This window comes from Streptomyces sp. NPDC057963 (assembly GCF_042887155.1).
Classification (GTDB): Bacteria; Actinomycetota; Actinomycetes; order Streptomycetales; family Streptomycetaceae; genus Streptomyces.
The window spans coordinates 57,672-113,680 of sequence record NZ_JBHVPX010000008.1 but is presented as its reverse complement, the minus strand read 5'-3'; the positions used below and the strand labels follow the sequence as shown (position 1 = coordinate 113,680).

The window sequence follows — 56,009 nt, the reverse complement described above, 5'->3', positions numbered from 1 at the left end:
GCTTGCGCACATTGGTCAGCGCCTCCTGGATCACCCGGTACGCGGCCAGGTCCACGGCCGCGGGGAGCGGGGACCGCCGGTCGGTGCAGGCCACCTCGACCGGGAGCCCGGCCCGTCGGACGGTGTCCACCAGTTCGCCGAGGACCGCGAGCCCCGGCGCCGGTTCGGTCGGTGCCTCGGGGTCGCCGGACTGACGCAGCAGCCCGACGGTGGCCCGCAGTTCGTTGAGCGCGGAGCGGCTGGCCTCCCGGACGTGGGCCAGCGCCTCCTTGGCCTGGTCGGGGCGCTTGTCCATGACGTGGGCGGCCACCCCGGCCTGGACGTTGACGAGGGCGATGTGGTGGGCGACGACGTCGTGCAGATCGCGGGCGATCCGCAGCCGTTCCTCGGCGACCCGGCGCCGGGCCTCCTCGTCGCGGGTGCGCTCGGCCCGTTCGGCACGCTCCCTGATCGCGCCGACGAAGGCGCGCCGGGAGCGGACGGCGTCCCCGGCCGCGCCGGCCATGCCGGTCCAGGCGAAGACGCCGAAGTTCTCCTGGCTGTACCAGGGCGCCGGACCGAAGAGCATCGCGGCCGCCGTCAGCGCGGCCATGGTCAGCAGGCCGACCCGCCAGGTGGTGGGCCGGTCGGTGCGGGCGGCGACGGTGTAGAGCGCGATGACGGTGCTCATCACCACGGGCGCGGGCGGGTCGGACCGCACCAGTTCGACGACCGTCAGCCCGGCGGTGGCCGCGAGCACCGCCATGGGATTGCGCCGCCGCCAGATGAGCGCCACGGCACCGAGCACCATCAGGCACACGCTGCTCACCTCGGGCGGGCGGGTGCCGAAGGTGGGCCCGTTCGGTGTACGCGGATGGACGAACGACCCGATGCTCATGGCCGCGAGCACGGCCAGGGCGAGCGCGGAGTCCAGCGCGAGGGGATGGTCGCGCAGCCAGTGCCGGACGCGCAGAACCCCGGTTCCGAGGGTGGTCACGTCAAGCTACGTTACGGCGTGTCGCGCGGGAATCGGTCCGGATCGTGCGGAGAGAACGGTACGGAACGCCCCGAACCGCAAGGGCGCCGCGCCGCGGACACGGTCGTGCCCCGTGGCCGGCGGACCGGACACGGGGCACGGGGCACGGGGCACGGATTCGCGCGGGTGCGCGCAGGTGCGTGCGGGTGCTGGAGTACGACCGGCGTCAGCCGGGGATCAGGCCGTCGTCCCGGAGCATGGCGCGCACCTCTTCGAGGGTCGCGTCGGACGACGGGAGGATCAGCTCGGACGGCTCCAGGGAGTCGTCCGGCAGGGGCTCTCCGAGTTCGCGCACCCTGGCGAGGAGCGCGTGGAGAGTGGAGCGGAAGCCGGGGCCGTCGCCTCTCTCCACCTCGGCGAGCAGTTCGTCGTCGAGCTCGTCGAGCTCGGCGAGATGGCTGTCGGCCAGTACGACCTGGCCCTCCCCCATGATCCGTACGATCATGACGCTGCCTTAACTCTTGTCGAACCTGTGCGGGGACTGCGACGACTGCTGCTGCGCCGCGTCCTGCGGGCCGCCCTCGATCGCCTGCTGCTGGGTGGAGCCGCCGGCCAGCTCGGCCTTCATGCGCTGCAGCTCCAGCTCCACATCCGTACCACCGGAGATCCGGTCCAGCTCGGCGGCGATGTCGTCCTTCGCCGTCCCGGTCGGGTCGTCCAGGGCGCCGGAGGCGAGCAGCTCATCGATCGCGCCGGCCCGCGCCTGCAGCTGCTGGGTCTTGTCCTCGGCCCGCTGGATCGCCAGGCCGACATCGCCCATCTCCTCGGAGATCCCGGAGAAGGCCTCGCCGATCCGGGTCTGCGCCTGGGCGGCGGTGTAGGTGGCCTTGATGGTCTCCTTCTTGGTACGGAAGGCATCGACCTTGGCCTGCAGCCGCTGAGCCGCGAGAGTGAGTTTCTCCTCCTCGCCCTGCAGCGTGGTGTGCTGCGTCTCCAGGTCGGTGACCTGCTGCTGGAGTGCGGCGCGCCGGGACAGCGCCTCGCGGGCCAGGTCCTCGCGGCCGAGCGCGAGCGCCTTGCGGCCCTGGTCCTCCAGCTTGGACGACTGCCCCTGCAGCTGGTTCAGCTGCAGCTCCAGCCGCTTGCGCGAGGTCGCCACATCGGCGACACCGCGGCGCACCTTCTGAAGCAGCTCCAGCTGCTTCTGGTACGAGTAATCGAGGGTCTCGCGCGGATCCTCGGCCCGGTCCAGGGCCTTGTTTGCCTTCGCGCGGAAGATCATCCCCATACGCTTCATGACACCGCTCATGGGCTTCGCGCGCCCCCTTCTGACGGACTGAGCTCCAGCACTCCAACAGAACCCACAGTACGGGCCCTGCCTCTATTACCGCACTGTTCGAGCACAGATGTGCTCCTCCCCAAGGACGACTGCACCCGGTCACCACTCCGGCCCAGGGAGTAGGTGGCGGTCGGGGAAACCGGTGGCGGCGCCCCCGCGGAACCCGTGGGGACACCTGCGAAGACGCGGGCCGTTGCCGGATCGTTCCCGACCGGCCTGGGGTCGTGGCGATCGAACCCGTACCCTTGGGCCTTGTGTTCCGTAGCCGTTCGAAGGAAGAGAAGGCGCCCACCGGCAAGGTGACGGCGGACCTCTCCAAGCAGCCCCGCGACCCGCAGGCCCCCAAAGGTCGCCCCACCCCCAAGCGCAGCGATGCCCAGTCGCAGCGCCGTCGTGCCTCCAGTGGCGCGCCGCTCGACCGCAAGGAGGCCATGAAGCGGCAACGCGAAGCGCGCCGTGTCGACCTGGCCAAGCAGCGCGAGGCGCTCGCCAGTGGCGACGAGCGCTATCTGCCGGCTCGCGACAAGGGCCCGGTGCGGCGCTTCGTCCGCGACTACGTGGACTCGCGCTTCTGCATCGCGGAGTTCTTCCTTCCGCTCGCCGTGATCATTCTGATCCTCAGCGTGATCCAGGTGCAGAACATCCAGAACATCTCGCTGCTGCTCTGGCTCGTCGTGATCGTGCTGATCGTCGTCGACTCGATCGGTCTCGCGTTCCGCCTGAAGAAGCAGCTGAACGCGCGCTTCCCCGATACGCCGAAGCGCGGCGCGGTCGCCTACGGCCTGATGCGTACGCTTCAGATGCGTCGGCTCCGGCTGCCGAAGCCGCAGGTCAAGCGCGGAGAGCGGCCCTGAGTACGGACATCTCCGCCTCGGCCGGCGGTCCGTCCGCCGGCCTGCCGGGCGGCGCCGCCCCCGTGGCCGTCACCGGATTTTCGGGAGCCTCCTCGGCATGGCTGAAGGGCCTCGGCGGGCTGCGCAACACGGTCCGCCAGGAGCTCGTCGCCCGCCAGCTCGACGAGCAGATAGCCGCCCGCTTCCCGGTCGGGCAGCGGCTGCGCGTCCTCGACGTCGGCATGGGCCAGGGCACCCAGGCGCTGCGCCTGGCCAGGGCCGGGCACACCGTGACGGGGCTGGAGTCCGATGCCGAGATGCTGCGGGTGGCCCGCGAGTCGCTCGGCAGCGAGCCGGCGGGCATCCGCGAGCGGGTCCGGCTGATCGAGGGCGACGGCCTGGACACCGGAGTGCACTTCCTGCCCGGCAGCTTCGACGTGGTGCTCTGCCACGGCGTCCTGATGTACGTCCGGGAGCCGGACGCGATGCTGGCCGGCCTGGCCCGGATGCTGGCCCCCGGCGGGCTGCTCTCGCTGCTCGTACGGAACGCCGACGCGCTGGCGATGCGCCCCGGGACGGCCGGGGACTGGGACACGGCGCTGGCCGCCTTCGACACGGCCACATACACCAACCGGCTGGGCCTCCCGGTACGGGCCGACCGGCTGGACGCCCTGACGGCCACGCTCGCCGGAATCGCGGCGCCCCTGCACACCTGGTACGGGGTCCGCGTCTTCACGGACAACGTGAGCAACGACGTGGAACTGCCGGCCGCCGCCGAGCTGGAGCAGGTGCTGGCCGCGGAGGACCGGGCCGGGCGGACGGACCCGTACCGCGGGGTGGCCGCGCTGCTGCACCTGTGCGGGGTGCGGGGCTAGAACCACTCGTCCGGGCCGGAGCCGGACGGGGGCGCGGTGCCCGGTCGGCCGAACCCAGCGGGCCACCGGGAGCGCCAGAAGCGACAATCCGGACATGGATGCATTCCACTTCCGCAGCCGTGTGCGCCAGGTGCTGCTGCCTCTGACCGCCGGGCTCTGCGCCATCGCCCTGGTAAGCGGCTGCTCGGACACGAAGTCCGATTCACCGAAGGCCGATCCCTCCGCGTCTCCCCCCGCTCCCCGGAACGCCGATGATCTGCAGAGCGACTACCAGGCCGTGATCAAGAACGTGCTGCCGTCGGTCGTGCAGATCGAGGCCGCCAACAGCCTGGGCTCCGGTGTCGTCTACGACTCCAAGGGCCATATCGTCACCAACGCCCATGTGGTCGGTGACGAGAGGACGTTCAAGGTCACCGTAGCGACGGGCGAAAAGGTACTGAACGCCTCGCTGGTCACCTCCTATCCGGAACAGGATCTGGCCGTCATCAAGCTGGACAGCATTCCGAAGGGGCTGAAACCGGCGAAGTTCGGTGACTCGGAGAAGGTCGAGGTGGGACAGATCGTGCTGGCGATGGGCTCGCCGCTCGGGCTGTCCTCCAGCGTCACCCAGGGCATCGTCTCGGCGCTCGGCCGGACCGTCAGCGAGAGCCGCGCGGGCGGTGGCACGGGCGCGACGATCGCGAACATGGTGCAGACCTCGGCGGCGATCAACCCGGGCAACAGCGGCGGTGCGCTGGTCAACCTGAACAGCGAGGTGATCGGCATCCCGACGCTGGGGGCGATCGACCCGGAGATGGGTGACAGCGCGGCACCGGGAATCGGGTTCGCGATCCCCGTCTCGATGGTGCGGACGGTCGCCGATCAGATCATCAAGAGCGGCAAGGTCACGGACTCGGGCCGGGCGGCGCTGGACATCACCGGACGCACGGTCGTCGACACGAACTACCGGCCGGCCGGGGTCGCGCTGGTCAGCGTGACGAAGGGCGGCGCCGCGGACAAGGCGGGGCTGCGGGTCGGCGACATCATCACGGCGCTCAACGATCTGCCGGTCACGACCATCACGTCCCTGTCGGAGGCGCTGGCCTCGGACAAGCCGGGCCAGAAGGTCACGGTGACGTATCTGCGCAACGGGGCGGAGAAGACGGCGCGGGCCACCCTGGGCGAGATCTAGATCCCGGCCGCGGGAACACCCTCCTCCGCCGCCGTACGGGCCGGTCCCGGGCGGCGACGGCAGGAGAGCCCGGTCGCCGCGTACGGGCGCGGGCCCCGGCCTGACCCGGACGGACGGAACGCCGCCGCCCCGCGGGCGCGGAGCGCCGCCGACGACACGTACACGTCGGTGGACCGTGCCACCGCCCCGCGGGCGCGGATCCCGGCGGATCTCAGCCGTACGGGCCCGGGATCGCAGCCCACGGGCCCGTACGTCGCTCGCGTGTGCGGGGGCGGATCAGCCCTGGTCCGCCTGGAGGCTCATGGGGCCGTAGATCTTCGCCGAGTCCTCGAAGAGCGTCGCCTGGTCCGCCCCGCCGTCGAGGAGTTCCTTCCAGTACTCGCCGATCCAGGACTCCGCATCACCCTGCGTGGTGAATTCCTCCGGCTGCAGGGCCGGCTCCGTCTCCGTACCGTCGGACTTCTCGAACCGCCACGTCCACGCCATGTCCGCCTCCTGGGTCGCTTTGCTGCCCGCAGCCTAGTGCCTCCCACCCGTGCGGGTACGGGGTCTGCGCCCGCCCGGACACCCCCCAAGTCGCGCACCCGTGGCGCGGACGCGGCAGGATCGGAGGCGTGGAACTGACTCTGCTCGGCACCGGAGCCCCCGACGGGCTGCCGCGCCCCGAATGTCCCTGCGCCGCCTGCGCCACCGCCCGCGGGCCGCGCTCGCGGGCCGCGACCGCCGTGCTGGTCGACGACGCGCTGCTGCTGGATCTCACCCCGGGCGCCGTGTTCGCCGCAGCCCGTGCGGGGCACTCGCTCACCGGCGTACGGCAGGTGCTGCTCACCCACCCGCACGACGGGCCCGCCGTGGAGCTGCCCGCCGGGCTGCCTCCGGCGGGACGGGTGCCGGACGGGCGGGAACTGACGCTGATCAGCGGGCACCGGGTGCGGGCGGTGCCGATGGACGCGCCGGGCACGGGTTACGAGGTGACCGCGCCGGAGGGCGTACGGCTGCTCTACCTGCCGCCCGGCGCCGCGCCCTCCGGCCTCGCGGACCCGGCGCCCCAGCCGTACGACATGGTGGTCGGCGATGTGGTCGGGCGGCCGGACGCGGTGGCGCGGCTGCGGGCCGTCGAGGCGATCGGCCCCACCACGGAGATCATCGCCGTCCATCTGGACCACGACGCACCGCCCGGCGGGGAGCTGGACCGACGCCTCGCGGCTGCCGGCGCGCGCGCCGTGCCGGACGGGACGACGCTGGTGGTGGGCGAGTACCACGCGGCGTTGGAGGTACCGCGGCGCACGCTGGTGACGGGCGGTGCCCGGTCGGGGAAGTCCGTGGAGGCCGAGCGGCGCCTGGAGACATTCCCCGAGGTGGTGTACGTGGCGACCGGTGGACGCAGGGAAGGGGACGCCGAGTGGGCGGCCCGGATCGGGCTGCACCGGGAGCGCAGGCCCGCCGCCTGGCGCACCGAGGAGACCTGTGAGCTGGTGGAACTGCTGGAGTCGGACGGGCCTCCGCTGCTGATCGACTGCCTGTCGCTGTGGCTGACCGACGCGATGGACCGGGTGGGTGCCTGGGACGACGCGGCATGGGCGGACGGCGGCGAGAGCGCGCTGCGGGAGCGGACCGCCGAGCTGGTCGCCGCGGTGCGCGGAACGCGGCGCTCGGTCGTCGCCGTGACCAACGAGACGGGCTCGGGAGTGGTGCCCGCGACGGCCGCCGGGCGGCGGTTCCGGGACGAGCTGGGCCGGTTGAACGCCGCGTTCGCCGACGAGTGCGAACAGGTGCTGCTGGTGGTGGCCGGGCAGGTGCTGGCGCTGCGCGGCTGACCGGAGCACGCGGACGCGGGAACAGGAGGAGCGGACATGGCACGTGTGCGACCGACGCTGAGCGGGGTTCCCGAGACCTTGCTGTGGACGCTCTACAACCGGGCGTACGAGGCGGGGCAGCGCTATCCGGTGCTGGACGACCCGATGGCGCTGCGGCTGATGAAGGATCTGGACTATCCCTTCGAGGAGCGGTTCGGGCGGCCGAACGCGTTCCACTCGCAGGCCCAGGGGCTGCGCTCGCGCTGCTTCGACCTGGCCGTGCAGGGCTACCTCGCCGACCGTCCGCAGGCCACCGTGGTCGCGCTCGGCGACGGCCTGGAGACCGGTTTCTGGCGGGTCGACAACGGCCGGCTGAGCTGGCTGAGCGTGGAGCTACCGGAGGTCGCCGAGCTGCGGCGGGCGCTGCTGCCCGCCTCCGGCCGGCTGCGCACCCTGTCCCGGTCGGCGACCGATCTGTCCTGGCTGGACGAGATCGAGGATCCGGAGGGCCGCGGTGCGGTCGTCACGACGCAGGGGCTGCTGATGTACCTGCCTCCCGCGGAGGTGCGGAGGATCCTGGCGGCCTGCGCCGAACGGCTGCCCGGCGGCGTCCTCGTCCTGGACACGATGGCGCGCTGGCTGGCCAGGGGCACGGTGGCCGGCACCTCGAAGGCCGGCGGGACGGCCATTCCGCCGATGCGCTGGGCGATGAACCCCGGCGAGCGGCACAAGCTGCGCGGTGCGCACCCGGCGATCACCGAGGTACGGGCGCTGCGGCTGCCCCGGGGGCGGGGCGCGATGGGCGAGCTGATCCGGCTCCAGTCGCTGCTTCCGGGGCTGCGGACCCTGACACCCGCGATGACCCAGCTGCGGTTCGGATACGGGTCCCCGCGCTGACCGGGCGTCAGAAACGCTGCGGGTACTGTTCCGCAGTGAGCCCGCCGCCGGGCTCACCGGCCCACTCCACGTATCGACCCGCGAGGCAGACCCCCGTGAATCTGGACGACTTCTCCGACCTGATCGAACGCCCCGACGGCGGCGTACGGCGCGACGCCGAGGAACGCCGGGAGCGCCTGATCGTTCCTCCGGGCGCCCTCGGGCGCCTGGACGAGCTGGGCGAATGGCTCTCGGCCGCCCAGCAGTCCGTACCGGTCAAGGCGATCGAGCAACCGCGTGTGGTGCTCTTCGCCGGTGATCACGGGGTGGCCGCACTGGGTGTCTCCGGCCGCCCGGCCGGGAGCGCGCACGAGCTGGTGAGAGCCACGCTGGACGGCGCGACTCCGCTCGCCGTGCTGGCCCGCCGGTTCTCCGTACCGGTACGGATCGTCGACGCCGGTCTGGACTGCGACCCGGAGCTGCTGCCCGAGTCGGTGGTACGCCACCGGGTGCGGCGCGGCAGCGGCCGGATCGACGTCGAGGACGCGCTGACGGCCGAGGAGGCCGAGCAGGCGGTGCGCCTGGGGATGGCGATCGCGGACGAGGAGGCCGACTCGGGCACCGATCTGGTGGTGCTCGGCGATCTGAGCGTCGGCGGTACGACGGCCGCGGCCACGCTGATCGCGGCGCTGTGCGGCACGGACGCCTCGGTGGTCACCGGACGCGGTGGCGCGGGGATCGACGATCTGGCCTGGATGCGCAAGTGCGCGGCGATCCGGGACGCGCTGCGGCGGGCCCGGCCGGTCCTCGGCGATCAGCTGGAGCTGCTGGCCGCGGTGGGCGGTGCGGACCTGGCGGCGACGACCGGGTTCCTGTTGCAGTGCGCGGTGCGCAGACTGCCGGTGATCCTGGACGGTGTGGTCTCGGCGGCCTGTGCGCTGGTGGGTCAGCGCGCGGCCTTCCGGGCACCGGACTGGTGGCTGGCGGGTCAGGCGAGCGGCGAGCCGGCGCAGGCCAAGGCTCTGGACCGGATGGCGCTCAACCCCTTGCTGGACCACGGCGTCATCGTCGGTGAAGGAAGTGGGGCATTGCTCGCACTTCCTCTTGTTCGGGCCGCGGCCGCGCTGGCGGCGGAGCTGCCCGAGCGCCCACCTGTCGCCGACGAGAAGGACGGCGCCGGCGAAGAGGCCGAGGGAAGCGACGCGGACGGCGACGCGACCGGCGGCTGACGGACCCGGCACAGCTGCGGCCGCCGAAGACCGGCCGCAGCGCAGCCCCCTCCTACAGCGCGATGCACCATATGATCGCTTTTCATGGGAGAGGTCCGATTGGCCACCGACGAAACCGGGCGGGACAGCACCCGGGCACCGAGCACCGACCGGTCGCGGCGCAGTGCCGCGTTCACCATCTGGTATCTGCGCGTGGTGTCGTTCATCAATTTCCTGAGCGCTGTCTGGGTCAGCTTCGGCAATGATCTGCGCCGCCACAACACCGCGAACTACTTCACCCCGTACCTGCTCACCGCGGGCTTCTCCTCCGGGGTGGTCGCGCTCTTCCTCGCGATCACCATGCGCCGCCGCAAGCGGGCCGCCTGGATCGTGAACATGGTGGTGAGCAGTCTTCTGCTGCTCCTCTTCGCCCTGGCGATCCCGTTCCCGGAGGTCCGGCAGTACCCGCAGAACTGGGTCTCGCTGGCACTGACCGCCGTATTCGTCCTGGCGCTCGCCCTCGGCCGGCGTGAGTTCTACGCGAAGGGCGACCGGTCCAACCCGAAGCTGGCGGCCGCCGTCGCGGCCGGCGGCCTGCTGACCACCTCGCTGATCGCCGCGGGCCTGGTCACCCTCACCAACACCGCGCACGACGGCTTCCGCTCGTCCTTCCTGGACCGCTGGCGCTACGGCGCCCTGCGGCTGGTCTCGATCGCCGCCAACGACGCCGGTTTCCCCGGGATCCGCACGCCCGGCTGGGTCAACGTCACGATCAACATCCTCTCCACCCTGCTGCTGATCGCCGTCGTGTACGCGGCGTTCCGGTCCCGCCGGGCCGTCGACCCGATCACCCCCGAGGACGAGGTACGGCTGCGGGCGCTGCTCGACAAGCACGGCGACCGGGACTCGCTCGGCTACTTCGCGCTGCGCCGGGAGAAGAGCGTCGTCTGGTCACCGACCGGGAAGGCCGCCGTCGCCTACCGGGTGGTCGGCGGGGTCTCGCTCGCCTCCGGTGATCCCATCGGCGACCCGGAGGCCTGGCCGGGGGCGATCGAGCCGTGGCTGGCCGAGGCCCGCGAGCACGGCTGGATCCCGGCGGTGATGGGGGTGAGCGAAGAGGGCGGCACCGTGTACGCGCGGCACGGCCTGGACGCCCTGGAACTGGGCGACGAGGCGATCGTGGAGACCGCCGAGTTCACCCTCGAAGGGCGGGCGATGCGGACCGTGCGCCAGGCGTACAACCGGGTCGGGCGCGCCGGGTACGAGGTGACCGTGCGCCGGCACGCCGACATCCCCGACGACGAGATGGCGGAACTGGTGCGGCGCGCCGACGACTGGCGCGACGGGGCGACCGAGCGCGGCTTCTCCATGGCGCTGGGCCGGCTCGGCGATCCGGCCGACGGGCAGTGCGTGATGCTCGAATGCCGCGACGCACCCACCGGGAAGGACGGCGCGGACGCCGAAGAGGGCGGCGCGCCCGGCGAGTTGCGCGCCGTGCTGAGCTTTGTGCCGTGGGGGCCGCACGGCCTCTCGCTGGACCTGATGCGCCGCGACCGGGACTCCGAGAACGGCCTGATGGAGTTCATGGTCATCGAACTCCTGCAGCGCGCCGAAGAGATCGGGATCACCCAGGTCTCACTGAACTTCGCGATGTTCCGGTCCGTCTTCGAGCGGGGTTCACGACTCGGCGCCGGACCGGTGCTGAGGCTGTGGCGCTCCATGCTCAGCTTCTTCTCGCGCTGGTGGCAGATCGAGTCGCTCTACCGCGCGAACGCCAAGTACCGACCGATCTGGGAGCCGCGCTTCATGCTCTTCGAGAAGAGCTCCGACCTCCTGCGCATCGGCCTCGCCGCGGGCCGTGCCGAAGGGTTCCTGGAGGCGCCCGGTCTGCCCAAGTGGCTGCACCGCTCGCACCTCGGGGCCGGTGGATGAGACCCGTACGGGCGCTGCGCGGGGCAGCCCGTCACGAATGGGGTCCGCTCGTCGTCACCGTACGCGCGGGGCTCACCGCCGTCCGGCTGCGGGCGGTCCCGATGACGCTCGCAGCGGTCTGCCTGACGGCACTGCTGCACGCCGTGCAGAACCAGGCGTGGGGCTTCGGCGCGGTGCGCGAACTCGGGGCCGTACGGGCCGAGGACCCGCTGTGGCAGGCCCTGCTGCGTACCCCGCTGTCGCTGTTCGTCCCGGCGCTGGACCTGCCGGTGTGGGGCGCGCTGGGGCAGATCCTGATGGTGTTCGGGACCGCCGAGATCTGCCTGGGCCGGTGGCGCACGCTCATGATCGCGTACACCGCGACGCTGGCCGGGACGCTGTACGCGCGGATCGGCGTCGCGCTCGGCCCGGACGGGCTGTTCGGGCTGCCCGCCACCGACGCCCGGATCGTGGACACCGGCCCGTCGGCGGCGGTGGTCGGTCTCGCCGTCTACGTGTGCTGCCTCTACCGCGCCTGGTTCACCGGGGCGCTGGTGATCGCGGCGATGGCCGTCGAGATGGTCCTCAAGAACAATCTGGCCGGCAAGGAGCATCTGGCGGCGATCGTCGCGGTGCTCGCGCTGTGCGCCGTCACGGTGAGCCGGCACCGGCGCCGGGATCTGCGCCGCCGGGATCAGGGTTTGCGTCCGGAGACCGGAGCCCGGTCCGGCGCCCCGCCGATCAGGTCCTGAAATCTGCGGCGCGGGCCCATCCAGCGCACATCGTGGTGGTAGGCCCGCAGCACCGCCCGCGCACGGGCGCGATGGCGGTTGCGGTAGAAGCGCCTCGCCCACATCGAGGTCGGCCGGGCCAGCCGGATCGCCCCGATCAGGGCGACGAACGGGACGAGGGTGCCGACCACCGCGAGCCGCGCCTTGCCCTTGAACAGGGAGATCAGCACGAAGCAGAAGTTGACGACCAGGGTCAGGACGACCCCGAGCCTGCCCTGCTGCTCGTCACTGCTCAGTTCGTTCACGCCGAGCGGTGAGAATCCGGCCAGGACCAGCAGCACCAGCGCCGCGGTGAGGACCACGACCTCCACGCTCTGGCGGCCCTCCTCGGTCCAGTACACGTCGTCGAGGTGGAGGATCAGGGCGAACTCGTCCAGCACCAGCCCCGCGCCCATACCGAAGATCACCGCACAGACCCCCGCGGTCACCCCGTGGCGACTGCTGGCGACCGCCCCGAAGCCGCCGACGACGCTCAGCACCACACCGGGCACCACGTGGTGGACATGGACTCCGCCGGGCGTGATGTTGCGGAACGGCCCCTTCCCCGCCCTGATCATCCGGGTGATGAACCGGGTGACGGCGAAGGTGAGCACGAAGGCGGCCAGGGCGAGGAGCAGCGGCAGCTTCCCCGGCTCGACGATGTTCTGATCGAACCAGTGACCCATGCCACCCACTCCCGATAGGACACTTTTGCCATGGTCTGTCGTGTTACGACCAATCTATCGGTCCGTCACAGCGATTAGCCTGCGCGCCGTGACCTCCCTGAACAGCCACGGCCTGCGCTTCGCCTTCGGCACCCTGACCGTGCTTCCCGTCCGCGTCACCCGCTGGGACCGCGGTACCGCCCGTACCGGGATGATGTGCGCGCCGCTCGCCGGTCTCGTCGTGGGGATCCTCGCCGCGGTGCCGGGCGTCCTGTCACTGCTGCTCGGCTCCGGTCCGCTGCTCGCCGCGGTCGCCTCCGCGGCCGTGCCCGCGGTGCTGACCAGAGGGCTGCACCTGGACGGTCTCGCGGACACCGCCGACGGCCTGGGCAGCGGCAGACCCGCCGACGACGCCCTGCGGATCATGAAGCAGTCGGACATCGGGCCGTTCGGCGTGATCACCCTGCTGTTCGTTCTGCTGGCCCAGGTCGCGGTCCTGGACCAGTTGTACGGGCAGAGCTGGGCGCGCGGCGCGGTGGCGGCGGCCGTCGCCGCGGTCACCGCCCGGCTGGCGCTCACACTGGCCTCCCGTCAGGGCGTACCGGCGGCCCGTCCGGAAGGGCTGGGCGCGGCGGTGGCCGGGACGGTCACGGTGCGGGCCGCGGTGGCGGTCGGGGCCGTCGCGGTCGCGGCCTGCGCGGGTGCCGGGGCGCTCTTCGGCGGGTACGGGGCGCTGCACCACGCCCTCGCCGCCCTGGCCGCGCTCGGCGCCGCCCAACTCCTGCTGCGGCACTGCGTACGGCGCTTCGGCGGGGTGACCGGCGATGTCTTCGGCGCGCTGGCGGAGACGGCGGCGACGGCGGCCCTGGTGGTGCTGGCGCTCGGTTAGAACCTGCCCGGTCGGCCGTACGGTTCCAGAGCCGTACGGCTCTAGGTGCGCGCCCCGGGGCACGCCTGGCGCCACACACCCAGTTCGTACTTCTTCCGCAGCGAACTGAGCCCCAGCCGCTGCGACGCGGCGCAGAACCGGGCGACCGGCAGTTCGTACTCCACGTGGAAGACGGCCTTGCCCGCCTTCACGAACGGCGTGAGGGCCTCGCACTCCTGGTACTGCGCGCACTGCTCGTTGACCGCGAAGTCGAAGTCCGGCACCAGTTCCGGGATCTGGTCGAGGTCGTTCTTCAGGCCGACGGCGAGTCCGTGGCGGTGGGCGATGCGGGCGATGAGCCGGTTGTAGCGCACCTGGTCGGCGGCGGTCAGCGGGAAGCCCGTGCGGTTGCGGTAGCCGTCCATGTTGTCGGGTTCCACCGCGTCGAAACCCTTCTTCGCGCACATCGCGATCCGCGCCTCCATCAGCGGCTCCAGGACGTCCGTGCGGCGGATGTCGAGCCACCGCTCCCCCTCCCAGCCGTTGCCCTTCCCCCGCACCGAGGCGGGGAACTCGCCCGCGTCCGGGCGGAAGTCCTCCCAGGCGCCGGTGGAGAGGTAACAGATCACCTTGCGGCCCCGGCGGTGCAGATCGGCGACGGCCGAGGCCTCGTGCTCGAAGCCGTCGATGTCGTAGACGGGGACGTCCACCGTGGGGTCGAGCCGGCCGGAGAGCTGCCACTGCCAGCCGATTCCCGGCTCCGGCCGCCAGTGGCCCCGCGGGACCTGTTCCGGCGCCGAGGTGCAGCCGGTCAGCAGGGCCAGCAGCATCAGTACGGTGACCGGCAGCACCGCTCCCGGTCGCGCCGGGCGCGCAGCCCCACGGACGTGCATGGTTCTCCCCCTGTAGGTCCGCCACCGGCAACGACCCTACTTCCACGGTCCGTTCCCGTCGCACGGGCCCGGCTCCCGCCGCCCGGAACCGCGGCCGGGACACCACAACAGGCCATCGACGGCCCGCCGCCGTGATCCCGCAGCAATGGCGCGCGTAGGCTCATTCCCGGCACATTGCGGCGGCGTCTACGATGCGCCGGGCACGGTCGGCCCACCCCTCGACCGACAACGAACTCAACGGAAGCGAGATTTCACCACCGTGACTGCTCTCACTCTCAGCACTGCCGGTGCGGCGACGCTGCGCGCCGACGCACTCGTCGTCGGCGTCGCCAAGGGCGCTGGATCCAAGTCTGGGGACCTGGTCCTCGCACCGGGCGCCGAGGCCGTGGACAAGGCGTTCGACGGAAAGCTCGCCACCGTCCTGGAGGCCCTGGGCGCCGCAGGTGCCGAGGGCGAGGTGACCAAGCTCCCCGCGCCCGACGGCCTCAAGGTCCCGGTCGTCATCGCGGTCGGCCTCGGCCCCGTCCCAGGGAAGGACGCGGAGTACGACGCCGAGGCGCTGCGCCGGGCCGCGGGCGCGGCCGCCCGCGCCCTCACCGGTGCGAAGAAGGCTGGCTTCGCGCTGCCCATCGCCTCCGCCGAGGACGCCGGGGCGGTCTCCGAGGGCGCGCTCCTCGGCGCGTACGCCTTCACCGCGTACCAGGGCGGCGAGGACAAGCTGGCCCCCAAGGGCAAGAAGAACGGCAACGGCCCGAAGGGGCCGCTCGGCGAGGTCGCCCTGCTCGGCGCCAAGCCGCGCGACAAGGCGTTCAAGGCGGCCGCCGACCGCGCCCTCGCGGTCGTCGAGGAGATCAACCGCGCCCGCGACCTGATCAACACCCCGCCGAACGACCTGTACCCGGAGTCCTTCGCCGCCGTGGCCACCGCCGCGGGCAAGGAGCACGGCATCAAGGTGCAGGTCCTCGACGAGAAGGCGCTCGTCAAGGGCGGCTTCGGCGGCCTGCTGGGCGTCGGTCAGGGCTCGACCCACGGCCCGCGCCTGGTCAGGCTCGCCTACACGCACCCGAAGGCGGAGAAGACCCTGGCCCTGGTCGGCAAGGGCATCACCTACGACTCGGGCGGCATCTCGCTGAAGCCGGCCGGCCACAACGAGACGATGAAGTGCGACATGAGCGGCGCCGCCGCCGTGTTCGCGAGCGTCGTCGCGGCCGCCCGTCTGGGCCTCCGGGTCAATGTCACCGGCTGGCTGGCGCTCGCCGAGAACATGCCGTCGGGCAACGCCACCCGCCCCGGTGACGTGCTGCGCATGTACAGCGGCAAGACCGTCGAGGTCCTCAACACGGACGCCGAGGGCCGGCTCGTCCTCGCCGACGCGCTGACCCGCGCCTCCGAGGAGAACCCGGACGCGATCGTCGACGTGGCGACCCTGACCGGCGCGATGGTGCTGGCGCTGGGCAACCGCACCTTCGGCATCATGGCGAACGACGACGCCTTCCGGACCTCCATCCACGAGATCGCCGAGGAGGTCGGCGAGGCCTCCTGGCCGATGCCGCTCCCCGCCGACCTGCGCAAGGGCATGGACTCCCCGACCGCCGACATCGCCAACATGGGCGAGCGGATGGGCGGCGGCCTGGTGGCCGGTCTGTTCCTGCAGGAGTTCGTGGGCGAGGGCATCGCCTGGGCGCACCTGGACATCGCGGGCCCGGCCTTCCACGAGGGCGCGCCGTACGGCTACACGCCGAAGGGCGGCACCGGTTCCGCGGTCCGCACGCTGGTGAAGCTGGCCGAGCGCACCGCGGCCGGAGACCTCGGCTGAGGTCACGGCTGACCTGCGGCCCCGGGCATACGTCCGGGGCCGCAGGTGTTCTCCTCCTGGCATCGCGGCACGGAACCGGCCGGTTTCGCTCTCAACGAAATCCGTACGTCTCTACGCAGCGGTAACCACGTGAGACGGCTGATCATCCGTCTCAGACCCGGGCCCCGCGTCCCGCCCACCGTCAACAAGTGCGAAGATGGGTTCTCGGCAGGACAGGGCCCCCACCACAGGGCCGAATAACAAAAGCGGCCGAACACCAGCCGACCGGCCGGTCATCCCCCAGCGACGGGGCCCGGCGTACGGCGCACATGCATGGAGGACGTGACGTGGCGAACGACGCCAGCACCGTTTTCGACCTAGTGATCCTCGGCGGTGGTAGCGGCGGTTACGCCGCGGCCCTGCGCGGAGCGCAGCTGGGCCTGGACGTCGCTCTGATCGAGAAGGGCAAGGTCGGCGGCACCTGCCTGCACAACGGCTGCATCCCCACGAAGGCCCTGCTGCACGCCGGCGAGATCGCCGACCAGGCGCGCGAGGCCGACCAGTTCGGTGTCAAGGCCACCTTCGAGGGCATCGACATCGAGGCCGTCCACAAGTACAAGGACGACGTGATCTCGGGCCTGTACAAGGGTCTGCAGGGTCTCATCGCCTCGCGCAAGGTCACCTACATCGAGGGTGAGGGACGGCTCTCCTCCCCCACCTCGGTGGATGTGAACGGCCGGCGCGTCCAGGGCCGCCACGTGCTGCTCGCGACCGGCTCCGTGCCGAAGTCGCTGCCGGGCCTGGAGATCGACGGCAACCGCATCATCTCCTCGGACCACGCGCTGAAGCTCGACCGCGTCCCGAAGTCCGCGATCGTGCTGGGCGGCGGCGTCATCGGCGTCGAGTTCGCCTCGGCGTGGACCTCCTTCGGCACCGACGTCACGATCATCGAGGGCCTGAAGCACCTGGTCCCGGTCGAGGACGAGAACAGCTCGAAGCTTCTTGAGCGCGCCTTCCGCAAGCGCGGCATCAAGTTCAACCTCGGTACGTTCTTCCAGAGCGCCGAGTACACGCAGGACGGTGTCCGCGTGACCCTCGCCGACGGCAAGACCTTCGAGGCGGAGGTGCTGCTGGTCGCCATCGGCCGCGGCCCGGTCTCGCAGGGCCTGGGCTACGAGGAGGCCGGCGTCGCGACGGACCGCGGCTACGTCCTGGTCGACGAGTACATGCAGACCAATGTGCCCACCATCTCGGCCGTGGGCGACCTGGTCCCGACGCTCCAGCTCGCGCACGTCGGCTTCGCCGAGGGCATCCTGGTGGCGGAGCGGCTGGCCGGTCTGAAGACCGTTCCGATCGATTACGACGGTGTCCCGCGGGTGACGTACTGCCACCCCGAGGTCGCCTCCGTGGGCATCACCGAGGCCAAGGCCAAGGAGCTCTACGGCGCGGACAAGGTCGTCGCTCTGAAGTACAACCTCGCGGGCAACGGCAAGAGCAAGATCCTCAAGACCGCGGGCGAGATCAAGCTCGTCCAGGTCAAGGACGGTGCCGTGGTCGGCGTCCACATGGTCGGTGACCGTATGGGCGAGCAGGTCGGCGAAGCCCAGCTGATCTACAACTGGGAAGCGCTGCCCGCCGAGGTCGCGCAGCTGATCCACGCACACCCGACGCAGAACGAGGCGATGGGCGAGGCCCACCTGGCCCTGGCCGGCAAGCCCCTGCACTCCCACGACTGATCAGTCGACCGGGCGCGACGACCGACCACTTCCGCACTTTCGTAAGGAGCAACTGAAACCATGTCGGTTTCCGTAACCCTTCCGGCGCTCGGCGAGAGCGTCACCGAGGGCACTGTCACCCGCTGGCTGAAGGCCGAGGGCGAGCGCGTCGAGGCCGACGAGCCGTTGCTCGAGGTCTCGACCGACAAGGTCGACACCGAGATCCCGGCCCCCGCGGCCGGCATCCTCGCCGCGATCAAGGTCGCCGAGGACGAGACCGTCGAGGTCGGCGCCGAGCTGGCCGTCATCGACGACGGCACGGGTGCGGCCCCTGCCGCCGCGGCCCCGGCCGCCGAGCCGGTGGCCGCACCGGCACCGGCGCCGGTCGCCGAGGCCCCCGCCGCCGCTGCCCCGACCCCGGCCCCGGTGGCCGAGGTTCCGGCCGCCGCTCCGGCCGGTGGCGCGGCCGGTACCGACGTCACCCTCCCGGCGCTCGGCGAGAGCGTCACCGAGGGCACCGTCACCCGCTGGCTGAAGGAGGTCGGCGAGGAGGTCACGGAGGACGAGCCCCTCCTGGAGGTCTCCACGGACAAGGTCGACACCGAGATCCCGGCCCCGGTTTCCGGTGTGCTGCTGGAGATCGTCGTCGCCGAGGACGAGACCGCCGAGGTCGGCGCCAAGCTCGCCGTCATCGGTGCCCCGGGTGCCGCTCCGGCCGCTGCCCCGGCTCCGGCCGCTCCGGCGCCCGCCGCCGCTCCGGCACCGGCTCCGGCCGCCCCCGCGCCGGCCGCCCCCGCACCGGCTCCGGCACCGGTGGCACCCGCTGCCCCGGTCGCCGCTCCGGCTCCGGTGGCCCCGGCCGCTCCGGCGCCCGCCGCCGCTCCGGCTCCGGCTCCGGTCGCCGCACCGGCACCCGCCGCCCCCGTTGCTCCGGCCGCCCCGGCCGCGACCTCCGGTGACGACGGCGCGTACGTCACGCCGCTGGTCCGCAAGCTCGCCTCCGAGAGCGGAGTCGACCTGGGCGCGGTCAAGGGCTCCGGCGTCGGTGGCCGTATCCGCAAGCAGGACGTCGTCGCCGCCGCGGAGGCCGCCAGGGCCGCCGCGGCCCCGGCTCCGGTGGCCGCCGCTGCTCCCGCGGCCTCGAAGGCGCCGAAGCTGGAGGCGTCCCCGCTGCGCGGTCAGACGGTCAAGATGACCCGCATGCGCAAGGTCATCGGCGAGAACATGATGAAGGCGCTGCACTCGCAGGCCCAGCTGACCACGGTCGTCGAGGTCGACGTCACCAAGCTGATGAAGCTGCGCAACCAGGCGAAGAACGCGTTCGCCGCCCGCGAGGGCGTCAAGCTGTCCCCGATGCCGTTCTACGTCAAGGCGGCGGCCCAGGCGCTGAAGGCCCACCCGGTCGTCAACGCCCGGATCAACGAGGACGAGGGCACCATCACGTACTTCGACTCGGAGAACATCGGCATCGCCGTGGACGCCGAGAAGGGTCTGATGACCCCGGTCATCAAGGGTGCGGGCGACCTGAACATCGCCGGCATCTCGAAGAAGACCGCCGAGCTGGCCGGCAAGGCCCGCGGTGGCGGCCTGACGCCGGACGACATGTCCGGTGCCACCTTCACCATCAGCAACACCGGCTCTCGCGGTGCGCTGTTCGACACCGTCATCGTGCCCCCGAACCAGGCAGCCATCCTGGGCATCGGTGCCACGGTCCGCCGCCCGGTGGTCATCGACCACCCGGACCTCGGCGAGACGATCGCGGTGCGCGACATGACGTACCTCTCGCTCTCCTACGACCACCGTCTGGTGGACGGCGCGGACGCCGCCCGCTACCTGACCGCGGTCAAGGCGATCCTGGAGGCCGGTGAGTTCGAGGTCGAGCTCGGCCTCTGAGCACCACGGTTGTAACCAGCCTCACCAGCGGCGCCCCCGTCCGGATCCTTTCCGGACGGGGGCGCCGCCGTATTGTCTAGACACCACCGGTCGCCCCGGCAGCCGTGATGGTGCGGACAGCACCGGTTTGCCCCGAAGGAGCCCCTCATGACCCCGCCCGTCGTCCACTCGCTGCGCGAACAGATCCGCGAGCACATCGTGGACGGGATCGTCAGCGGGCGCTGGAAGCCGGGCGAACGAATCGTGGAGCGCCGGATTGCCACCGAGCTGGAGGTCAGCCAGACGCCCGTGCGCGAGGCGCTGCGGGAGCTGGAGACGCTGCGGCTGATCGAGTCGGCGCCCAACAAGGGCGTACGGGTCCGCAATCTCACCGCGGCCGATCTGGAGGAGAGCTATCCGGTACGGGCCGGTCTGGAGCAGATCGCCGCGGAACTGGCGGCTCCGGCGCTCGGCGAGGACTGCTCGCGCCTCGCGCCGCACGTGGCGGCGCTCTACCAGGCGGACCGGCTGGCCGACGGCGAGGCGCAGGTGCGGCACACCGTCGCGTTCCACCGCGAGATGGTGCGCGCCGCCGGGAACGCCGTGCTGCTGCACACCTGGGAGGGGCTGGGCATCGAGGTGTTCACCGCCCTGTCGATCCGCTGGCTGGGCACGGTGCAGAAGTCGTACGCGGAGGAGCACGAGGCGCTCATCGAGGCGTTCCTGCGGAAGGACCCGGACATCGGGGTGCTGGTCAAGGCCCATGTGCTCGGCTGCGCGCCGCGCGCCTGAGGAAGGTACGCGCCACAGACCGAGGGACGTGCGTTTCCCGAGACGCGTACACATCTGTCGTCGAGGGCGCTCGTCTGTGCAGGTGGGCGCCCCTTTTGTGTACTAAATCCCGTCACTCCGTGCCCGGTTCCGCGGCACCGAATGCCACTTTCTTCACATCGAGAAGTTTTGCCATTCATCCTTTGATCGATCATCGATCGGCGACTTAGAGTTCACTTCGCGGGCCCACCGGCCCCATCGCCCTGTCCTGCCAGCCAGGGCCTTTCTCCACCCCCCTCCACTCCGGAAGGCGGCGATCATGACCGACCCCGTAGGAAAGCTTCCGAGCGAGCTCGATCAGCTCCCGGACCGTGACCCCGAGGAGACCGCCGAATGGGCGGCCTCCCTGGATGCCGTCACCAAGGCCGCGGGCCCGCACCGCGCCGCGTACCTGATGCGCCGCTCGCTCCAGCACGCCGAGGGCGCCGGTCTCGCGCTGCCCAAGCTGCTGGAGACCGATTACGTCAACTCCATCCCGACCGCCGCCGAGCCCGCGTTCGACGGCGACCTGGAGATGGAGTCCCGGATCACCGCCTGGAACCGCTGGAACGCGGCCGCGATGGTCACCCGGGGCTCCCGGCTCGGCGTCGGCGGCCACATCGCCACCTTCGCCTCGGCGGCCTGGCTGTACGAGACCGGCTTCAACCACTTCTTCCGCGGCAAGGAGGGGGACGGCTCCGGCGACCAGCTCTACATCCAGGGCCACGCCTCCCCCGGCATCTACGCCCGCGCCTTCCTCGACGGCCGGCTCGGCGAGCAGCAGCTCGACAACTTCCGCCAGGAGGCGGGCGGCGACGGCCTGCCGTCCTACCCGCACCCGCGGCGGCTGCCGTGGCTGTGGGAGTTCCCCACCGTGTCGATGGGCCTCGGCCCGCTCTCGGCGATCTACCAGGCGCGCTTCAACCGCTACCTGGCCAACCGCAACATCAAGGACACGTCGAACTCGCACGTCTGGGCCTTCCTCGGCGACGGCGAGATGGACGAGCCCGAGTCGACCGCGGCCCTCGCCCTCGCGGCGCGTGAGCGGCTCGACAACCTGACCTTCGTCATCAACTGCAACCTGCAGCGCCTCGACGGCCCGGTCCGCGCCAACTTCCGCGTGGTCCAGGAGCTGGAGGGCGCGTTCCGCGGCGCCGGCTGGAACGTCGTCAAGACGCTCTGGGGCAACGCCTGGGACGAGCTGTTCCAGCTGGACACCACCGGGGCGCTGGTCCGCCGGCTCCGGGCGGTCCCGGACGCGCAGTTCCAGACGTACGCCACCCGCGACGTCGCGTACATACGCGAGCACTTCTTCGGCGCCGAGCCCGCGCTCGCCGAGCTGGCGAAGCTGCTCACCGACGCGAAGATCGCCGAGTGCTTCCACACCTCGCGCGGCGGCCACGAGGCCCGCAAGGTGTACGCGGCATACAAGGCGGCCGTCGAGCACAAGGGCGCGCCGACCGTGATCCTGGCCCAGACGGTGAAGGGCTACACGCTCGGCCCCGGCTTCGAGTCGCGCAACGCCAACCACCAGATGAAGAAGCTCTCCGGCAAGGAGTTCCGCGCCATGCGGGACCTGCTGGAGCTGCCGATCCCGGACTCGAAACTCGACGAGGGCCTGGTGCCGTACGGCCACCCGGGCGCCGACTCCCCCGAGGTCCGCTACCTCCAGGAGCGCCGTGCCGCCCTCGGCGGTCCCGCCCCGGCCCGCCGGGTGCACGCGGTGGCGCTGCCCGAGCCCGACGAGCGTGCGTTCGCCGCGCTGAAGAAGGGCTCCGGCAAGCAGGAGCTGGCCACCACGATGGCGTTCGTACGCCTGGCCAAGGACCTGATGCGGGACAAGGAGACCGGCAGGCGCTGGGTTCCGATCGTCCCCGACGAGGCGCGCACCTTCGGTATGGAGGCGCTGTTCCCGTCGGCCGGCATCTACTCGCCGCTGGGGCAGACGTACGACCCGGTCGACCGCGACCAGCTGATGTACTACAAGGAAGCCAAGGACGGCCAGGTCCTCAACGAGGGCATCACCGAGGCCGGCGCGATGGCCGACTTCATCGCCGCGTCCACGTCGTACGCGACGCACGGCGAGCCGATGATCCCCTTCTACATCTTCTACTCGATGTTCGGCTGGCAGCGTACGGGCGACCAGTTCTGGCAGCTCGGCGACCAGCTCGGCCGCGGCTTCGTGGTCGGTGCCACGGCGGGCCGTACGACACTGACGGGCGAGGGCCTCCAGCACGCGGACGGCCACTCGCACCTGATCGCGTCCACGAACCCGGCCGCGCTCAACTACGACCCGGCGTTCGCGTACGAGATCGCGGTGATCGTCAAGGACGGTCTGCGCCGGATGTACGGCCCCGAGGCCGAGAACGTCTTCTACTACCTGACGGTCTACAACGAGCCGAAGCCGCAGCCCGCGATGCCGGAAGGCGTCGAGGAGGGCATCGTCAAGGGCCTCTACCGCTTCAAGGAGGGCACGCCCGCGACGGCGGACGCCCCGCGCGTCCAGCTGCTGGCCTCCGGTACGGCGATCCACTGGGCCCTGGAGGCGCAGGAGCTGCTGGCCGCGGACTGGGGCATCACGGCCGACGTCTGGTCCGCCACCTCGTGGGGCGAGCTGCGCCGCGAGGCGCTGGAGTGCGACGAGGCGCTGCTCCGCGGTGAGCAGCGGGTGCCGTACGTGACCCAGGCGCTGGAGGGTGCGCCGGGCCCGGTCCTCGCGGTCAGCGACTGGATGCGGCAGGTCCCGGACCAGATCAGCCAGTGGGTGGAGCAGGACTGGTCCTCGCTCGGCACGGACGGTTTCGGTCTCTCCGACACCCGTGACGCGGCCCGCCGCCACTTCGGCGTCGACGCCCAGTCGATCACGGTCGCGGCCCTGGCCCAGCTGGCCCGCCGCGGCGAGGTGACCGCGTCCGCGGTCAAGGACGCCCGGGAGCGGTACGGGCTGTGACGTGAGGCGGCGGCCGGGTGCGCCCGGCCGCCGATCCGCCCGCGGCGGGCCCGGGGACCGGACCCGTCCGGTCCCCGAGGGCGTCCTCCAGGCCGCCCCGCGAGGGAGGGCAGCACGTGCCTCCCGGCCACAATGGCCGTATGCGTGCTGCCCGTCTCATCAAAATGGTGCTGCTCCTGCAGTCCCGCCCCGCCATGACCGCCGCCGAGCTCGCCCAGGAGCTGGAGGTGTCCGAGCGGACCGTCACCCGGGACGCCCAGGCGCTCTCCGAGGCGGGTGTCCCGGTGTACGCGGACCGGGGCCGGGCCGGGGGCTACCGGCTGGTCGGCGGGTATCGCACGCGCCTCACCGGACTCGCCCGCAACGAGGCCGAGGCGCTCTTCCTCTCCGGGCTGCCGTCCGCCCTGCGCGAGATGGGTCTGGAGGACGCCGCGTCCGCGGCCCGGCTCAAGGTGTCGGCGGCGCTGCTCCCCTCCCTGCGGGACGCCTCGGCCAGTGCCGCCCAGCGCTTCCATCTGGACGCTCCCGGCTGGTATCAGGAACCGGTCGCCCCGGAGCTGCTGCCCGCCGTCGCGGAGGCGGTCTGGGACGACCGGATCGTCCACGCCCGCTACCGCCGCAACGGCCGGGACGGCGAGGTGGAGCGGGAGCTGGCCCCGTACGGGCTCGTCCTGAAGGCCGGGGTCTGGTATCTCTGCGCCCGTGTGGCGGAGGACTTCCGGGTGTACCGGATCGACCGGTTCTCGGCCGTCGCGGTGTCCCAGGAGCGGTTCGTGCGCGACGAGGCGTTCGACCTGCCGGCGTTCTGGGACGAGCGGGCCGCGCAGTTCGCCCGCTCGCTGCTGCGTACCGAGGTGACGGTACGGGTGTCGGCGGAGGGCGTACGCCGACTGCCGTACGCGATGGACCGTTCGGCGGTCCGCGACGCGCTGGAGGCGGCGGGACCGGCCGATGCGCAGGGGTGGCTCACGGTCACTCTGCCGGTCGAGTCCCTCGATGTCGCGTACAGCCAACTGCTCCTGCTCGGGCCGGAGTCGGAAGTCCTCGAACCGGCCGCGCTGCGGGCCCGTTTCGTCGCGGCCGCCGAACGTCTGCGCGACCTCTATCGCTGAGGGTTCCTTTTCCCCGCGTCCGCGTGCGTCGCCCGCCGCCGGGGCCGATGCTTGTCCCGTGATGGACGAGACGGAGTTCTGGGAGATCGTCGACAGCACCCGCGAGGCCGCCGAGGGCGACCCCGAGGACCAGGCCGACCTGCTCGTCGAGCGGCTGGTGCGACTCGATCCCGAAGCCGTGCTGGATTTCGCCAGGCACTTCGAGGCCCGTTACAACCGTGCGTACCGCTGGGACCTGTGGGGCGCCGCCGCCGTGCTGCTCGGCGGCGCGAGCGACGACGCCTTCGACTTCTTCCGCTGCTGGCTGATCGGGCAGGGCCGGGAGGTCTTCGAGGGCGCACTGCACGATCCGGACAGCCTCGCCGACCTTCTCGGCGACTTCGACGCGGAGGTCGACGGGGAGGCCGAGGATCTCGGCTACGCCGCCGACGAGGCGTACGAGCAGCTCACCGGCGTGGTCGCCCCGGACCTCGGCCTGCCTCCCCAGGCCTCCGAGCCGGCGGGCACCCCTGTCGGCCCTGAGGACGACGGGGCCCTGGCGGAACGCTTCCCCGCGCTCTGGGACCGGTTCGGGACCGGCTGAACCCGCCCGGGGCCCCGCCGTGGCACCGTCCCGCCACCCCGCGGCCCCTCCGCCGTTCCGCGGCCCCTCCGCCACCCCGCGGCCCCTCCGCCCCGTCGTCGCACCGCGAGCGGGTGCCGCCGCCTCAGAAGTGCGTTCCGCCGTCGATCCGGATCTCCGTACCCGTGATGAACGCCCCGTCCTGCGATCCGAGCATCGCGACGACGCCCGCGACCGTGTCCGGGCTGGCGAAGCCCGCCCCGAGCGCCGGGGACAGCTTCGCGAAGAGCGACATGTCGGCATCGGCGGGCAGCCCCGGGCCGTTGCCGCTGGTCATGTCGGAGGAGATCGAGCCGGGCGCGACGGCGACGACCCGCAGCCCCTGCTTGCTGTACTCGCTCGCCAGCGCGTGCGTCATCGACTGGATGCCGCCCTTGCTCGCCGCGTACGCCGCCATGTAGGGGTGCGCGAAGCTCGCCGAGGTGGAGGAGAAGTTCACGACGACCGGCTCGTCACCCGCCAGCAGGGCCGGTATCGCCTCACGGATCATCAGGAACGTGCCCGTCAGGTTGACCGCGAGGATCTTGTTGAAGAACTCCAGCGTCGTCCTGTGCGTGTGTTCGGAGCGCAGGATCCCGGCCGCGTTGACGAGCACGTCGAGCCCGCCGAGGGCGGCCACGGCGGAGGCGACGCCCGCCCGTACCGCGGACTCGTCCGAGATGTCGAGGACGAGGGTGGTGAGGCGGTCGGCGGTGCCGTTCGCCTCGGCCGTCGCGTACGTGGCGTTCAGGCCGGCGTCGTTGACATCGGCCGCGACGACCTGGCCGCCCTCGGCGAGGAGGCGGTGGACGGTGGCCTGTCCGATGCCGGAGCCACCACCGGTGATGAGTGCGCGACGGCCTTCGTAACGGTTCATTTCTGTTCTCTCCCGATCCCGGTGACTGCTGTCCCGAGGCTGTCCGAAGGTGCTCGATACCGCCTCGATCGATGTCCACCGTACGCCCAAGTGGCACATTTTGCCATGACGTCATTCTGTGCACGTCACTCCCCTGCCGGGGTAATCTCCTGGGAATGAGCCCGAAGCCGAGTCAGCCGTCCCTCACCGAACGCCGCAAGGCCGCCACCCAGCTGGACATCGCGCACGCGGCCGCCGCGCTCTTCGCCGAGCGCGGGCCCGACGGCACCACGGCGGAGGACATCGCCCGCCGGGCGGGCGTCGCGCTGCGCACCTTCTACCGGTACTTCCGCTCCAAGCAGGACGCGGTGGGCCCGCTGCTCTCCGGCGGCGCCGAGCGCTGGCGGGCCCTGCTCGAAGCGGCCGAGCCCGGAGAGGCGCTCGCCGTGGTCCTGGAACGGGCGGTCACCGAGGCGCTGAGGATGCCCGACGCGCACGCCGCCGAGCAGCTCGGCTGGACGCGCGGGCTGCTGCGGGCGGCGCGGGAGGATCCGGCGCTGCGTGCCGTCTGGTACCGGGTCAATCAGGATTCGGAGGAACGGCTGCTGCCGGTGCTGACCCGGCTGGCGGGCGAGGGGGCGGATCCGCTGGAGGTCCGGCTCGCCGCGGCCGCCGCCACGGACGCGGTGCGCGTCGCCCTGGAAGCCTGGGCCGAGACGGACGCACCGGCGAGCGGACCGGGCTCACCCGCCGATCTCGCGGTGCGCTGCCTGCACCAACTCATGGGCGGCATGCGGCTGTTCAGGGTCTGAGCGGGAATCGGGGGTTACGGGGCGAGCGAGCGGCCCATCATGACGTCGTCGACGTAGCGCCCGCCGAGGAAGAACTCGCCGGGCAGCACCCCCTCGACGGCGAACCCCTCCGACTCGTAGAGGGCCCGCGCGGGTGCGTTGTGCCCGAGCACCCGGAGCGTCATCCGGTTCGCCCCGTCGCTCCGCGCGGCCGCGACCGCCGCCCGCAGCAGGGTCCTGGCGACACCGCGGCCGCGCGCCCAGTCGGCCACGGCGAGGCCCTGTATCTGCCGGACGTGGGCGTTGCAGGCCAGCGGGGTCGGCGGGACCAGCCTGAGGTACCCGGCCAGGCACACCGCTCCGGCCCCCTTCTCCACCTCGGCCACGAGGATGTCCTCGGGCCTGTGGCGGTCGTCGAAGAACGGCGCGTAGGGCGGCTGCGGCTTCGGCATCACCGCGTGCAGCGTCGACCAGGTGGAACGGTCGAGTTCACCGAGTGCGGCTTCGTCGGCGAGAACCGCGGGGCGGACGGGGCGGGCCGGGCGGGTGGGGATCTCGGGCATGCGCGCCACTGTGCCACGGCTCCCCCGCCCGGTCAGCCCCGTTTCGCCGCCCGGCGCGAATCGCGACGCGCGCGGGGCCGACCGGCCCCGCGGGTGAGGCGCGCCCGGGGCCCCTGCGGCAGGATGGCCCCATGTCGCACTCCCGTATCGCTGTCACCGGAGCATCCGGACTCATCGGAGCGGCGCTGGTGCGCTCGCTGCGGGCCGACGGGCACGAGGTCGTACGCCTGGTGCGGCACCCGGCGCGGGCCGGCGACGAGGTGGAGTGGAATCCCGGGCGCCGGTACGTCGATGTCGCGGGCCTGGTGGGCTGCGACGCCGTCGTCCATCTCGCCGGGGCCGGCGTCGGCGACCACCGCTGGACACCGGCGTACAAGCGGGAGATCCGGGACAGCCGGGTGCTCGGGACGGCGGCGATCGCCGAGGCCGTCGCCTCGTTGGACGTACCGCCGAAGGTGCTGCTGTCCGGGTCGGCCATCGGCTACTACGGCGACACCGGGGACCGCGCGGTCGACGAGAGCGCCCCGGCCGGTGAGGGCTTCCTGCCGTCCGTGTGCGTGGAGTGGGAGGCGGCCACGGCCGCCGCCGAGGAGGCGGGCGTACGGACGGTGCACGCGCGCACCGGCCTGGTGGTCGCGCGGGAGGGCGGGGCCTGGGGCCGGCTCTTCCCGCTGTTCCGCGCGGGGCTCGGCGGGCGACTGGGCAGCGGACGCCAGTACTGGAGCTTCATCGCACTGCACGACGAGGTCGCGGCCCTGCGGCACATCCTCGACACCGAGTCGCTGTCGGGTCCGGTGAACCTGACCGGCCCCGACCCCGTCACCAATGGCGAGGTGACGGCCGCGATGGGACGGGTGCTGCGCCGCCCCACACTCTTCACCGCGCCGGCCCCGGCCCTGCGGATCGCCCTCGGGGACTTCGCCGAGGATGTGCTGGGCAGCCAGCGGGTGCTGCCGGGCCGGCTGCTGGACTCGGGCTTCGTGTTCGCCTTCCCGGGAATCGACGCGGCCATCCGCGCGGCGCTGCGCTGAGCGCACGCGATACGCGCCAGTAGGCGCCGGAGCCCCCGTCCTGCCGGCTCCGGTCCACACGTCCGCCACAGATTCGGACGGGCGTGCGACCCCGTGCAACGGTGCCCCCGGCGCGCGCGACTTCGCCCGCACCGGGCGCCCTCCTAGCCTCCTTGCGAACTCGGGCATTCCGGGGGCCAGGCGGGGGCAAGAGCCTCCCAGCAGTTGCGCCGACTCGGGGAGGGGCACGTGCTCAGCTCGGCACACCACGCGGACGTCGTCATCATCGGGGCCGGGATCGCCGGCCTGTCAGCCGCCCACCGACTGACCAGCGCAGGGGTAAGCGTCAGCGTCCTGGAGGCCGGCCCCCGGATCGGCGGCCGGATGACGACCACCGAGACGGACGGCTTCCTGCTCGACCGCATCGGTCCACTGCTCAGCACCTCGTATCCGGAACTCCGCCTGATGCCCGCCCTCGAAGGGCTCGTACTGCGCACCTTCGCACCGGGGGTGCTCGTCCACAGCGAGGGCCGTCAGTACCGGACGGGCGATGTACGGGGCGCGCGGGGCGCATTCAAGGCAGCACGCGCCCTGGCAAGCGCCCCCCGGCCGCCGATGGGCGGGCCGATCGACCAGGCCCGGCTGGGCGCCGCCCTGGCCCGGCTGGCCGCCACCCCGGCCGCCCGCATCTTGGCCCGGCCCGAACAGACCGCGCTCGCCGCCCTGTCCCACCGCGGCCTGCCCTCCCGTACGGTCAACGGCTTCCTGCGTCCGCTGCTCTCCGCGCTGCTCAGCGACCCGGAGCTCACCACGTCCAGCCGGTGCGCCGATCTCGCGCTGCGCGGCTACGCGCGCGGCCGGATGTGCGTGCCCGCGGGCGGTTCGGGGAGGCTGCCCGAACTGCTCGCGGCGGCGCTGCCGCCCGGCACCGTACGGACGGGCGTGCATGTCACGGCCGCCGACATCACCTCGGTCCGCACCAAGGAGCACGGCGAACTGGGCTGCCGTTCCCTGCTGCTGGCGACCGGCGCGGGCGCCGCCGCCGAGCTGCTGCCCGGCCTGCGCATGCCGTCCTTCCACCCCGTGACGGTCCTGCACCACACCGCCCCCGCTCCCCCGCCGACCGGCGCCTCGCTGCTGCTGGACGCCGACCGCTCGGGCCCGGTCGCGCACACCGTCGTGATGAGCGCGGTCGACCCGTCGCGCGCCCCGCACGGCCGGAGCCTGATCAGCTCGACGGTACTCGGCACCCCGCCGCCCGACCTCGACCGCGCGGTCCGCACCCACCTCGCCGCCCTGTACGGGACCCCCACCGACGACTGGGAGCTGCTGGCCGCCCACCACGACCCGGAGGCGGTCCCGGCGATGCCCGCCCCGCACGATCTGCGCCGCCCCGTCCGGCTGCTCGCCGGTCTGTACGTGTGCGGCGACCACCGCGACACGAGCACGGTCCAGGGCGCCCTGTTCTCGGGCCGCCGCGCGGCCGAGGCGATCCTCACCGACCTGGGCGTACGACCGGGATACGGGAGCGGGACGGCGGCGCTCCCCGAAGCGGCGTAGTCCACCGCCCTCTGCGCCCGGAGGGGTCGGGCGCAGGGGGCGGGCCCGAAGGCGCGGACGCGTGGGTGCGGGCCCGGGGTGCGGGTGCGGGGGTGCGGGTGCGGGTGCGGGTGCGGGGGTGCGGGCCCGGGGTGCGGCGCGGGGGTGTGGGCCCGGGGTGCGGGCGGAGGCTCACCCCAGCGCGGCGACCCGTTCGCGGTACCCGCGCACCGCGGCCGCCTCCCGGTAGGGCTCCAGGCGGCGCTCGAAGTCCCGGACGTACTCCGTCGCGCGCACCGACCGCATCTCGGCCGCCTGCTGGGCCGCCTCGGCGCCGAGCAGGCACGCCTGGTCGAGCTCGCCGAGCCCGAGCCGCGCGCAGGCCAGCACCACCCGGCAGAACAGCCTGCTGCGGGCGTACGCCGGGGCGCGCAGCTGGAGGGAGCGCTCCGCGTGCTGCGCCGCGGCCTTGTACTGCTGCAGATCCCGGTGGCAGTGCCCGAACTCGTCGGCGAGCTGGGCCTCGTCGAAGTAGCGCGCCCAGTGCGGCACCTCGTCCCCGTGGCGGGCGATCTCCAGGGCGTGTTCCGCCCGTGCCAGGGAGGCGGTGCAGGGCCTGGCCTCGCCGAGCACCCCGTGACCGCGTGCCTCGGCGGCGTGCAGCAGGGCCTGGACGACGGGCGGCGCCGACGAACCGATGCCCTGCTGGGCGACGCGGGCCAGCTGCACCGCCTCCCTGCCGTGCCCGAGGTAGACCGCCTGCCGGCTCATGGTGATCAGGACGTAGCTGCCGTACGCGCGGTCCCCGGCGGCCTGGGCGAGCCGCAGCGCCTGGACGAAGTACCGCTGGGCGAGGCCGTGGGCCGCGATGTCGTACGAGGTCCAGCCCGCCAGCCGGGTCAGATCGGCGGCGGCGGAGAAGAGCCTGCGCCCGGTCGCCTCGCCGTACGTCCCGCGCAGCATCGGTTCCGTCTCGTGCTCCAGGTACCGGACGAGGGCCTGCCGGGCGTGGCCGCCGCCGTAGGCGTTGTCGAGGGTGCGGAAGAGTTCACCGACCGAGCGCAGGGCGGCGACATCCCCCGCGCCGACCCGCTGGCCGGAGCCGCGGTCGGACTGCCGCTGCCGGGGGACGCCGGGGGCGGCCGGCAGCCCTGCTCCCGGGACGCCGGGAGCGGTCGGGGAGGTGGGGGATCCGGGAGGCGCGGACGGTCCGGAGGGCCGGGCCGGTAGGGGCCCCCGGGCCCCGTTCCGGGTGCTCGCACCGGCCGTCCCCGTACCCCCGGGCCAGTGCGCGCCGTGCGGGCCGTGCAGCCCCGGCGCCCCGGTCCCCCGCGCTCCGCCGGGCACACCGGTCCGTGCCGGACCATCGGCCCCGGCGGCTTCCACCGTTCCCGTGCCCCGGAAGGCCCCTGCCGCCCCTGCGGCCTCACCGCTCCCGGCAGACCTGCCGAGCCCGCCGGCCGCACGCGCACCACCGGTCGCCCGGGGACCACCGGCCGCACGGCTCCCGGCGGCTCCGCCCGGCACCGGTGGGGCGGACTCGGGCCCCCGTCCCACCCACTCGTCGGCCCGGCCGATCAGCCAGTCCCGGCTGGGGACGACGAGCCCGGCCGGGGTGAAGGCGATCTTGCGCAGCTCCGCATGGCTGCCGGAGTCCTTCCGCCACAGCCCGCTGACGATGTCGACCGCCTCGGCCGGCGTGGCCGCGAACTCCAGGCCCGCGTAGACGGGGGCGCACGCGTCGAGGCCCAGATCCTGGGCGGACAGGCGGCGCCCGAGCCGCCGGGTGAAGACCTCGGCGATCAGCGCGGGGGTGGTCCCGCGCGGCTGCTGACCGCGCAGCCAGCGGGTCACGGACGTCTTGTCGTACCGCAGGTCGAGGCCGTGCTCCAGACCGAGTTGGTCCACTCTTCGGGCGAGGCCGGCGTTGGAGAAACCGGCCTCGGAGATGAGCGAGGCGAGTCGGCGGTTGGGGGTGCGCTGCGGAGGTCGTTCCGACATCAGCTGTACGGTCTCCTGCCTTCGGGGCCGGGCGGGCAGCCCTAATGGAACGGCGCGAATTTAGCGGCCTCTGTCGCGACCGCAGCCGCCTTCGCTTCACTTTCATCCGATCGTGTGAGGATTGGGGGTGGCGCTGACGGGAATGACCTGCCGGGCCGCCGCCCCGGGGCCGGTCGTACAGTGGCTCGGGGCGTGATTCAGTGCATGGTGGCGCGGCTCCGGGCACCCCCGGCTCCCGGCACCGCGAGTAGGGAGGCATCTGTCGTGACCGAGCTCCGGTTCGTCCGGCTGGGATTCGGCGAGGAAGCCGTCGACTACCAGGAGGCCTGGCAGAGGCAGCGCGAGGTGCACGCGGCCAGATTCGAGGACGCCGTCCCGGACACCTGCCTGCTGCTGGAACACCCGCCCGTCTATACGGCGGGGCGGCGCACGACCGACAGTGAGCGCCCGCTCGACGGCACCCCGGTCATCGACGTGGACCGCGGTGGCAAGATCACCTGGCACGGCCCCGGGCAGCTGGTCGGCTATCCGATCCAGAAGCTGCCCAGGCCGGTGGATGTCGTCGCGCACGTCCGCCGGCTGGAGGACGCGCTGATCCGCACCGCCGCGGAATTCGGCCTGGAGACCTCCCGGGTCGAGGGCCGCAGCGGGGTCTGGGTGCTCGGCGACCCGGTCGAGGACCGCCCGTCGCTCGGCGGCCTCTCCCTCGACTTCGACCCGCGGCTGCAGGACGAGGAGTTCGACCCCCGGCTGAACGGCCCCGAGTACGCGCCGTCCAACGCCGGCCAGCGCCGCGAGGACCGCAAGCTGGCCGCGATCGGCATCCGGGTGGCCAAGGGCGTGACCATGCACGGTTTCGCGCTCAACGTGAACCCGGACAACACCTGGTTCGACCGCATCGTGCCGTGCGGCATCCGGGACGCGGGGGTCACGTCGCTCGCGTACGAGCTGGGCCGTGACATCACCATCGCCGATGTGCTCCCGGTGGCCGAGAAGCACCTCAAGGACGTCCTGGAGAACGCGGAGCTCGCCCCGCGCGCCGTCGAGCGCCCGGCGGACGCCGCGGCCACGGCATGACGGCCCGGACGCCCGGCGGGGAATAGGCCCTGCCGGCCACAGGTTGGCCACACGTAAAGCCGTTTGAACTACGGGCGTACCCTGGTGTTCGCCGAAGAATCCAATGCAGTGAAAGCAAAGGGGAGTGCCGGAGTGTCCGCTGTCGCACCCGACGGGCGCAAGATGCTGCGCCTTGAGGTCCGGAACAGCCAGACCCCCATCGAGCGCAAGCCCGAGTGGATCAAGACCCGGGCGAAGATGGGCCCCGAGTACAACCAGCTGCAGAAGCTCGTGAAGAGCGAGGGCCTGCACACGGTGTGCCAGGAGGCCGGCTGCCCCAACATCTTCGAGTGCTGGGAGGACCGCGAGGCCACGTTCCTCATCGGCGGCGACCAGTGCACCCGGCGCTGCGACTTCTGCCAGATCGACACGGGCAAGCCGCAGGCGATGGACCGGGACGAGCCCCGCAGGGTCGGCGAGTCCGTCGTCACGATGGACCTGAACTACGCCACCATCACCGGCGTCGCACGCGACGACCTGGAGGACGGCGGTGCCTGGCTGTACGCGGAGACCGTGCGCCAGATCCACGCCCTGACCGCGGAGCGGGAGGCCGGCCGGACCAAGGTCGAGCTGCTGATCCCCGACTTCAACGCGGTGCCCGAGCAGCTCGCCGAGGTCTTCTCCTCGCGCCCCGAGGTGCTCGCGCACAACGTCGAGACGGTGCCGCGGATCTTCAAGCGGATCCGCCCCGGCTTCCGTTACGAGCGTTCCCTGGAAGTCATCACGCGGGCCCGTGAGGCCGGTCTGGTGACCAAGTCCAACCTGATCCTCGGTATGGGCGAGACCCGCGAGGAAGTCAGCGAGGCGCTCCAGGACCTGTACGACGCGGGTTGCGAGCTCATCACGATCACGCAGTACCTGCGGCCGTCCGTGCGGCACCACCCGGTCGAGCGCTGGGTGAAGCCGCAGGAGTTCGTGGAGCTGAAGGAGGAGGCCGACGAGATCGGCTACTCCGGCGTGATGTCCGGACCGCTGGTCCGTTCGTCGTACCGCGCGGGCCGTCTCTTCCAGCAGGCGATCGAGCGGCGCAGCGCCGTCGCGGCGACGCCCGCCGTGTGAATCCGAGCACAAGAAGCTACCGATCGGTAATAGCCGATTCGACGCGGCCCGTACGCTCCCCGCAGGTCGGGGGCGCGTATGGGCCGCGTCGGCGTGCGCTCCGCCCGGATCAAGGGTTCATTGGTGTTTGACCGACCCGTCATGCGCTGGTAACACCGAGCAGTGACGCTGGGTACTCACGGCGCAGCGGCTTTCCGGGCCGCTGCCGGCGCCGCTTCCCGCACCCGGCGCACGCCGCCCACTTCGCGCAACGCAGTCCCGGGCAGACCGGCCCGGGCAGCTGAGTCCACGCCACTCAGTCCGCACATCCGCTCCGAGGAGATTTCCACGATGCAGGCCGTGCCGGTACGCGCCACCGCCCTCCCCTCCGTCACCCATGCTCTCCGTGCCGTCGAGTCGCTGTTGCTGAGCGGCGGCCAGCGGACCGCCCGCCGCAACGCCTGGACGGCCGTCCTCGAAGACCGGCGCCGGGCCAAGGACCGGGTCGAGGCCGAGTACGTACTGGAGGCCGCGGCCGACCACCGTTCTTGAGCCACGTAAACTTCAGTGCATGGCGAGGAAGGCAAACACTGAAGGCGCGGACAGCGCCGAGAACGCGGGGCGGCTCAAGCAGATCGCCCTGACCTACAAGATGACCAGGCGGACCGACCCCAAGATCGGTCTTGTCGTCGCGGGTGTGGGAATCGTCACCTTCGGTGTCCTCCTCGCGGTCGGTTTTCTGATCGACCACCCGATCTATCTGGGCATCCTGGGCTTCGTGCTGGCCCTCCTCGCGATGGCGATCGTCTTCGGACGGCGTGCCGAGCGCGCGGCCTTCGGGCAGATGGAGGGGCAGCCCGGCGCCGCGGCGGCGGTGCTGGACCGGGTGGGCCGCGGCTGGACCACGACGCCCGCGGTCGCGATGAACCGCAGCCAGGACGTCGTCCACCGCGCCGTGGGCAAGGCGGGCATCGTGCTGGTCGGCGAGGGCAATCCGAACCGGGTGAAGCTGCTGCTCGCAGCCGAGAAGAAGAAGATGGCGCGCATCCTGGTCGACGTACCGGTGCACGACATCATCGTCGGCAACGACGAGGGCCAGGTGCCGCTCAAGAAGGTGCGCACCAAGATGCTGAAGCTGCCGCGCGTCCTGACCGGCCCGCAGGTGACGGCCGCCAATGACCGGCTGCGCGCGATGGGCGACCTGATGAGCAACATGCCGCTGCCGAAGGGCCCGATGCCCAAGGGCATGCGGATGCCGCGCGGCGGAAAGATGCGCTGACGCCTCCGCCGTACGCGGCAGTCGGCCACCGCACCACGTACGAGAGAGGGCGGGTTGCGAACCGGTTCGGTTCGCGACCCGCCCTCTCTCGTCTTTTCCGTCTCGTCTTTTCGGCCTCGCCCGGCCGCGGGCCCTCGCCCGGATACGGCCCCGCTGGGATACGGCCTCGCTCAGATGCGGACCTGAACCGCGCGGGCCAGCCGGTCGTGCAGACCGCGGCCGTCGCGGTCCCAGACCAGGGCCGGGATCGCCAGGCACAGCAGCACGCTCCGGACGACCGCCCGCCCGAACGTGAGCCGGCCGCCGTTCTCGGCGACGACCCTGATGCCCGCGACGCGCTTGCCGGGCGTGCAGCCGATGGTTCCGACCGTGAGCACGCTCAGTACGAGGAAGACGCCGAGCGCCCAGTTTCCCGCCGCCTGCTGGTCACCCCGAGCGAACAGCCCGTATGCGATCAGCATGCACAGGGCCCAGTCGATGAAGAGCGCGCCGAGACGCCGGCCGAACGGTGCCACGGACCCCGGCCCGTGCTCGGGCAGACCGAGCCGCTTGCCCCGGTGGCCGAAGTCGGCCCCCATCTCCTCGGCGGTCGCGCGCGGCCCGGAGAGCCACGATCCGATTGCTTGCCTAGTGTCCACCCGAACACGGTACTGCGCCCTGTTTCGCTCCCCGCCGGGCGGGGTGACCGCCGTGGGCTGCCTGGCGGGCCGGACAAGGGTCCGTTACCGGCCTCAAGGTGCCGCTCGCGCTCGGCTCGGTTAACTTCTGCGAAACAAATGGGTCATGCTGGAGAAATCCGGTCTGCCTATGGTCGGGTCCAGCGTGTGCCACCGCACCGGCCGCACCACGAGCTGCAACCCCGTCCCTCCCGGGCCGGGAGTAGGAGGAGTTGGATGTTCCAGAACGCCGACGACGCGAAGAAGTTCATCGCCGACGAAGACGTCAAGTTCATCGATGTCCGGTTCTGCGACCTGCCCGGTGTGATGCAGCACGTCACCGTACCGGCGGCGACCTTCGACCCGACCGAGGAGCTTGCCTTCGACGGTTCGTCGATCCGCGGTTTCCAGGCCATCCACGAGTCCGACATGGCGCTGCGCGCCGACCTGTCGACCGCGCGTGTCGACCCGTTCCGCCGCGACAAGACCGTCAACATCAACTTCTTCATCCACGACCCGATCACCGGCGAGCAGTACAGCCGCGACCCGCGGAACGTGGCCAAGAAGGCCGAGGCCTACCTCGCCTCCACCGGCATCGCCGACACCGCGTACTTCGGTCCCGAGGCCGAGTTCTACGTCTTCGACAGCGTCCGCTTCCAGACGTCGGCGAACGAGAGCTTCTACCACATCGACTCCGAGGCAGGCGCCTGGAACACCGGCGCGGTCGAGGACAACCGCGGGTACAAGGTCCGCTACAAGGGCGGCTACTTCCCGGTACCGCCGGTCGACCACTTCGCCGACCTGCGCGCCGAGATGTCCCTGGAGCTGGAGAAGAGCGGTCTCCAGATCGAGCGCCAGCACCACGAGGTCGGCACCGCCGGCCAGGCCGAGATCAACTACAAGTTCAACACGCTGCTCGCCGCGGCCGACGACCTGATGCTCTTCAAGTACATCGTGAAGAACGTCGCCTGGCGCAACGGCAAGACCGCGACGTTCATGCCGAAGCCGATCTTCGGCGACAACGGCTCGGGCATGCACGTCCACCAGTCCCTGTGGGCCGGCGGCGACCCGCTCTTCTACGACGAGCAGGGCTACGCGGGCCTCTCGGACATGGCCCGCTACTACATCGGCGGCATCCTCAAGCACGCCCCGTCGCTGCTGGCCTTCACCAACCCGACGGTGAACTCCTACCACCGCCTGGTTCCCGGCTTCGAGGCCCCGGTCAACATGGTGTACTCGCAGCGCAACCGCTCCGCCGCGATGCGTATCCCGATCACGGGCTCCAACCCGAAGGCCAAGCGCGTCGAGTTCCGTGCCCCGGACCCGTCGTCCAACCCGTACCTCGCCTTCTCCGCCCTGCTGATGGCGGGCCTCGACGGCATCAAGAACAAGATCGAGCCCGCCGAGCCGATCGACAAGGACCTGTACGAGCTGGCTCCCGAGGAGCACGCGACCGTCCAGCAGGTCCCGACCTCCCTCCCGGCCGTCCTGGAGGCCCTGGAGGCGGACAACGAGTACCTGCAGGCCGGCGGCGTCTTCACGTCCGACCTGATCGAGACGTGGATCGACTACAAGCGGACCAACGAGATCGCCCCGATCCAGCTGCGCCCGCACCCGCACGAGTTCGAGCTGTACTTCGACCTCTAAAGCGCGGGATCGGTCCCACCGGGACTTGATCGACCGTCAGGCGTGGCAGTGAGGGCCGCCTCTTCCTTCCGGAAGGGGCGGCCCTCACTCGTTCCGACGTCAGGCACACAGGGGGAAGGCCGCCATCCGCACACGGGTGGCGGCCTTCCCCCTGTGCCTCCCGTCGCCGAATCGCGCATGCGTATCCCCCGATTTCGCAACCGCGCAGAATTAAACCTGACACTGCCACTCCTAGGATGAATGGTCTCTTGTTGCCCCTCGGACCCCATGCAACGCTTTTCCTTGCACGGACCCACGACAAAGGGGAATCTCATGCACGGAAAGAAGCGAATTCTCGCCCTGCTCGGCGTCCCGCTGGGTGCGTCGCTGGCGCTGGCACCCGGAATCTCCGCCACAGCGCACGCCGCAACTCCTGGCAAGAGCGCGACATCGGGGGCCGCTTCACAGCCGTCGGCCATTCCGGCAGCCTCCTGCTCGATTTCCGGAGTCGAAGACCCGAATGAGAGCGCGAAGATATCGGGTGCCGGTTTCACTCCTGGGCAATTGGTCTCCTTCATCAGTGGGAAGCGCACGATCACCACTGCAACGGCTGACGGCGGTGGAGTGGTCAACGCGGTGGCGGTAATCAAGGCCGACGACGCCGTCACAGCCCAAGAGGGAGCGAACCAGCAAGGGTGCCTGAACCTTGTCAAGCCGAGTGCGACATCGCAGACACAGGTTCCCGGCACAACGGTCCCCGGCACCGCCGACGAGAGGGAACAGGCGCTCACCGCCGGGGCGAACGACGGCGCCGCCTCGTGCAGGCAGAAGTCCGACCTGTTCAACGAGAACACCGGAAAGAGCCAGAGTTTCATCGCGGATTACACTCTCGGCTTCAACAACAAGGTGGCATCCATCGGCGGTTGCTCCGCGATGCTGGCGCAGCTGAGGTCGGGGGTCCCGGTGGAACAGAACCAGAACCAGAAGAAGGAAAACCAGCAGGAGAACCAGAACCGGGAGCATAACCGGAACCAGAACCAGAACCAGGGTGAGCGCGTAGGCGGGCAGGGAAACCGCTGACCTCAACCTCACACGAAGGGCCCGGCAGCTCGCTGCCGGGCCCTTTGCGGTGCGGTCACCGACGGCGCAGAGCGGCGGTACGCCTCTGAAGGCTTCCGGCCGCGCCCTCGCACGCGGCAGAGCGCGATTCCGGAAACCGACTATCCTGAGAGCAGAGGTACCAGGTAATGCCATCCGCAGCAGTCCGCCCAGCAGAGGGGACAACGGATGAATTGCAACCAACGGCGAGTGGAGCTCGCGAACTTCCTCAAAACACGACGACTGGCCCTTCAACCGGAAGAGGTCGGTCTTCCTTCGCGAGCGTCGCGGCGGACCCCTGGTCTGCGACGGGAGGACGTCGCCGACCTGGCAGGGATCAGCGCCTGCTGGTATTCCCGCCTCGAACAGGCCCGGAACATCCGCGTCTCCGACCAGGTCCTCAATTCGCTGGCCGAAGCCCTGCGTCTCAACACCGAAGAGCGCGGCTACCTTCTGGCCCTGGCGAACCAGGACGCCCGTTCCAGCGCGAGCGTTGCCGACGACGGCGTGTCCCCGGCCCTCCAGCGCATCCTGGACAGCCAGCACCCCCATCCGGCATTCGCTCTCGGTCCGCGTTTCAATATTCTCGCCTGGAACCAGGCCAGAACCGACGTCTACGGCGACCTCACCGATATTCCCCCTGAGCACCGTCACATGTTGTGGCTGTTCTTCGGCGGATATCTTCGTGAATTGGTTCAGAACTGGGAGCCGAGCGCACGATCAGCACTGGCCGGATTCCGCGCGGCCACCGGTCTGTACGTCCACGAACCGTGGTTCACCGCATTGGTTCGCGAACTGGGCAGAAGCAGCCCGGAATTCCGCACGTGGTGGCAGCAGCACGAAGTCGAAAGGCGTCACGTCACCGCTCGGGAAGTGGAGCATCCCTCGGTCGGCCGCATGGTCCTGGAGGAGATCGCACTCGTGGTCGACGACTGCTCGGACCAGCGGATCATCCTTGAGATCCCGCAACCCGGCACCGGCACCGAGAACAAGCTGACGGCGCTTTCCTGCCGGCCTCGCCGGGTGCAGGCTCCGCCGTGGCACGTGCTTCGCAGGCCGACCGCGCGGGAGCAGCGGAACACCACCTTCTGACGGCGCCCCGGCGCCCGGCCCCGGCGCCCGCGGCCTTCGGGGCAGTGATCCATCGCCCCGAAGACCGCGGGCAACCACGGGCAACCACCCTTGGGACTATGGGCGTTGCGGCGCGATCAGTGCCGCAGCGCCCTTCCCACCTCGGCCTCGACATCGCCCGACAGCTTGCGGTTGCTGCGGGCCGTGGCCTCCTTGGACGCCTTCGGGCCGACGTCGTCGACCGTCACCACCACCGCGTCGAGCAGATTGCCCTTCGGGTCACGGAAGTTGATCTGCACGGCGTAGGACTTCGCCGAGTCCGCGCCGTTGGTCACGGTGACCTTCGCGTCGGCATGGCCGTCGGGGCCGGTGCCCGGTGTGCCCACCGTGACATCGCCCTTGGCGTTCACGCCGTTCTTGAAGCCCTTCAGCTTCTCGCCCGCGGCCGCTGTCGCCGAGGCCACCACGTCCGAGCCCCTGGAGGCCGCCGACGCCGCGGCGGACGCGGCCTTGGACGCCGCGCTGGAGGCGCTGCCGCCGTCGGAGCAGCCCGCGGCCGTCGCCACCACGGCCGTCGTCAGCAGCACGGCCCACAGACCGCACGCGGCTTTCCTCGTCATCGCGCCTCCCAGCACTCGGCCGTCGTTCCTCGCCCCAGTCAAGACGGCGGCGGGTGTGGCCGCATGCCGTCTACGCCGGACGGGTGAGCGTTCCGTCCGTGTACGCCGGACGGGCGAGGGTTCCGGTCGTGCGGAAAGACCGGACGGCCGGGAGCGGCCGCCCCGCGAAGTCGCGGCGTGACGTTGAACGGCTGGACAGCTGGACAGCTGGACAGTGCGAACGGGCCTCGGCGTCCGGCGCCTTCGCCACGGCCGCCTGCGGTGGGTTCTGAAGCCGGGCGCGGCCGGGACCAGTTGCGCGCCCGTGGCGCGTGGCCCGCGCCCCGGCAGGGCACGGGCCACGGGCCGGTCGGCCGTCAGCGGCCGTAGCGGATCAGGGCGCGGACCATGCGGCAGGTCGTGTCGGACGGCGGGTGGATGCCGATGCGCTCGGCAGTCGCGCGTATCCTGCCGTCGGTCGCGGTCGACGGGTAGTGGACGCCCGTGTCGAGCAGGGCGATCGCCAGGCGCATGGCCTTCAGGCGGCGGTTGTGGGAGACGTACCACTCGCGGGGACGGCCCGCGGGGAGCGGCTTCTTCTGCAGGGGCTTGTGGAGCGGCTTGGTCGTGACTGCGGCAACGGCCATGGGCAACCTCCTGGCACGGTCGTGGAACCCTCACCAACTCCCTCTATTTTACGGCCCACCACTGACAATCGTCGCTGGCCAGACAGGTTTTCGCGGCGTCCCTCCCGTACCGTTGACCCCATGGAGATCTGGATCAATCCCGCCTGTTCCAAGTGCCGCAGCGCGCTGACGCTGCTCGATGCGGAGGGTGCCGAGTACACCGTCCGCCGCTATCTGGAGGATGTGCCGTCACCGGACGAGATCCGGGTCGTGCTCGACCGTCTCGGGCTGGAGCCGTGGGACATCGCACGGACGCAGGAAGCGGACGCGAAGGAGCTCGGGCTCAAGGACTGGCCGCGCGAGGCCGGCTCGCGGGAGCGGTGGATCTCGGCGCTCGCCGGGCATCCGAAGCTGATCCAGCGGCCGATCATCACGGCGGACGACGGGACCGCCGTCGTGGCGCGTACGGACGAGGCGGTGCGGGACGCCATGGGGCGCTGAGCGTCCCGCGCGGCGAGCGCTACCGGGCGTCCGTCAGGAAGTCCTCGATCCTGCGGTTCAGTTCGGTGGCCGCCGGCTCGTGCAGCGGCAGGGTGTGGTGCGTCGCGCCGGGGATCGTCGCCGTTCGCGCGTGCGGAAGCAGCCGGGCCGCGGCGGCGGCGACACGGGCCGGGTGGTGGGCGCGGCTGTTCTCCGCCGTCAGGATCAGGGTCGGCACGTCCAGCCCGCTCAGGGCCTCGGGCGCGGGGCGGGGTCCGGTGACCGGGCGGGCGGACGGGAAGCCGGCCGCCGCGCAGCGCAGTCGCAGCCACGTCGGATCGAGCGCGGCGCCGCCCGTCTCCCACTCCAGGAAGGTCCGCGTCCGCCCGGCACCGGGGCGGACCAGCATCGGCAGGGCACGCAGCAGATAGCCGGGCCGGAAGCCGGCGAAGCACTGGGTCGGGTCGAGCAGGATCAGCTTCCGCACGCGGTGGGGCCGCGCGTGCAGGGCGTGGTGGAGGGCGATCCAGGCCCCGTACGAATGCCCGCACACGACGACGCCGTCGACACCCAGGCCGTCCAGCACCGCGTCGAGCCATGCCGTCAGATCCGCCACCGTACGGACCGGGCGCTCCCCCGCGACGCTGCGGCCCGCGTCGCCGACGAGGTCGACGGCGTGGACGCGGCGGGTGCGTCCCAGGTGGGCGGCCTGGGCGTACCAGACGGTGGACGTGGAACCCCCGCCGGCCAGCAGCACCAGGGGCGGGGTGTCCTCGGGGCCGCAGGTGTTGACGCGGGTGGTGCCGTACGGGGTGGGGATCTCGGCATGCGTTGTTCCGGCAGGCCACTTGGCCGCCAGGACCTCGTCGTACGCCGCGAGGAACGACGTGGTGGTGGACATGGGGCGCCTCCCTGGTCGGGCAGTCCCGGGATATTATCTCGCTCAACGAGACAATTGATGAGCGCGAGCGGAGAAGGAGGCGCCTCGGTGACCGGCCAAGGCCCCGGGAGAGAGATCGAGATCGTTCATCTGCTGCGTAAGGTGACCGTCGAATTCGGGCTCCGCCAGGCCGAGTTCGCGAGCCGACACGGCATGCATCCCACCGATGTCCGCGCCCTGGTCTGCCTGCTCGACGCCGAGCGGGCGGGCACGGCCGCCACCGCGGGGTGGCTCGGTGCGCAACTCGGGCTCAACTCCGCGGGCACCACGTCGCTCATCGACCGTCTGGAGCGCCTGGGCCACCTCGACCGCACGCGTGACGCGCGTGACCGGCGGCGGGTGCTGCTGAGCGTCACGCCACGCGCGGTGGAGCTGGGCCAGTCCTTCTTCCGGCCCCTGATCGAAAACACGGTCGCCGTGCTGCGCGACTTCGACGAGAGCGAGACGGCCGCGGTCCGGCGCTTCCTGGACACCGCTCACCGGGCCGTCACGGCACCTCCCCCGCCCGCGCCCGGCACGGATGCGGCTCCGCGGGCAGGGTGACGCCGCCGCGCCCGTGCCCCGCCCGCTCGGGGCACGGGCGGGGCGGCCGGGACGAACGGTTGTGTCCCCCGCGCACAGGGACACCCGCGCCCGGCCCCGCCCCGCCCCGTTCCTTCGCGCTCCCCGTCCCCTCGCTCCCGCTTGCTCCCCTACTCCCCCGCCTGCTTCTCCGCCTCGGCCAGCAGTTCCGTCAGGCGCAGTCCGAACCGGACGTCGCAGGGGTGCGGCACCCCCGTGCGTACCGATTCGATCAGTGCGTCCACCGCCGCCCGGAAGGAACCGACCGGGTCGCTCCACCGCGGCAGTGCCGCCGTTCCCTGCTCGCCCTTGAGCTCGATCTCCGTGCCGGCCGCGCCCACCGGGGCACCCAGGGCGAGCGTCACGGTGCTGGACGCGCCGGAGGTGTGGCGGAGGATCAGGTGGGTGGTGTCGGACGGGCCGCGGGCCGCGGTCAGCCGTGTGACGTCGCCCAGGACCGGGATCAGGACCGACAGGACGTGCGGGCCGACGTCCCACAGGCCGCCCTTCTCCCGGCGCCAGGGCGAGGCCGCGTACTCGCTGGTCGCGCCGGGGGCGAACAGTGCCCCGATCCACTCGGCGCGGGCGGTGAACCAGCCGTCCAGGGCGGCCTGCTCGATGATCCAGGCGGATGTCTCGGCCGCGAAGCGCAGAGTGCAGAAGACGACGGACGCGACCCCGGTCTCCTCGGCGGCGCGCGCTACCTCACGGGCCGCCGCCGTCGTGGTCGCGACCGGCTTGTCCAGCAGCAGATGGCGGCCGGTGGCGGCGGCGCGGGCGGCGAGCGGGGCCTGGACGTCCGGCGGCACGGCGAACGCGATGGCGTCGCTGGCCGCGAAGAGCTCGTCGATGCCCGTCTCGCCGGTGTACGCCGTGGTGCCGTGCGCGGCGGCCAGCGCGTCCGCGGCCTCGGGGCGGCGGCCCCACACGCCGCTCAGTACGGCGCCCGGGTGCGCGGCGAGGGCGGGGGCCTGCGTGTTCCGGGCCCAGGGGCCCGCACCGACGAGGCCGATACGCAAAGGGGTCGGGGGAAGTGTCGTCATGGCCCAAGTCTGCCGGGTTCACCGGGCCGATCCCGTATTGAGTTGGCGCAGCGTGAACTTCATGGCTACGTTTGCGGTGCCGGCCGCGGGACTCCGGCCGCGACTTCCGGGACTTGCCTCTGAAGCAGTGATTTCGCTGTTCGCGCCCCCATTCCCCGGCCGGCGCTCCGCCCCGCCCCTGCGTACGGCGGCGCGTGACACCACGGGGGAAACCATGACGACCAGCACCGGCAGTGGCACCGGCCTCGTGGCGGCCGAGGACGTGCTCCTCTTCGTCAACGCGGCGATCACCGCGACCGGACAGCGCGAATTCCGCACGACCGCGCATCAGCAGCAGCTCTCGCTGGACTTCCTCCACGCGTACGTACGGGTCAACTACCGCCGCGTGTACGCTGCCGCGCTCGCGCTCGACATCAACGACCACAACGCCGCGCGCATCGTCCAGGGGCTGCTGGAGACCGCCGCCGACGCGACCGCCGAGGAGAAGCGCACCGAGGGCCGGCTGATCGCCGCCCGGCTGGCGGAGCTGCCGCCGCAGCGCGTGTACCGGCTGTTCCGGTCGCTGCGCGGGGCCAAGGTGAACAACCGGCGCACCCGCGCGATCATGCGCGACTGGCTGGCCGCCCGGCCTGATCCGGCGCACGACGCGGTGAAGTACCGCTCCGGTCTCAAGACCGCCGCCCGCCATGCCCACTTCCGGTTCGGCGGTCCGGGTGAGCCGGACGAGACGGGAGACTTCCTGTTCCGGCCGGGGCGGCGGCCGCGCTACCGGCACCAGCTGCTCGACGCGTGGCGGCGCGCCCACTACGAGCAGGGCGCCGTCGACGAGCTGCCGTTCACCGTCGCGGAGGGCTTCGCCGCCCGGCACGGGATGAAGCGCGAGGTGTTCCTGGGGCGGATGGTGCCGAGGATGACCCGGCTGGAACGGCTGCGGACCCAGGGGCGGCGCGGCGCCGGGGACGGGGCGCCGCTGCCCGCGGACGTCGATCTGACCGTGATGCCGCTGACCCGGCTCGCCCTGTATGTCCTCTCGCTCGGCCTCGGGGTGCGGCGGCTCCACCGCACGGAGCTGACGCACGCGCTGCGGACCGCCGCCCGCCGTGCGGCGGGTCCGCACGCCGGGGGCTGGGGCCGGGTCGCCGCCGTGCTGGACGACAGCTACTCGTCGTCCGGGTCGGGTGAGAAGCGGCGCCGTCCGCTCGCCGTGGCGCTGGCCTGCCACTTCCTGCTGGAGGCGCTGGCCGCGCCCGGCGCGTACACCGCGCTGTGGACCTCGGGCGGCACCGACCCGCTGCTGGCCAGGCCCTGGGGCCCGACCCCGCTCGGCACCCGTGTGCTGGAGGCCCTGGAGCACGGCCCGGACCGGCTGGTCATCGTCTCGGACGGCTGGGACAACGCGCCGCCCGGACTCGCGGGCGAGGTGCTGCGGGTGTGGCGGACGCGGCTCGATCCGGACCGGCGCACGGTGGTGGTGCATGTGAACCCCGTATACGACGCGGACGGTTTCGATGTGCGGCGCCTGGCGCCGGGCGTGCCCACGGCCGGTATCCGGGACGCGGAGGATCTGCCCTCGCTGGTGGAGATCGCCCAGTTCGCCGAGGGGCGTACGGGAACGGCGGCCCTGTACGCCTATCTGGACCGCCGGGTCGCACGTTTCGTCAGTGAGCAGAGGCCGGGGGCCGCATCGTGAACAGGCTCGAACTGTCCGGGCTCGCCACGCTCCCCGCCCAGGTGTGGGGCGGCATCCGGCTGGTGCCGCTGGTGCGCGAGCAGCCGGTCGAGGGGCTCCGGCTGCACCAGGAGCTCTACACGGGGTACGGGTACGGCGTCGTGGACGCCGGTCCGCGCACGCACTACACCTCGTACATCCCGCACGGCTTCGTCGCCGACTGGTCCGGCGAGGGCGCGCAGTCCGCCGCGTACGGTACGCAGCTCGGCGCCGGACCGGGTGCCCCGTCCGATGGCCCGCCGCCCCGGACCGCCCGGCTCCAGCGCAACCGCCACCACCGGATGGCCAAGCGGCAGCCGGGCCACCGGCTGCGCTTCCTGCCGCTGCACCTCGCGCTGGAGGGCTATCTCGCCCTGCACTTCGGCGGCCCCTCCGTCGCCTGGGAGGAGTGGTCCCGGCAGGCGCTGCGCGACGGGCTCTCGCCGCGTGCCGAGGACGCCTACATGGGGTGGTCGGTGCGCGGGCTCGGGGACGCGCTGCGGGCCTTCGAGATCCATCCCGGCCAGTGCGGGGTGATGGTGTACGCGGCCGACGCGCTCGCCGCCGCCTTCGTGACGCCGCACCCGGACGACTACCGCCTGCTGCACCCTTCGCTGGTCCAGGATCTGTACGGGGAGCTGGTCCACCAGTACGCGCTGTACGGTGCGCCGGTGCCGGAGTTCGCGGCGCGGATCCCCGACGGTCCGCAGCTGCGGACGCTCGCCGGTCTGCGCGCGGCGGCGCGGGCGCAGGAGCGGGAGTGGGCCGAGGCGCACGACACCCTGTTCGCGCGGGAGCTGCTGGACACCTCGTACGCCTTCGACCGGGTGTACCGGATGGGTTCGTACACGCTGTGGCGGTTCCTGCCGCCGTTCCTCCGCAACGGGGAGGGCCAGCACATCGGGGAGACGATCACCGACCACAAGGGGCAGGTCGCGTATCTGAAGACGTTCCGGCTGTCCGAGGCCCAGATCAGGCGGGGCCATCTGCTGCACCGGCTCTCGGCCGCGGACTGGCGGCTCGCGCGGGCGGCCGAGTCGCTGGGCACCAGTGAGGAGGAACTGGTGCGCCGGATCCGCGCCGCCGGTTTCGAGACCCTGCTCAAGGACCGCACGCACCGCGGAAATCCTCGGTAACACGGGGTTCACACCTGGGCAACGGACGGGAAATCGCGTCTTGCGAGGCTGTGCTGCGTAGACCGGACCGCAGCACCCGCAGCACCCGCAGAGGATGGCTTCCGTGACGTTCAAGGCTGAGTACATCTGGATCGACGGCACCGAGCCGACCGCCAAGCTCCGTTCGAAGACGAAGATCATGGCCGGGAGCCCGTCGCGGGAAGCGGCGGAACTGCCGATCTGGGGCTTCGACGGTTCGAGCACCAACCAGGCCGAGGGCCGCGCCTCCGACCGGGTGCTGAAGCCGGTCTTCACGTGCCCGGACCCGATCCGCGGCGGCGACGACATCCTCGTCCTGTGCGAGGTCTTCGGCATCGACATGACGCCGCACGCGTCCAACACCCGTGCCGTGCTGCGTCCGGTGGCCGAACGGTTCGCCGGCCAGGAGCCGGTCTTCGGCATCGAGCAGGAGTACACCTTCTTCGACGGCCACCGCCCGCTCGGCTTCCCCGAGGGCGGCTTCCCGGCCGCGCAGGGCGGCTACTACTGCGGGGTCGGCGCCGACGAGATATTCGGCCGCGACATCGTCGAGAAGCACCTCGACAACTGCCTGGCGGCGGGTCTCGGCATCTCCGGCATCAACGCCGAGGTCATGCCCGGCCAGTGGGAGTTCCAGGTCGGCCCGCTGTCCCCGCTGGAGGTCTCCGACCAGCTGTGGATCGCCCGCTGGCTGCTGTACCGCACCGCCGAGGACTTCAACGTCTCCGCGACCCTCGACCCGAAGCCGGTCAAGGGCGACTGGAACGGCGCCGGCGCGCACACCAACTTCTCCACCGAGGCGATGCGCGAAGGACCCGAGGGCTACGCCGCGATCATCACCGCGTGCGAGTCGCTCGGCGAGGGCTCGAAGCCGATGGACCACGTCAAGAACTACGGAGCGGGCATCGACGACCGTCTGACCGGCCTGCACGAGACCGCCCCGTGGAACGAGTACAGCTACGGCGTCTCCGACCGCGGCGCCTCGGTCCGTATCCCGTGGCAGGTCGAGCAGGACCGGAAGGGCTACATCGAGGACCGCCGCCCGAACGCCAACGTCGACCCGTACGTCGTCACGCGGCTGATCGTCGACACCTGCTGCACCGCGCTGGAGAAGGCCGACCAGGTCTGACCCCGGCCGCCGCCGGTCCGAGGGGCGCTCCACCCGTCCGGGTGGGGCGCCCCTCGTCGTGGTGTCCCAGGCGTGCCGGGCGGGACGGGCCGGGACGGGACGCCGCCGGTCCGCCCGGCCCGCCCGTCCGGGAGGCGGCGGCGGTCCGCCGGTTCGGAGGTACAGGGTGAGGAAGGTAACGCAAAGGGTCCGTATCGACGGGTGGGAGGGGTCTGCTGCGCCGTCATGTTCTCTGGTTCAATGGGGGCATGGTCGGCATCCAGTACACCTCGACAGGTCGCAGCGACCTCGAACCGTTCTGGCCTTCCCGTCAGCACCACGACTTCGACCGGGTGTGTTGCCGCGCGTTGAACGCGCAGGCCCTCTAAAGCCGCTCACCCCGGTCTTCGGTCCGCGCGCACGCAAGCAAGTCCGTCCCCCGACGACTCCTTCGCGCGAAAGAGCTGACCTCATGGCGAACACTCGTACCTTCTCCGCCGCAACCGCTGCCACCGCGGCGTCTTCGGCGACCGCTGCGGCCACCGTCCCCGCCCGCCCCCTCTCCCCCAACCGCCACCGGCTGCGCGCCGTCGACCCCGACGAGGTCGTCCAGCTGGCCGATGTGGCCGAGTTCCTGACGCCGGACGCCACCTGGCTGCCGGCACCCCAGCACTCCGTTCCGGCGCTGCCGGGCCGGCCGCCGATGATCGGCTACCTGGTGCTCGTACCGGCCGATCAGCGGCCGGCCGTCACCGCGGCCGCCGCGGCCGCCCAGTACGTGGTGCCGACACCGGTGGAGGACCCGGCCGCGGGTCCGGTGCGCATCGACCCGGTGCAGCGCACCGCCGCGGTGGACGGGAACACGCTCGACCTCACCTTCCTGGAATTCGAGCTGCTCGCCCACCTTGTCGCGCACCCGCACCGGGTGCACACCCGCGACCAGTTGGTGACCACGGTCTGGGGCTACGGACACGTGGGCGACGGACGCACCGTGGACGTCCACATCGCCCGGCTGCGCCGCAAGCTGGGCGCCGAGCACCGCCGGTCGATCCAGACGGTACGGCGCGTCGGCTACAAGTACGCCCCCTGAGGTCCGCGGCGTACGCGGCAGAGCGGCCCCGGTCCGGTACGTCCGGACCGGGGCCGCTTCCGCGTGCCCGGGTGGATCAGCCCCGCGTCCCGGACCCCACCGGGACCTCGACCGCCTCCGCCCCCGCGCCCGTACCCGGCTCGCCGTGTTCCAGGCTCGGCAGTCGGGCCAGTCCGCGCGGGGTCCGCCAGTTCCGCTCCCCCAGCAGCGCCATCACGGAGGGCAGCAGGACCATCCGGACGACCGTGGCGTCCAGCAGCACCGCGACGGCCAGGCCGACGCCCATCTGCTGCATGTCCTGCATCGACAGCGTCCCGAAGACCGCGAACACCGCGACCATGATCGCGGCCGCACCGGTCACCGCGCCCGCCGTCCGCCGGATGCCCTCGTCGATCGCGGCCCGGGTGGACAGGCCCCGGTCGCGCGCCTCACGGATCCGGGAGACCACGAACACGTGGTAGTCCATGGAGAGCCCGAACAGGACGACCAGGACGAACAGCGGGATCCACGCCTCGATCGCGCCGACGCCCTCCGAGCCGATCAGCGAGGCTCCCCAGCCGTGCTGGAAGACGGCGACCATCACCCCGTACGCGGCGGCCACGGAGAGCAGGTTGAGCAGGATCGAGGTCACGGCGACGACGTACGAACGGAAGCAGAACAGCATCAGCAGGAACGTCACCACCGTGATGAAGGCGAAGACGGGCACGATGCCGCGCTTCAGCTGGTCGTTGAAGTCGACGGACCCGGCGATCTCCCCGGTCACGTACACCTGCGCCCCCGTTCCCTCGAACGCCGCGGGCAACCTCTTCTCGCGCAGTTCGGCGAGATCGGCCCTGCCGCCGGGGAGGGGCACCTCGATCTCCGCGACATTCTGCGCCCGGTGGACGCTCACCCCGTCGAAGCCGCCGAACGCCTTGCGCAGGGCGGGCGCCTCGATGTCGTCGGCCTTGACCACCACCCGTGCCGGGGCGGGGCCGCCGGGGAAGCTCTCGTCGATCTGCCGGTAGGCGACCGAGAGTTCCGAGTCGGAGCCGAACTGCTTCTCCAGGCCCAGCTGTTCGGTCTTCATCCCGAGGGCGGGCGCGGCCAGGGCGAGCAGCACGGCGACCGAGGCGACCGCGAAGATCTTCGGCCTCGACAGGACCGGCCTCAGCACCGTGCCGGCGGTCCCGCCGGCGGTGCGAGCGCGCCGGCCCCCTCGCCGGTTGAGGAAGGGCACGCGTCCCGCGTCGATCCGCTCGCCCAGCCAGGACAGCAGCGCGGGCAGCACCGTCACCGAACCCAGCATCGCGATGAAGACCACGATGATCGTGGCGAGGGCGAAGCCCTTGAACAGCATCAGTCCGGACAGGAACATGCCGGCCATCGCGACCATCACCGTGAGCCCGGAGACGAGCACGGCCCGGCCGCTGGTCGCCGCCGCGATGCGCAGCGCCGTCTCGGCGTCGCGTCCCGCCGCCCGCTCGTCGCGTTCGCGCCGCAGGTAGAAGAGGCAGTAGTCGACGCCGACGGCGAAGCCCATCAGGAACATCACGGAGTACGTGGTCTGGAACAGGTGCAGTTGGTGGCTGGCGAGCGACAGCAGCCCGAAGGCGGCCATGCACGCGGTCAGCGCGAGACCGACCGGGAGCAGCGCCGCGACGACGGCTCCGAAGGCGACCAGCAGAATGCCCAGCGCCAGGGGAACGGCGGTGAACTCGGCCTTCTTGAAGTCCTCGGAGAGCAGGTCGGCGAGCCACTTCCCGGCGCTGGCCTCGCCGAACTGGTGGATGGTGACGTCGGGGTGGTCCGTCCGGGCGGCGGCCACCGCGTCGAGGACGGGCTGCACCCGGTCCGCCGCCGTCGCCGCGTCCCCCTTCAGGTCGAAGGTGATCAGCGCGTCCTTGCCGTCCTTCGAGGGCACCGGGGCCGCGAGGTTCGCCACCTCGCCGGTCCGCACGATGGCCGCGGACACGTCGCGGGCGGCGACCCGCCAGTCTCCCGCCTTCGCGGCGGACACCATGACCAGCTCGCCGGCGGGCTGCCCGAGTCCGGCGTCGTCGAGGATCCGCTCGGCCCGCGCCGAATCACCCGCGGCGTTCTCCGAGTTGGTCATCTCGACCAGCCCGGACGCGCCGCCGATGCCCGTGGCGAGCACGACGAAGATCAGCCAGCCGAGAACAGCGGTCTTGCGGTGGTGTGCGCTCCACACACCGATGCGTGCCGCGAGGTTGCGCCTCATGGCGTGTTCGCCCCCAGAGATTCAGACAGAAGTGGAAGAGGTGGAAGAAGTACGTCGCCGATGAATCTAGGAACGGGGACCGGGCCGCCCCAGCCGCCGGAGCCCCCACTCGCGGAGCCGTAGGGCGAGGTCGGCGGGGTGGTGCTGGGTACACCCCGCCCGGGTGGCGAACCGGCTGACGTCCAGGACGCCCGGTGGGTGAGACTGTCCCGGACGGGTCCGCCACGGGACCCGGCGTAGGGAGGACGGGACCGAGATGAACGCGATACGGACACGGATACGGGGCGCGCTGGTGGCCACCCGGCACGGGTTCCTGCTGTCGCTCGCCGGCCTGGTCGGGTCGCTCACCCTCTTCGTGTGGGCGGTGCTCTCCATCGTCTTCATCCCGCTGGGGGTCGGCGTGTTCACCACCCCCTATCTGCTGGAACTGGTCCGCAGGCACGCCAACCGGCGCCGGCTGCTCGCGGTCACCTGGTGCGACATCCGCATCCCGGTCCCCTACCGCCCCTTCCCGAAGGACCTGCGCACCGGCTTCAGGGGGCAGGTGGAGCGGACCACGCTGTTGCTGAAGGACCCGGCGACCTGGCGGGACCTCCAGTGGCTGCTGGTCGACATGACCGCGGGCTATGTCGTGGCGACCCTGACGACGGCCCTGCTGGTGTACCCGCTGGAGGGTTTCGTCCTGGCGGCCGGCCTGTGGCGGGTCTTCACCGACGACCGCTACTGGTACGGGTTCGTGCCGGTCGACAGCCAGGCGTCGGGCCTGGCCGCCGCCGCGCTCGGCCTGGTGCTCCTGGCGATCGGTGTCCTGGTCAATCACCGGCTGGTGCGGCTGCATTTCGTGATCACCCGCGCGATGCTGGCCCCCACCCAGCAGCAGGAGCTGGCCCGCCGCATCGACCGGCTGACCGAGACCCGGCACGAGGCCGTGGACACCGCCGCCTCCGAACTGCGGCGCATCGAGCGCGATCTGCACGACGGGGCGCAGGCCCGGCTGGTCGCCATGGGCATGAACCTGGGGACCGTGGAGGCGCTCATCGAGAAGGACCCGGCGCAGGCGAAGAAGCTCCTCGCCATGGCCCGCGAGTCCTCGGCCGAGGCCCTCACGGAACTGCGCGATCTGGTGCGGGGCATCCACCCGCCGGTCCTCGCCGAGCGCGGACTCGGGGACGCGGTCCGGGCGTTGGCGCTGCGGCTGCCCATCGAGTCGGAGGTCAGTGTGGAGCTGGACGGCCGGGCGGACGCCGCCGTCGAGTCGGCCGCGTACTTCGCGGTGAGCGAGACGCTGACCAACACCGCCAAGCATGCGGGGGCCAATCGCGTCTGGGTGGACATCCACCACACCGACACCGTGCTGCGGATCTCCGTCACGGACAACGGCCGGGGCGGTGCGTCGGTCGGGTCCGGCTCGGGACTGAGCGGAATCGAACGCCGACTCGGTACATTCGACGGCATCATGGCCGTCAGCAGCCCCGCGGGCGGTCCCACCATGGTGACCATGGAGATCCCTTGCGAGTTGTCCTAGCCGAAGACCTCTTCCTGCTGCGCGACGGCCTGGTCCGGCTGCTGGAGGCGTACGGCTTCGAGATCGCGGCGGCCGTCGAGACGGGCCCCGAACTGACCCGCGCGCTGGCCGAGTCGGCGCCGGACGTCGCGGTGGTCGACGTACGGCTTCCGCCGTCCCACACGGACGAGGGCCTGCAGTGCGCGCTGGCGGCCCGGCGGGCCAGGCCGGGGCTTCCGGTGCTGGTTCTCTCGCAGCATGTGGAGCAGTTGTACGCGCGCGAGCTGCTGGCGGACGGCGACGGCGGCATCGGCTATCTGCTCAAGGACCGGGTCTTCGACGCCGAGCAGTTCGTCGACGCGGTGCGCAGGGTCGCCGCGGGCGGCACGGCGATGGATCCGCAGGTGATCTCGCAGTTGCTGTCGCGGCGCTCGCAGGACAAGCCGATGGGCGCGCTGACCCCGCGTGAGCGGGAGGTCATGGAGCTGATGGCGCAGGGCCGTTCGAACGTGGCGATCGCCTCGCAGATGGTGATCACGGAGCGGGCGGTGGCCAAGCACACCTCGAACATCTTCGGGAAGCTCAGCCTGCCGCCGTCCGACGACGACAATCGCCGCGTTCTCGCGGTCCTGGCCTATCTGGACCGGGGCTGAGCAGGGTCCGCGCGCGGTCGCGGGGTCACGGAGCCGTGCTCAGGTGGAGTGCGGCCGTCCCCAGGTGGGGCGCGGCGCGCGGCTGAAGCACCTTCACGCGCACCGAGGTGGCCGTGACCGGTGCGGCCGGCGGCCGGATGTGGCGGCGGCCGATCGTCGTGCCCTCGGTGATCCGCCGCCAGGTGCCGCTGATCCGGGCCCCGACGGCGAACCTCTCCACCCGCTGCCCGTGCCGGATGTCCTCACGGACGGCGACCCGGTCGAAGGTGTACGGGACCGGGTTCCCCTTGCGCACGTCGGTGCCGTAGGTCCGGCGCACGCCGGAACCGGCAACGTGCGCATGCTGCCGTGCAGTTGAGCCCACGGGAAGGGCGCACACACCGTACGTCCCATCTCTCGCTCGCAAAGTCCCCGTGCACACCGGGCCCGAGCGTGCACCGCACGGCACCTCAGCCGGTGAACCACCCCGCCGCATCGAGCCGGAACGCGCTCGCGGGCACCATCGCGCGCAGGCCCTCCTCCATCGCACGCACCCGGTCCGCACCGAGCACCCGGACCCACTCGGCGCGCACCCGGTCGAACCCCTCGGCCGACTTGACCAGCACGTCGACCCCCCGTGCGGTCAGCCGCACCAGCTTGCGCCGGCCGTCCTGCGGGTCGTCGACGCGCTCCACGTATCCGAGCCCTTCCAGCTTCTCGACGGTCTTCCCGGCGGCCTGCTTGGAGACCCCGAGCCGCCGGCCGATCTCGCTGGCCGTCGCACCGTCGCGACCGACGGCCTGTAGGGCGAAGCCGTACGCGGGACGGATGTCGGGATGACCGCGCCCGGCCAGCTCCCGGTGCAACTCGTCGACGATCGACCGGAATCCGGCGAACAGCAGCAGGGGCAGCTCGAAGCCCGCCTCGACGGGCGCGGACGACCGCACGCCCGGCTCACCCCTTCGCCCGGCCCGCCGCTCAGCCATTGCAAGACTCGACAACTTGGTTTACCTTTTCGTCAATCACGTTGTCGATTTTAGCGTGAGCACCCACCAGGAGAGGCCACCCATGCCCATGTCCGCGTTTCCCGACCACACCCTCGACTCCGCCCCCGCCGCCGCCCGCCGCACCATGGAGGCGGTGACGAAGAAGCAGGGCCATCTGCCCGCCGCCGTCGCGCGGCTCGCCACATCACCGGAGCTCCTCGACGGCTTCCTGAAGATCGGCGCGATCTTCGAGTCGTCCACCCTGGACCCGCTCTCCCGCGAGGTCCTGATCATGACGATGGCGACCCGCAACCACTGCCACGTCTGCGTGGCCATGCACACCGCCAAGCTCACCGCCCTCGGTGCGGACCCCGAGCTGATCGCCGCCCTGCGCGAGCCGGAGGCGCGCACCCTGCCGGATGAACGACTGGAAGCCGTGCGGCAGTTCACCCTGTCCGTGCTCGCGACGGCCGGAGCGGTCGACGAGGCGACGCTCCAGGCGTTCCTGACACACGGATACACCCCCCGCAATGCGCTGGAGGTGGTCCTGGGCATCGGCGCGTACACGATGTCCACCCTGGGAAACCGGATGACCGGGGCTCCCCTGGATCCCCACATGGCCGCCTTCGCCTGAGACTCGGCCCGCCGTCCGGCGCACCCCGCACCGGGCCCGGCGCCGCGGACGCCGGGAAAACCGCCGCACGCCCCTGTCCCCCCGGCTTACCCCTCAGTACATTGACAACATGTCTAACACGCAGCCAGCACCGGTCGCGTCGGAGCGGACGCAGCTCAAGGCCCGCAGGGTCTCCTTCGCCTGGGAGAAGACGCCTCTGCACTGGGTGCCGGGCGACCCGTTCACCACGCACACCATCAACGTGCTCCATCTCCTGCTGCCCGCCGGGGAGCGCTGGTTCATCCGTGTGTACCGACAGGTACTGCCGTACATCCACGACGAGCAACTGCGCCAGGACGTCATCGGGTTCATCGGCCAGGAGGCCGTGCACTCCCAGGCCCATGACGACGTCCTGCCCCGGCTGAAGCAGCTCGGTCTCGATCCGACGCCGTACACCGCGCAGGTCGACTGGTTCTTCGAGAAGCTGCTGGGCGACCGGACGCTGCCGCCGGGCCGGGCGCGGAAGTGGTGGCTGATGGAGCGGGTGGCGACGATCGCGGCGATCGAGCACTACACCGCGTTCCTCGGCGACTGGGTGCTGAACGCCGGCGAACTGGACCGGCGGGGCGCCGATCCGACGATGCTGGATCTGCTGCGCTGGCACGGCGCGGAGGAGGTCGAGCACCGCTCGGTCGCGTTCGACGTGTTCACGCATGTCGACGGCGGCTACCGGCGGAGGGTGCGGACCTGGGCCACGGCCTTCACCGCGCTGCTCTTCCTCTGGCAGCGGGGCACACGCTTCTTCATGGAGAACGACCCGAGCCTGCTGCACGGCAAGGCGTCGTTCAGGGAGTTCTACACCAGCGGCAGACGCGGCACCCTGCCCGCGACCGGTGATCTGCTGCGCTCCATCCCCCGCTACCTCAGTCACGCCTACCACCCCTCGCAGGAGGGCAGTACGGCCCAGGCGGTCGACTACCTCGCCCACTCGCCCGCGGCCGTGGCCGCCGAGGCCCGTACGACGGGAACCAGCTGACCATGCCGCTCCCCCTGCCCCGCCTGCGTACCGTCGTCCTCGTCACCGG

The 56,009-nt window shown here is 71.8% G+C and carries 54 protein-coding genes (2 of these 54 cut by a window edge); 37 read left to right on the top strand and 17 right to left on the bottom strand.

Going from position 1 to position 56,009, the window contains the following annotated elements:
- From ACFVT1_RS20275 to ACFVT1_RS20265, 3 genes are all read right to left on the bottom strand, one after another.
- A protein-coding gene (locus tag ACFVT1_RS20275; protein WP_389797209.1) for a sensor histidine kinase crosses the window boundary here: on the bottom strand, window positions 1-976 show its 5' portion. Its footprint begins 284 nt before the window's first position; only the first 976 of its 1,260 coding nucleotides appear in the window; its start codon is at window positions 974-976; the stop codon falls past the left edge of the window.
- A gap of 205 nt (window positions 977-1,181) precedes the next feature.
- Window positions 1,182-1,460 carry a hypothetical protein gene (locus ACFVT1_RS20270; RefSeq protein ID WP_389797206.1) on the bottom strand — a complete coding sequence of 93 codons (279 nt, stop codon included), beginning with the start codon at window positions 1,458-1,460 and terminating at the stop codon, window positions 1,182-1,184.
- A 9-nt stretch (window positions 1,461-1,469) separates the two neighbouring features.
- The gene (locus ACFVT1_RS20265; protein ID WP_093893567.1) at window positions 1,470-2,252 is read right to left on the bottom strand and encodes a PspA/IM30 family protein; all 783 of its coding nucleotides are present in this window, start codon (window positions 2,250-2,252) and stop codon (window positions 1,470-1,472) included.
- A 296-nt stretch (window positions 2,253-2,548) separates the two neighbouring features.
- On the opposite strand from ACFVT1_RS20265, the gene ACFVT1_RS20260 reads away from it, so the two are divergent.
- From ACFVT1_RS20260 to ACFVT1_RS20250, 3 genes are all read left to right on the top strand, one after another.
- Window positions 2,549-3,148, top strand: coding sequence for a DUF3043 domain-containing protein (locus ACFVT1_RS20260; RefSeq protein WP_389797742.1), 600 nt, complete (start codon window positions 2,549-2,551; stop codon window positions 3,146-3,148).
- Between the two features lie 119 nt (window positions 3,149-3,267).
- Window positions 3,268-4,002, top strand: a complete 735-nt coding sequence (locus tag ACFVT1_RS20255) for a class I SAM-dependent methyltransferase (RefSeq protein ID WP_389797740.1) — start codon at window positions 3,268-3,270, stop codon at window positions 4,000-4,002.
- 94 nt (window positions 4,003-4,096) lie between these two features.
- Entirely contained in the window at window positions 4,097-5,173 is a 1,077-nt protein-coding gene (locus tag ACFVT1_RS20250) for a S1C family serine protease (protein WP_389797202.1), read from the top strand.
- A gap of 276 nt (window positions 5,174-5,449) precedes the next feature.
- Here the strand turns inward: ACFVT1_RS20250 and ACFVT1_RS20245 are convergent, their stop codons facing one another.
- Window positions 5,450-5,659 carry a hypothetical protein gene (locus ACFVT1_RS20245; protein ID WP_389797200.1) on the bottom strand — a complete coding sequence of 70 codons (210 nt, stop codon included), beginning with the start codon at window positions 5,657-5,659 and terminating at the stop codon, window positions 5,450-5,452.
- A 128-nt stretch (window positions 5,660-5,787) separates the two neighbouring features.
- On the opposite strand from ACFVT1_RS20245, the gene ACFVT1_RS20240 reads away from it, so the two are divergent.
- From ACFVT1_RS20240 to ACFVT1_RS20220, 5 genes are all read left to right on the top strand, one after another.
- Window positions 5,788-6,990 carry a bifunctional adenosylcobinamide kinase/adenosylcobinamide-phosphate guanylyltransferase gene (locus tag ACFVT1_RS20240; RefSeq protein WP_389797197.1) on the top strand — a complete coding sequence of 401 codons (1,203 nt, stop codon included), beginning with the start codon at window positions 5,788-5,790 and terminating at the stop codon, window positions 6,988-6,990.
- Between the two features lie 36 nt (window positions 6,991-7,026).
- Window positions 7,027-7,866: a class I SAM-dependent methyltransferase gene (locus ACFVT1_RS20235; protein WP_389797194.1), complete on the top strand. Its 840-nt coding sequence runs from the start codon at window positions 7,027-7,029 to the stop codon at window positions 7,864-7,866.
- Between the two features lie 95 nt (window positions 7,867-7,961).
- Entirely contained in the window at window positions 7,962-9,074 is a 1,113-nt protein-coding gene (cobT, locus tag ACFVT1_RS20230) for a nicotinate-nucleotide--dimethylbenzimidazole phosphoribosyltransferase (RefSeq protein WP_389797192.1), read from the top strand.
- An 84-nt stretch (window positions 9,075-9,158) separates the two neighbouring features.
- The gene (locus ACFVT1_RS20225) at window positions 9,159-10,985 is read left to right on the top strand and encodes a phosphatidylglycerol lysyltransferase domain-containing protein (RefSeq protein WP_389797190.1); all 1,827 of its coding nucleotides are present in this window, start codon (window positions 9,159-9,161) and stop codon (window positions 10,983-10,985) included.
- Window positions 10,982-11,716 carry a hypothetical protein gene (locus ACFVT1_RS20220; protein ID WP_389797188.1) on the top strand — a complete coding sequence of 245 codons (735 nt, stop codon included), beginning with the start codon at window positions 10,982-10,984 and terminating at the stop codon, window positions 11,714-11,716. The genes ACFVT1_RS20225 and ACFVT1_RS20220 overlap by 4 nt, the downstream gene beginning before the upstream one ends.
- Here the strand turns inward: ACFVT1_RS20220 and ACFVT1_RS20215 are convergent.
- Window positions 11,659-12,420, bottom strand: coding sequence for a hypothetical protein (locus ACFVT1_RS20215; RefSeq protein ID WP_389797185.1), 762 nt, complete (start codon window positions 12,418-12,420; stop codon window positions 11,659-11,661). The genes ACFVT1_RS20220 and ACFVT1_RS20215 overlap by 58 nt on opposite strands.
- Before the next feature lie 88 nt (window positions 12,421-12,508).
- Here ACFVT1_RS20215 and ACFVT1_RS20210 point away from each other — a divergent pair, with 88 nt between their 5' ends.
- A complete protein-coding gene (locus ACFVT1_RS20210; protein ID WP_389797183.1) occupies window positions 12,509-13,288 on the top strand; it encodes an adenosylcobinamide-GDP ribazoletransferase in 780 nt (259 codons plus the stop codon).
- A gap of 41 nt (window positions 13,289-13,329) precedes the next feature.
- On the opposite strand, the gene ACFVT1_RS20205 is transcribed toward ACFVT1_RS20210, so the two are convergent.
- Complete coding sequence (locus ACFVT1_RS20205) at window positions 13,330-14,160, bottom strand: endo alpha-1,4 polygalactosaminidase (RefSeq protein WP_389797180.1); 831 nt, start codon at window positions 14,158-14,160, stop codon at window positions 13,330-13,332.
- A 259-nt stretch (window positions 14,161-14,419) separates the two neighbouring features.
- On the opposite strand from ACFVT1_RS20205, the gene ACFVT1_RS20200 reads away from it, so the two are divergent.
- The 7 genes from ACFVT1_RS20200 (at window position 14,420) to ACFVT1_RS20170 (ending at window position 24,997) form a co-directional block, all read left to right on the top strand.
- Window positions 14,420-15,976 (top strand): leucyl aminopeptidase, encoded by a 1,557-nt coding sequence (locus ACFVT1_RS20200; RefSeq protein ID WP_389797178.1) that lies wholly within the window; start codon window positions 14,420-14,422, stop codon window positions 15,974-15,976.
- Window positions 15,977-16,302: 326 nt separating this feature from the next.
- On the top strand, window positions 16,303-17,691 hold the full coding sequence (lpdA, locus tag ACFVT1_RS20195; RefSeq protein WP_389797176.1) for a dihydrolipoyl dehydrogenase: 1,389 nt from the start codon (window positions 16,303-16,305) through the stop codon (window positions 17,689-17,691).
- Between the two features lie 60 nt (window positions 17,692-17,751).
- Window positions 17,752-19,563: a 2-oxoglutarate dehydrogenase, E2 component, dihydrolipoamide succinyltransferase gene (gene sucB, locus ACFVT1_RS20190; protein ID WP_389797173.1), complete on the top strand. Its 1,812-nt coding sequence runs from the start codon at window positions 17,752-17,754 to the stop codon at window positions 19,561-19,563.
- Between the two features lie 147 nt (window positions 19,564-19,710).
- Window positions 19,711-20,334 (top strand): GntR family transcriptional regulator, encoded by a 624-nt coding sequence (locus ACFVT1_RS20185; protein ID WP_389797170.1) that lies wholly within the window; start codon window positions 19,711-19,713, stop codon window positions 20,332-20,334.
- Window positions 20,335-20,632: 298 nt separating this feature from the next.
- On the top strand, window positions 20,633-23,302 hold the full coding sequence (aceE, locus tag ACFVT1_RS20180; protein WP_389797168.1) for a pyruvate dehydrogenase (acetyl-transferring), homodimeric type: 2,670 nt from the start codon (window positions 20,633-20,635) through the stop codon (window positions 23,300-23,302).
- Window positions 23,303-23,442: 140 nt separating this feature from the next.
- The gene (locus ACFVT1_RS20175) at window positions 23,443-24,414 is read left to right on the top strand and encodes a helix-turn-helix transcriptional regulator (protein ID WP_389797167.1); all 972 of its coding nucleotides are present in this window, start codon (window positions 23,443-23,445) and stop codon (window positions 24,412-24,414) included.
- 61 nt (window positions 24,415-24,475) lie between these two features.
- Window positions 24,476-24,997: a DUF4240 domain-containing protein gene (locus ACFVT1_RS20170; RefSeq protein WP_389797737.1), complete on the top strand. Its 522-nt coding sequence runs from the start codon at window positions 24,476-24,478 to the stop codon at window positions 24,995-24,997.
- A 124-nt stretch (window positions 24,998-25,121) separates the two neighbouring features.
- Here ACFVT1_RS20170 and ACFVT1_RS20165 read toward each other — a convergent pair whose 3' ends face one another.
- Complete coding sequence (locus ACFVT1_RS20165) at window positions 25,122-25,892, bottom strand: SDR family NAD(P)-dependent oxidoreductase (RefSeq protein ID WP_389797164.1); 771 nt, start codon at window positions 25,890-25,892, stop codon at window positions 25,122-25,124.
- A 155-nt stretch (window positions 25,893-26,047) separates the two neighbouring features.
- On the opposite strand from ACFVT1_RS20165, the gene ACFVT1_RS20160 reads away from it, so the two are divergent.
- The gene (locus ACFVT1_RS20160) at window positions 26,048-26,683 is read left to right on the top strand and encodes a TetR/AcrR family transcriptional regulator (protein ID WP_389797162.1); all 636 of its coding nucleotides are present in this window, start codon (window positions 26,048-26,050) and stop codon (window positions 26,681-26,683) included.
- 14 nt (window positions 26,684-26,697) lie between these two features.
- On the opposite strand, the gene ACFVT1_RS20155 is transcribed toward ACFVT1_RS20160, so the two are convergent.
- Entirely contained in the window at window positions 26,698-27,225 is a 528-nt protein-coding gene (locus tag ACFVT1_RS20155; RefSeq protein ID WP_389797159.1) for a GNAT family N-acetyltransferase, read from the bottom strand.
- A 131-nt stretch (window positions 27,226-27,356) separates the two neighbouring features.
- Between ACFVT1_RS20155 and ACFVT1_RS20150 the strand changes: the two genes are divergently transcribed.
- Both ACFVT1_RS20150 and ACFVT1_RS20145 read left to right on the top strand, forming a co-directional pair.
- Window positions 27,357-28,256, top strand: a complete 900-nt coding sequence (locus tag ACFVT1_RS20150; RefSeq protein WP_389797157.1) for a TIGR01777 family oxidoreductase — start codon at window positions 27,357-27,359, stop codon at window positions 28,254-28,256.
- Between the two features lie 228 nt (window positions 28,257-28,484).
- Window positions 28,485-29,795, top strand: a complete 1,311-nt coding sequence (locus ACFVT1_RS20145) for an NAD(P)/FAD-dependent oxidoreductase (protein ID WP_389797154.1) — start codon at window positions 28,485-28,487, stop codon at window positions 29,793-29,795.
- A gap of 171 nt (window positions 29,796-29,966) precedes the next feature.
- On the opposite strand, the gene ACFVT1_RS20140 is transcribed toward ACFVT1_RS20145, so the two are convergent.
- Window positions 29,967-31,775, bottom strand: coding sequence for a regulator (locus ACFVT1_RS20140; protein WP_389797153.1), 1,809 nt, complete (start codon window positions 31,773-31,775; stop codon window positions 29,967-29,969).
- 264 nt (window positions 31,776-32,039) lie between these two features.
- On the opposite strand from ACFVT1_RS20140, the gene lipB reads away from it, so the two are divergent.
- The 4 genes from lipB to ACFVT1_RS20120 all read left to right on the top strand — a co-directional run bounded on the left by lipB (window position 32,040) and on the right by ACFVT1_RS20120 (window position 35,208).
- A complete protein-coding gene (gene lipB, locus ACFVT1_RS20135) occupies window positions 32,040-32,852 on the top strand; it encodes a lipoyl(octanoyl) transferase LipB (protein WP_389797150.1) in 813 nt (270 codons plus the stop codon).
- Window positions 32,853-32,984: 132 nt separating this feature from the next.
- A complete protein-coding gene (lipA, locus tag ACFVT1_RS20130; protein ID WP_389797147.1) occupies window positions 32,985-33,950 on the top strand; it encodes a lipoyl synthase in 966 nt (321 codons plus the stop codon).
- A gap of 330 nt (window positions 33,951-34,280) precedes the next feature.
- The gene (locus tag ACFVT1_RS20125; RefSeq protein WP_362204290.1) at window positions 34,281-34,481 is read left to right on the top strand and encodes a hypothetical protein; all 201 of its coding nucleotides are present in this window, start codon (window positions 34,281-34,283) and stop codon (window positions 34,479-34,481) included.
- Between the two features lie 19 nt (window positions 34,482-34,500).
- Complete coding sequence (locus ACFVT1_RS20120; RefSeq protein ID WP_362204287.1) at window positions 34,501-35,208, top strand: DUF4191 domain-containing protein; 708 nt, start codon at window positions 34,501-34,503, stop codon at window positions 35,206-35,208.
- A gap of 170 nt (window positions 35,209-35,378) precedes the next feature.
- Here the strand turns inward: ACFVT1_RS20120 and ACFVT1_RS20115 are convergent, their stop codons facing one another.
- A complete protein-coding gene (locus ACFVT1_RS20115) occupies window positions 35,379-35,846 on the bottom strand; it encodes an RDD family protein (protein WP_362204284.1) in 468 nt (155 codons plus the stop codon).
- 255 nt (window positions 35,847-36,101) lie between these two features.
- Between ACFVT1_RS20115 and glnA the strand changes: the two genes are divergently transcribed.
- From glnA to ACFVT1_RS20100, 3 genes are all read left to right on the top strand, one after another.
- A complete protein-coding gene (gene glnA, locus ACFVT1_RS20110) occupies window positions 36,102-37,511 on the top strand; it encodes a type I glutamate--ammonia ligase (RefSeq protein WP_389797144.1) in 1,410 nt (469 codons plus the stop codon).
- Between the two features lie 312 nt (window positions 37,512-37,823).
- A complete protein-coding gene (locus tag ACFVT1_RS20105; protein ID WP_389797142.1) occupies window positions 37,824-38,570 on the top strand; it encodes a hypothetical protein in 747 nt (248 codons plus the stop codon).
- A 228-nt stretch (window positions 38,571-38,798) separates the two neighbouring features.
- Window positions 38,799-39,680, top strand: a complete 882-nt coding sequence (locus ACFVT1_RS20100) for a helix-turn-helix transcriptional regulator (RefSeq protein ID WP_389797140.1) — start codon at window positions 38,799-38,801, stop codon at window positions 39,678-39,680.
- A gap of 116 nt (window positions 39,681-39,796) precedes the next feature.
- On the opposite strand, the gene ACFVT1_RS20095 is transcribed toward ACFVT1_RS20100, so the two are convergent.
- Entirely contained in the window at window positions 39,797-40,279 is a 483-nt protein-coding gene (locus ACFVT1_RS20095) for a hypothetical protein (protein ID WP_389797138.1), read from the bottom strand.
- Between the two features lie 356 nt (window positions 40,280-40,635).
- Entirely contained in the window at window positions 40,636-40,905 is a 270-nt protein-coding gene (locus tag ACFVT1_RS20090) for a hypothetical protein (protein WP_389797135.1), read from the bottom strand.
- Between the two features lie 120 nt (window positions 40,906-41,025).
- On the opposite strand from ACFVT1_RS20090, the gene ACFVT1_RS20085 reads away from it, so the two are divergent.
- Window positions 41,026-41,385: an arsenate reductase family protein gene (locus ACFVT1_RS20085; protein WP_389797134.1), complete on the top strand. Its 360-nt coding sequence runs from the start codon at window positions 41,026-41,028 to the stop codon at window positions 41,383-41,385.
- A gap of 19 nt (window positions 41,386-41,404) precedes the next feature.
- Here ACFVT1_RS20085 and ACFVT1_RS20080 read toward each other — a convergent pair whose 3' ends face one another.
- Window positions 41,405-42,265, bottom strand: coding sequence for an alpha/beta fold hydrolase (locus ACFVT1_RS20080; RefSeq protein WP_389797132.1), 861 nt, complete (start codon window positions 42,263-42,265; stop codon window positions 41,405-41,407).
- A 57-nt stretch (window positions 42,266-42,322) separates the two neighbouring features.
- Between ACFVT1_RS20080 and ACFVT1_RS20075 the strand changes: the two genes are divergently transcribed.
- Window positions 42,323-42,847, top strand: a complete 525-nt coding sequence (locus ACFVT1_RS20075; RefSeq protein ID WP_389797130.1) for a MarR family winged helix-turn-helix transcriptional regulator — start codon at window positions 42,323-42,325, stop codon at window positions 42,845-42,847.
- Between the two features lie 149 nt (window positions 42,848-42,996).
- Here the strand turns inward: ACFVT1_RS20075 and ACFVT1_RS20070 are convergent, their stop codons facing one another.
- Entirely contained in the window at window positions 42,997-43,908 is a 912-nt protein-coding gene (locus ACFVT1_RS20070) for a Gfo/Idh/MocA family protein (RefSeq protein ID WP_389797127.1), read from the bottom strand.
- A gap of 214 nt (window positions 43,909-44,122) precedes the next feature.
- Here ACFVT1_RS20070 and ACFVT1_RS20065 point away from each other — a divergent pair, with 214 nt between their 5' ends.
- The 4 genes from ACFVT1_RS20065 to ACFVT1_RS20050 all read left to right on the top strand — a co-directional run bounded on the left by ACFVT1_RS20065 (window position 44,123) and on the right by ACFVT1_RS20050 (window position 48,968).
- Complete coding sequence (locus ACFVT1_RS20065) at window positions 44,123-45,598, top strand: hypothetical protein (protein ID WP_389797124.1); 1,476 nt, start codon at window positions 44,123-44,125, stop codon at window positions 45,596-45,598.
- A complete protein-coding gene (locus ACFVT1_RS20060; RefSeq protein WP_389797122.1) occupies window positions 45,595-46,752 on the top strand; it encodes a hypothetical protein in 1,158 nt (385 codons plus the stop codon). The genes ACFVT1_RS20065 and ACFVT1_RS20060 overlap by 4 nt, the downstream gene beginning before the upstream one ends.
- Before the next feature lie 103 nt (window positions 46,753-46,855).
- Window positions 46,856-47,899, top strand: coding sequence for a glutamine synthetase (gene glnII / locus ACFVT1_RS20055; RefSeq protein WP_389797120.1), 1,044 nt, complete (start codon window positions 46,856-46,858; stop codon window positions 47,897-47,899).
- Window positions 47,900-48,350: 451 nt separating this feature from the next.
- Window positions 48,351-48,968, top strand: a complete 618-nt coding sequence (locus ACFVT1_RS20050) for a winged helix-turn-helix domain-containing protein (RefSeq protein ID WP_389797117.1) — start codon at window positions 48,351-48,353, stop codon at window positions 48,966-48,968.
- A 76-nt stretch (window positions 48,969-49,044) separates the two neighbouring features.
- On the opposite strand, the gene ACFVT1_RS20045 is transcribed toward ACFVT1_RS20050, so the two are convergent.
- Window positions 49,045-51,189 (bottom strand): MMPL family transporter, encoded by a 2,145-nt coding sequence (locus ACFVT1_RS20045; protein ID WP_389797114.1) that lies wholly within the window; start codon window positions 51,187-51,189, stop codon window positions 49,045-49,047.
- Window positions 51,190-51,445: 256 nt separating this feature from the next.
- On the opposite strand from ACFVT1_RS20045, the gene ACFVT1_RS20040 reads away from it, so the two are divergent.
- Window positions 51,446-52,714: a sensor histidine kinase gene (locus tag ACFVT1_RS20040; protein ID WP_389797112.1), complete on the top strand. Its 1,269-nt coding sequence runs from the start codon at window positions 51,446-51,448 to the stop codon at window positions 52,712-52,714.
- The gene (locus tag ACFVT1_RS20035; protein ID WP_389797110.1) at window positions 52,699-53,346 is read left to right on the top strand and encodes a LuxR C-terminal-related transcriptional regulator; all 648 of its coding nucleotides are present in this window, start codon (window positions 52,699-52,701) and stop codon (window positions 53,344-53,346) included. Before ACFVT1_RS20040 ends, ACFVT1_RS20035 begins: the two co-directional genes overlap by 16 nt.
- Window positions 53,347-53,371: 25 nt before the next feature.
- Here ACFVT1_RS20035 and ACFVT1_RS20030 read toward each other — a convergent pair whose 3' ends face one another.
- Window positions 53,372-53,665 (bottom strand): hypothetical protein, encoded by a 294-nt coding sequence (locus tag ACFVT1_RS20030; protein WP_389797107.1) that lies wholly within the window; start codon window positions 53,663-53,665, stop codon window positions 53,372-53,374.
- A 130-nt stretch (window positions 53,666-53,795) separates the two neighbouring features.
- On the bottom strand, window positions 53,796-54,311 hold the full coding sequence (locus tag ACFVT1_RS20025) for a MarR family winged helix-turn-helix transcriptional regulator (protein ID WP_389797105.1): 516 nt from the start codon (window positions 54,309-54,311) through the stop codon (window positions 53,796-53,798).
- Window positions 54,312-54,393: 82 nt separating this feature from the next.
- Here ACFVT1_RS20025 and ACFVT1_RS20020 point away from each other — a divergent pair, with 82 nt between their 5' ends.
- The 3 genes from ACFVT1_RS20020 to ACFVT1_RS20010 form a co-directional block, all read left to right on the top strand.
- On the top strand, window positions 54,394-54,945 hold the full coding sequence (locus ACFVT1_RS20020; protein WP_389797102.1) for a carboxymuconolactone decarboxylase family protein: 552 nt from the start codon (window positions 54,394-54,396) through the stop codon (window positions 54,943-54,945).
- 109 nt (window positions 54,946-55,054) lie between these two features.
- Window positions 55,055-55,960 (top strand): metal-dependent hydrolase, encoded by a 906-nt coding sequence (locus ACFVT1_RS20015; protein WP_389797100.1) that lies wholly within the window; start codon window positions 55,055-55,057, stop codon window positions 55,958-55,960.
- Window positions 55,961-55,962: 2 nt separating this feature from the next.
- Window positions 55,963-56,009, top strand: partial view of a PDR/VanB family oxidoreductase gene (locus ACFVT1_RS20010; RefSeq protein ID WP_389797098.1) — the start only. 1,036 nt of this gene lie beyond the right edge of the window; 47 of the gene's 1,083 nt are visible here — the first part of the coding sequence; the start codon lies at window positions 55,963-55,965; the stop codon falls past the right edge of the window.

Coding starts and splice junctions, on each gene's coding strand:
- ACFVT1_RS20250 (WP_389797202.1), top strand. CDS start 4,097: ATGGATGCATTCCACTTCCGCAGCCGTGTGCGCCAGGTGCTGCTGCCT.
- ACFVT1_RS20270 (WP_389797206.1), bottom strand. CDS start 1,460: ATGATCGTACGGATCATGGGGGAGGGCCAGGTCGTACTGGCCGACAGC.
- ACFVT1_RS20205 (WP_389797180.1), bottom strand. CDS start 14,160: ATGCACGTCCGTGGGGCTGCGCGCCCGGCGCGACCGGGAGCGGTGCTG.
- aceE (WP_389797168.1), top strand. CDS start 20,633: ATGACCGACCCCGTAGGAAAGCTTCCGAGCGAGCTCGATCAGCTCCCG.
- ACFVT1_RS20220 (WP_389797188.1), top strand. CDS start 10,982: ATGAGACCCGTACGGGCGCTGCGCGGGGCAGCCCGTCACGAATGGGGT.
- ACFVT1_RS20105 (WP_389797142.1), top strand. CDS start 37,824: ATGCACGGAAAGAAGCGAATTCTCGCCCTGCTCGGCGTCCCGCTGGGT.
- ACFVT1_RS20025 (WP_389797105.1), bottom strand. CDS start 54,311: ATGGCTGAGCGGCGGGCCGGGCGAAGGGGTGAGCCGGGCGTGCGGTCG.
- ACFVT1_RS20155 (WP_389797159.1), bottom strand. CDS start 27,225: ATGCCCGAGATCCCCACCCGCCCGGCCCGCCCCGTCCGCCCCGCGGTT.
- ACFVT1_RS20050 (WP_389797117.1), top strand. CDS start 48,351: ATGGCGAACACTCGTACCTTCTCCGCCGCAACCGCTGCCACCGCGGCG.
- ACFVT1_RS20045 (WP_389797114.1), bottom strand. CDS start 51,189: ATGAGGCGCAACCTCGCGGCACGCATCGGTGTGTGGAGCGCACACCAC.
- ACFVT1_RS20215 (WP_389797185.1), bottom strand. CDS start 12,420: ATGGGTCACTGGTTCGATCAGAACATCGTCGAGCCGGGGAAGCTGCCG.
- ACFVT1_RS20085 (WP_389797134.1), top strand. CDS start 41,026: ATGGAGATCTGGATCAATCCCGCCTGTTCCAAGTGCCGCAGCGCGCTG.
- ACFVT1_RS20065 (WP_389797124.1), top strand. CDS start 44,123: ATGACGACCAGCACCGGCAGTGGCACCGGCCTCGTGGCGGCCGAGGAC.
- ACFVT1_RS20120 (WP_362204287.1), top strand. CDS start 34,501: ATGGCGAGGAAGGCAAACACTGAAGGCGCGGACAGCGCCGAGAACGCG.
- ACFVT1_RS20245 (WP_389797200.1), bottom strand. CDS start 5,659: ATGGCGTGGACGTGGCGGTTCGAGAAGTCCGACGGTACGGAGACGGAG.
- ACFVT1_RS20140 (WP_389797153.1), bottom strand. CDS start 31,775: ATGTCGGAACGACCTCCGCAGCGCACCCCCAACCGCCGACTCGCCTCG.
- ACFVT1_RS20165 (WP_389797164.1), bottom strand. CDS start 25,892: ATGAACCGTTACGAAGGCCGTCGCGCACTCATCACCGGTGGTGGCTCC.
- ACFVT1_RS20040 (WP_389797112.1), top strand. CDS start 51,446: ATGAACGCGATACGGACACGGATACGGGGCGCGCTGGTGGCCACCCGG.
- ACFVT1_RS20080 (WP_389797132.1), bottom strand. CDS start 42,265: ATGTCCACCACCACGTCGTTCCTCGCGGCGTACGACGAGGTCCTGGCG.
- ACFVT1_RS20150 (WP_389797157.1), top strand. CDS start 27,357: ATGTCGCACTCCCGTATCGCTGTCACCGGAGCATCCGGACTCATCGGA.
- ACFVT1_RS20070 (WP_389797127.1), bottom strand. CDS start 43,908: ATGACGACACTTCCCCCGACCCCTTTGCGTATCGGCCTCGTCGGTGCG.
- ACFVT1_RS20225 (WP_389797190.1), top strand. CDS start 9,159: ATGGGAGAGGTCCGATTGGCCACCGACGAAACCGGGCGGGACAGCACC.
- glnA (WP_389797144.1), top strand. CDS start 36,102: ATGTTCCAGAACGCCGACGACGCGAAGAAGTTCATCGCCGACGAAGAC.
- sucB (WP_389797173.1), top strand. CDS start 17,752: ATGTCGGTTTCCGTAACCCTTCCGGCGCTCGGCGAGAGCGTCACCGAG.
- ACFVT1_RS20095 (WP_389797138.1), bottom strand. CDS start 40,279: ATGACGAGGAAAGCCGCGTGCGGTCTGTGGGCCGTGCTGCTGACGACG.
- ACFVT1_RS20015 (WP_389797100.1), top strand. CDS start 55,055: ATGTCTAACACGCAGCCAGCACCGGTCGCGTCGGAGCGGACGCAGCTC.
- ACFVT1_RS20175 (WP_389797167.1), top strand. CDS start 23,443: ATGCGTGCTGCCCGTCTCATCAAAATGGTGCTGCTCCTGCAGTCCCGC.
- ACFVT1_RS20235 (WP_389797194.1), top strand. CDS start 7,027: ATGGCACGTGTGCGACCGACGCTGAGCGGGGTTCCCGAGACCTTGCTG.
- ACFVT1_RS20090 (WP_389797135.1), bottom strand. CDS start 40,905: ATGGCCGTTGCCGCAGTCACGACCAAGCCGCTCCACAAGCCCCTGCAG.
- ACFVT1_RS20265 (WP_093893567.1), bottom strand. CDS start 2,252: ATGAAGCGTATGGGGATGATCTTCCGCGCGAAGGCAAACAAGGCCCTG.
- ACFVT1_RS20160 (WP_389797162.1), top strand. CDS start 26,048: ATGAGCCCGAAGCCGAGTCAGCCGTCCCTCACCGAACGCCGCAAGGCC.
- ACFVT1_RS20170 (WP_389797737.1), top strand. CDS start 24,476: ATGGACGAGACGGAGTTCTGGGAGATCGTCGACAGCACCCGCGAGGCC.
- ACFVT1_RS20075 (WP_389797130.1), top strand. CDS start 42,323: ATGAGCGCGAGCGGAGAAGGAGGCGCCTCGGTGACCGGCCAAGGCCCC.
- ACFVT1_RS20185 (WP_389797170.1), top strand. CDS start 19,711: ATGACCCCGCCCGTCGTCCACTCGCTGCGCGAACAGATCCGCGAGCAC.
- ACFVT1_RS20020 (WP_389797102.1), top strand. CDS start 54,394: ATGCCCATGTCCGCGTTTCCCGACCACACCCTCGACTCCGCCCCCGCC.
- ACFVT1_RS20125 (WP_362204290.1), top strand. CDS start 34,281: ATGCAGGCCGTGCCGGTACGCGCCACCGCCCTCCCCTCCGTCACCCAT.